The sequence below is a fragment of the uncultured Victivallis sp. genome, assembly GCF_944391105.1.
Classification (GTDB): Bacteria; Verrucomicrobiota; Lentisphaeria; order Victivallales; family Victivallaceae; genus Victivallis.
Genome location: NZ_CALXSK010000017.1, coordinates 1 through 56,549, shown reverse-complemented (window position 1 = coordinate 56,549; position 56,549 = coordinate 1). Strand labels below are relative to the sequence as shown.

51 protein-coding genes and 2 tRNA genes (1 of these 53 running past the window's edge) are annotated in these 56,549 nt (G+C 58.7%); 28 read left to right on the top strand and 25 right to left on the bottom strand.

Translation table 11 applies throughout. The features are described from left to right. Positions 1-1,402, bottom strand: partial view of a DNA polymerase domain-containing protein gene (locus Q0K10_RS07290; protein ID WP_294505199.1) — the 5' portion only. Its footprint begins 779 nt before the window's first position; the window shows 1,402 of its 2,181 coding nt (coding positions 1-1,402); its start codon is at positions 1,400-1,402; its stop codon lies beyond the left edge, outside the window. A 91-nt stretch (positions 1,403-1,493) separates the two neighbouring features. Then, on the bottom strand, positions 1,494-2,882 hold the full coding sequence (locus Q0K10_RS07285; protein WP_294505197.1) for an FAD-dependent oxidoreductase: 1,389 nt from the start codon (positions 2,880-2,882) through the stop codon (positions 1,494-1,496). Between the two features lie 681 nt (positions 2,883-3,563). Here Q0K10_RS07285 and Q0K10_RS07280 point away from each other — a divergent pair. From Q0K10_RS07280 to Q0K10_RS07255, 6 genes are all read left to right on the top strand, one after another. Then, positions 3,564-4,832: a sugar-transfer associated ATP-grasp domain-containing protein gene (locus tag Q0K10_RS07280; RefSeq protein WP_294505194.1), complete on the top strand. Its 1,269-nt coding sequence runs from the start codon at positions 3,564-3,566 to the stop codon at positions 4,830-4,832. A gap of 454 nt (positions 4,833-5,286) precedes the next feature. Then, on the top strand, positions 5,287-6,237 hold the full coding sequence (locus Q0K10_RS07275) for a magnesium transporter CorA family protein (protein ID WP_294505192.1): 951 nt from the start codon (positions 5,287-5,289) through the stop codon (positions 6,235-6,237). 1 nt (position 6,238) lies between these two features. Further along, positions 6,239-6,850, top strand: a complete 612-nt coding sequence (locus tag Q0K10_RS07270; protein ID WP_294505189.1) for a hypothetical protein — start codon at positions 6,239-6,241, stop codon at positions 6,848-6,850. A gap of 81 nt (positions 6,851-6,931) precedes the next feature. After that, entirely contained in the window at positions 6,932-8,578 is a 1,647-nt protein-coding gene (locus Q0K10_RS07265) for a DUF4091 domain-containing protein (protein WP_294505187.1), read from the top strand. A 94-nt stretch (positions 8,579-8,672) separates the two neighbouring features. Then, positions 8,673-8,748: transfer RNA gene (locus tag Q0K10_RS07260), tRNA-Lys, on the top strand. Positions 8,749-8,757: 9 nt separating this feature from the next. Then, positions 8,758-8,833: transfer RNA gene (locus Q0K10_RS07255), tRNA-Lys, on the top strand. A gap of 92 nt (positions 8,834-8,925) precedes the next feature. On the opposite strand, the gene Q0K10_RS07250 is transcribed toward Q0K10_RS07255, so the two are convergent. The 5 genes from Q0K10_RS07250 to Q0K10_RS07230 are packed head-to-tail and all read right to left on the bottom strand — an operon-like array spanning position 8,926 to position 11,486. Beyond that, positions 8,926-9,156 (bottom strand): hypothetical protein, encoded by a 231-nt coding sequence (locus Q0K10_RS07250; RefSeq protein ID WP_294505185.1) that lies wholly within the window; start codon positions 9,154-9,156, stop codon positions 8,926-8,928. Positions 9,157-9,201: 45 nt separating this feature from the next. Further along, the gene (locus tag Q0K10_RS07245) at positions 9,202-9,816 is read right to left on the bottom strand and encodes a metal-dependent hydrolase (protein ID WP_294505183.1); all 615 of its coding nucleotides are present in this window, start codon (positions 9,814-9,816) and stop codon (positions 9,202-9,204) included. Beyond that, complete coding sequence (locus Q0K10_RS07240) at positions 9,816-10,640, bottom strand: hypothetical protein (RefSeq protein ID WP_294505180.1); 825 nt, start codon at positions 10,638-10,640, stop codon at positions 9,816-9,818. Before Q0K10_RS07240 ends, Q0K10_RS07245 begins: the two co-directional genes overlap by 1 nt. A 3-nt stretch (positions 10,641-10,643) precedes the next feature. Then, the gene (locus Q0K10_RS07235; RefSeq protein WP_294505177.1) at positions 10,644-10,985 is read right to left on the bottom strand and encodes a DMT family protein; all 342 of its coding nucleotides are present in this window, start codon (positions 10,983-10,985) and stop codon (positions 10,644-10,646) included. 3 nt (positions 10,986-10,988) lie between these two features. Continuing rightward, positions 10,989-11,486, bottom strand: a complete 498-nt coding sequence (locus Q0K10_RS07230) for a hypothetical protein (RefSeq protein ID WP_294505175.1) — start codon at positions 11,484-11,486, stop codon at positions 10,989-10,991. Positions 11,487-11,603: 117 nt separating this feature from the next. Here Q0K10_RS07230 and Q0K10_RS07225 point away from each other — a divergent pair, with 117 nt between their 5' ends. From Q0K10_RS07225 to Q0K10_RS07195, 7 genes are all read left to right on the top strand, one after another. Further along, complete coding sequence (locus Q0K10_RS07225) at positions 11,604-12,377, top strand: protein phosphatase 2C domain-containing protein (RefSeq protein WP_294505172.1); 774 nt, start codon at positions 11,604-11,606, stop codon at positions 12,375-12,377. Positions 12,378-12,380: 3 nt separating this feature from the next. Beyond that, positions 12,381-13,340, top strand: a complete 960-nt coding sequence (locus Q0K10_RS07220) for an oligopeptide/dipeptide ABC transporter ATP-binding protein (protein ID WP_294505169.1) — start codon at positions 12,381-12,383, stop codon at positions 13,338-13,340. Between the two features lie 119 nt (positions 13,341-13,459). After that, entirely contained in the window at positions 13,460-13,996 is a 537-nt protein-coding gene (locus Q0K10_RS07215; RefSeq protein ID WP_294505166.1) for an FHA domain-containing protein, read from the top strand. A gap of 116 nt (positions 13,997-14,112) precedes the next feature. Then, the gene (gene ftsH / locus Q0K10_RS07210) at positions 14,113-16,209 is read left to right on the top strand and encodes an ATP-dependent zinc metalloprotease FtsH (RefSeq protein ID WP_294505164.1); all 2,097 of its coding nucleotides are present in this window, start codon (positions 14,113-14,115) and stop codon (positions 16,207-16,209) included. Beyond that, a complete protein-coding gene (locus Q0K10_RS07205; protein ID WP_294505161.1) occupies positions 16,193-16,504 on the top strand; it encodes a DUF167 domain-containing protein in 312 nt (103 codons plus the stop codon). The genes ftsH and Q0K10_RS07205 overlap by 17 nt, the downstream gene beginning before the upstream one ends. After that, positions 16,501-17,712: a cofactor-independent phosphoglycerate mutase gene (locus Q0K10_RS07200; RefSeq protein WP_294505158.1), complete on the top strand. Its 1,212-nt coding sequence runs from the start codon at positions 16,501-16,503 to the stop codon at positions 17,710-17,712. The genes Q0K10_RS07205 and Q0K10_RS07200 overlap by 4 nt, the downstream gene beginning before the upstream one ends. Positions 17,713-17,924: 212 nt before the next feature. Then, positions 17,925-18,926 carry an NAD(P)H-binding protein gene (locus tag Q0K10_RS07195; RefSeq protein ID WP_294505155.1) on the top strand — a complete coding sequence of 334 codons (1,002 nt, stop codon included), beginning with the start codon at positions 17,925-17,927 and terminating at the stop codon, positions 18,924-18,926. 64 nt (positions 18,927-18,990) lie between these two features. Here Q0K10_RS07195 and eno read toward each other — a convergent pair whose 3' ends face one another. Together eno and Q0K10_RS07185 are read right to left on the bottom strand one after the other, a co-directional pair. Further along, positions 18,991-20,265 carry a phosphopyruvate hydratase gene (gene eno / locus Q0K10_RS07190; protein WP_294505150.1) on the bottom strand — a complete coding sequence of 425 codons (1,275 nt, stop codon included), beginning with the start codon at positions 20,263-20,265 and terminating at the stop codon, positions 18,991-18,993. Positions 20,266-20,422: 157 nt separating this feature from the next. Continuing rightward, complete coding sequence (locus Q0K10_RS07185) at positions 20,423-21,724, bottom strand: citrate synthase (RefSeq protein WP_294505148.1); 1,302 nt, start codon at positions 21,722-21,724, stop codon at positions 20,423-20,425. A gap of 298 nt (positions 21,725-22,022) precedes the next feature. On the opposite strand from Q0K10_RS07185, the gene Q0K10_RS07180 reads away from it, so the two are divergent. The 5 genes from Q0K10_RS07180 to ilvN all read left to right on the top strand — a co-directional run bounded on the left by Q0K10_RS07180 (position 22,023) and on the right by ilvN (position 27,569). Next, positions 22,023-23,795: an alkaline phosphatase gene (locus Q0K10_RS07180; RefSeq protein WP_294505145.1), complete on the top strand. Its 1,773-nt coding sequence runs from the start codon at positions 22,023-22,025 to the stop codon at positions 23,793-23,795. A 12-nt stretch (positions 23,796-23,807) separates the two neighbouring features. Next, positions 23,808-24,809, top strand: a complete 1,002-nt coding sequence (locus Q0K10_RS07175) for a DNA/RNA non-specific endonuclease (protein ID WP_294505142.1) — start codon at positions 23,808-23,810, stop codon at positions 24,807-24,809. A 104-nt stretch (positions 24,810-24,913) separates the two neighbouring features. Beyond that, positions 24,914-25,783, top strand: coding sequence for a hypothetical protein (locus Q0K10_RS07170; protein ID WP_294505139.1), 870 nt, complete (start codon positions 24,914-24,916; stop codon positions 25,781-25,783). Between the two features lie 57 nt (positions 25,784-25,840). Then, positions 25,841-26,983 (top strand): hypothetical protein, encoded by a 1,143-nt coding sequence (locus Q0K10_RS07165; protein ID WP_294505136.1) that lies wholly within the window; start codon positions 25,841-25,843, stop codon positions 26,981-26,983. Between the two features lie 88 nt (positions 26,984-27,071). Further along, positions 27,072-27,569 carry an acetolactate synthase small subunit gene (ilvN, locus tag Q0K10_RS07160; protein ID WP_294505133.1) on the top strand — a complete coding sequence of 166 codons (498 nt, stop codon included), beginning with the start codon at positions 27,072-27,074 and terminating at the stop codon, positions 27,567-27,569. Positions 27,570-27,581: 12 nt separating this feature from the next. Here the strand turns inward: ilvN and Q0K10_RS07155 are convergent, their stop codons facing one another. Next, on the bottom strand, positions 27,582-28,379 hold the full coding sequence (locus tag Q0K10_RS07155; RefSeq protein ID WP_294505131.1) for an AraC family transcriptional regulator: 798 nt from the start codon (positions 28,377-28,379) through the stop codon (positions 27,582-27,584). A gap of 246 nt (positions 28,380-28,625) precedes the next feature. Between Q0K10_RS07155 and Q0K10_RS07150 the strand changes: the two genes are divergently transcribed. From Q0K10_RS07150 to Q0K10_RS07135, 4 genes are all read left to right on the top strand, one after another. Next, positions 28,626-29,165, top strand: coding sequence for a lipocalin family protein (locus Q0K10_RS07150; protein WP_294505128.1), 540 nt, complete (start codon positions 28,626-28,628; stop codon positions 29,163-29,165). Next, on the top strand, positions 29,162-29,668 hold the full coding sequence (locus tag Q0K10_RS07145; RefSeq protein ID WP_294505126.1) for a hypothetical protein: 507 nt from the start codon (positions 29,162-29,164) through the stop codon (positions 29,666-29,668). The genes Q0K10_RS07150 and Q0K10_RS07145 overlap by 4 nt, the downstream gene beginning before the upstream one ends. A 107-nt stretch (positions 29,669-29,775) precedes the next feature. Then, positions 29,776-30,096 (top strand): quaternary ammonium compound efflux SMR transporter SugE, encoded by a 321-nt coding sequence (gene sugE, locus Q0K10_RS07140; protein ID WP_294505123.1) that lies wholly within the window; start codon positions 29,776-29,778, stop codon positions 30,094-30,096. Positions 30,097-30,447: 351 nt separating this feature from the next. Continuing rightward, on the top strand, positions 30,448-31,407 hold the full coding sequence (locus Q0K10_RS07135; RefSeq protein WP_294505121.1) for a 5'-3' exonuclease H3TH domain-containing protein: 960 nt from the start codon (positions 30,448-30,450) through the stop codon (positions 31,405-31,407). 20 nt (positions 31,408-31,427) lie between these two features. Here Q0K10_RS07135 and Q0K10_RS07130 read toward each other — a convergent pair whose 3' ends face one another. From Q0K10_RS07130 to Q0K10_RS07105, 6 genes are read right to left on the bottom strand one after another with little or no spacing between them, the layout of a single operon-like run. Continuing rightward, positions 31,428-32,900 carry a family 20 glycosylhydrolase gene (locus Q0K10_RS07130; RefSeq protein WP_294505118.1) on the bottom strand — a complete coding sequence of 491 codons (1,473 nt, stop codon included), beginning with the start codon at positions 32,898-32,900 and terminating at the stop codon, positions 31,428-31,430. Then, positions 32,897-33,997 carry a Gfo/Idh/MocA family oxidoreductase gene (locus Q0K10_RS07125; RefSeq protein ID WP_294505116.1) on the bottom strand — a complete coding sequence of 367 codons (1,101 nt, stop codon included), beginning with the start codon at positions 33,995-33,997 and terminating at the stop codon, positions 32,897-32,899. Before Q0K10_RS07125 ends, Q0K10_RS07130 begins: the two co-directional genes overlap by 4 nt. Then, the gene (locus tag Q0K10_RS07120) at positions 33,994-34,731 is read right to left on the bottom strand and encodes a hypothetical protein (RefSeq protein WP_294505113.1); all 738 of its coding nucleotides are present in this window, start codon (positions 34,729-34,731) and stop codon (positions 33,994-33,996) included. Before Q0K10_RS07120 ends, Q0K10_RS07125 begins: the two co-directional genes overlap by 4 nt. Before the next feature lie 10 nt (positions 34,732-34,741). Then, positions 34,742-35,494 carry an SIS domain-containing protein gene (locus Q0K10_RS07115; RefSeq protein ID WP_294505110.1) on the bottom strand — a complete coding sequence of 251 codons (753 nt, stop codon included), beginning with the start codon at positions 35,492-35,494 and terminating at the stop codon, positions 34,742-34,744. Position 35,495: 1 nt separating this feature from the next. After that, complete coding sequence (locus Q0K10_RS07110) at positions 35,496-36,548, bottom strand: hypothetical protein (RefSeq protein ID WP_294505108.1); 1,053 nt, start codon at positions 36,546-36,548, stop codon at positions 35,496-35,498. 60 nt (positions 36,549-36,608) lie between these two features. After that, positions 36,609-37,685, bottom strand: a complete 1,077-nt coding sequence (locus tag Q0K10_RS07105) for a LacI family DNA-binding transcriptional regulator (RefSeq protein WP_294505105.1) — start codon at positions 37,683-37,685, stop codon at positions 36,609-36,611. A gap of 259 nt (positions 37,686-37,944) precedes the next feature. On the opposite strand from Q0K10_RS07105, the gene Q0K10_RS07100 reads away from it, so the two are divergent. From Q0K10_RS07100 to Q0K10_RS07085, 4 genes are read left to right on the top strand one after another with little or no spacing between them, the layout of a single operon-like run. Continuing rightward, positions 37,945-39,033, top strand: a complete 1,089-nt coding sequence (locus Q0K10_RS07100) for a LacI family DNA-binding transcriptional regulator (RefSeq protein ID WP_294505103.1) — start codon at positions 37,945-37,947, stop codon at positions 39,031-39,033. 12 nt (positions 39,034-39,045) lie between these two features. Next, complete coding sequence (locus Q0K10_RS07095) at positions 39,046-39,996, top strand: hypothetical protein (protein ID WP_294505098.1); 951 nt, start codon at positions 39,046-39,048, stop codon at positions 39,994-39,996. Beyond that, positions 39,993-40,793 carry a type II secretion system protein gene (locus Q0K10_RS07090; RefSeq protein WP_294505096.1) on the top strand — a complete coding sequence of 267 codons (801 nt, stop codon included), beginning with the start codon at positions 39,993-39,995 and terminating at the stop codon, positions 40,791-40,793. The genes Q0K10_RS07095 and Q0K10_RS07090 overlap by 4 nt, the downstream gene beginning before the upstream one ends. 21 nt (positions 40,794-40,814) lie before the next feature. Continuing rightward, positions 40,815-44,717: a sugar-binding protein gene (locus Q0K10_RS07085; RefSeq protein ID WP_294505092.1), complete on the top strand. Its 3,903-nt coding sequence runs from the start codon at positions 40,815-40,817 to the stop codon at positions 44,715-44,717. 22 nt (positions 44,718-44,739) lie between these two features. Here the strand turns inward: Q0K10_RS07085 and Q0K10_RS07080 are convergent, their stop codons facing one another. From Q0K10_RS07080 to Q0K10_RS07070, 3 genes are read right to left on the bottom strand one after another with little or no spacing between them, the layout of a single operon-like run. Then, on the bottom strand, positions 44,740-45,636 hold the full coding sequence (locus Q0K10_RS07080; protein ID WP_294505089.1) for a glycyl-radical enzyme activating protein: 897 nt from the start codon (positions 45,634-45,636) through the stop codon (positions 44,740-44,742). A 15-nt stretch (positions 45,637-45,651) separates the two neighbouring features. After that, positions 45,652-47,889 (bottom strand): pyruvate formate lyase family protein, encoded by a 2,238-nt coding sequence (locus tag Q0K10_RS07075; protein WP_294505086.1) that lies wholly within the window; start codon positions 47,887-47,889, stop codon positions 45,652-45,654. A 16-nt stretch (positions 47,890-47,905) separates the two neighbouring features. After that, positions 47,906-48,139 carry an SDR family oxidoreductase gene (locus Q0K10_RS07070; protein ID WP_294505084.1) on the bottom strand — a complete coding sequence of 78 codons (234 nt, stop codon included), beginning with the start codon at positions 48,137-48,139 and terminating at the stop codon, positions 47,906-47,908. 102 nt (positions 48,140-48,241) lie between these two features. Between Q0K10_RS07070 and Q0K10_RS07065 the strand changes: the two genes are divergently transcribed. Continuing rightward, entirely contained in the window at positions 48,242-49,105 is an 864-nt protein-coding gene (locus Q0K10_RS07065) for an AraC family transcriptional regulator (protein ID WP_294505082.1), read from the top strand. Between the two features lie 29 nt (positions 49,106-49,134). Here Q0K10_RS07065 and Q0K10_RS07060 read toward each other — a convergent pair whose 3' ends face one another. From Q0K10_RS07060 to Q0K10_RS07040, 5 genes are all read right to left on the bottom strand, one after another. After that, positions 49,135-50,259, bottom strand: coding sequence for a uroporphyrinogen decarboxylase family protein (locus tag Q0K10_RS07060; RefSeq protein WP_294505080.1), 1,125 nt, complete (start codon positions 50,257-50,259; stop codon positions 49,135-49,137). Between the two features lie 140 nt (positions 50,260-50,399). After that, positions 50,400-51,125, bottom strand: coding sequence for a DUF1638 domain-containing protein (locus tag Q0K10_RS07055; RefSeq protein ID WP_294505078.1), 726 nt, complete (start codon positions 51,123-51,125; stop codon positions 50,400-50,402). Beyond that, complete coding sequence (locus tag Q0K10_RS07050) at positions 51,122-52,552, bottom strand: ASKHA domain-containing protein (protein WP_294505076.1); 1,431 nt, start codon at positions 52,550-52,552, stop codon at positions 51,122-51,124. Before Q0K10_RS07050 ends, Q0K10_RS07055 begins: the two co-directional genes overlap by 4 nt. A 99-nt stretch (positions 52,553-52,651) precedes the next feature. Further along, entirely contained in the window at positions 52,652-53,275 is a 624-nt protein-coding gene (locus Q0K10_RS07045; protein WP_294505073.1) for a B12-binding domain-containing protein, read from the bottom strand. Positions 53,276-53,291: 16 nt separating this feature from the next. Then, positions 53,292-54,305, bottom strand: coding sequence for a uroporphyrinogen decarboxylase family protein (locus Q0K10_RS07040; RefSeq protein WP_294505070.1), 1,014 nt, complete (start codon positions 54,303-54,305; stop codon positions 53,292-53,294). Positions 54,306-54,407: 102 nt separating this feature from the next. On the opposite strand from Q0K10_RS07040, the gene Q0K10_RS07035 reads away from it, so the two are divergent. Next, positions 54,408-55,334, top strand: coding sequence for an AraC family transcriptional regulator (locus Q0K10_RS07035; protein ID WP_294505067.1), 927 nt, complete (start codon positions 54,408-54,410; stop codon positions 55,332-55,334). Here the strand turns inward: Q0K10_RS07035 and Q0K10_RS07030 are convergent. Next, positions 55,331-56,383, bottom strand: coding sequence for a hypothetical protein (locus tag Q0K10_RS07030; protein ID WP_294505064.1), 1,053 nt, complete (start codon positions 56,381-56,383; stop codon positions 55,331-55,333). The genes Q0K10_RS07035 and Q0K10_RS07030 overlap by 4 nt on opposite strands. Between the last annotated feature and the right edge of the window lie 166 nt (positions 56,384-56,549).

Below are 56,549 nucleotides of genomic sequence, written 5' to 3'. Positions count from 1 at the left end.
CGAGATAGCCGTAAAAGGAGTTGATGAGGATCTTGAACGTCCCCTGCAGAGCCTGAAGTTCGTTGCGCTCCGCCGGATCGGTTGCCGCGCGCATCGCATCCTTCGCTTCGAGCCGGAAACTCCGCAGTGCGCCGAGCAGTCGCGGGAACACCCGCAGCACATCGCGCGACGGCGCCCAGCCGGACGCGAGCAGAATCGACGGATACAGCGACCGCACGTCACAGTGCCAGACATTCTCGAAGATGCCGCACTCGTCCGCCCGGGTCAGCGCACCGGAGAACCGGCGCGGCACTTCCGGCAGCGGGAACGAGTGGTTCGCCTTCAAGTACTCCGAAACGAAGAGCGCATCGAGGCTCGTTCCGCTGCCGCGAACGATCACATCCTGGTACTTCATCGGCAGAATCGACGCCTGATAGAAGTAGCTCGGACTCAACAGCGCCGCCAGGCTCCGCGTCTCCCGCACGTCGTCGAGCGCATACGCGAGCAACCGTTCCCGGTCGTGCACCCACGCGTCGGAAATCTCCGGACCGTCGACGTAGGTGCGCTCCGCAGAAGCGAAGTGGAAGTGCCTGGCCAGATACTTCAAATTGTACGATTCAAGGTTCCGGTTTGAAACATCGTACATCATCGCCAGATGCAGCGTGTCGACCACGTGCCGCCCGAAAATGTCGTAACGGGTATAGTTGACGATCCGTTCCGCGACGGAGAAACGGCTCGACCGCGTCTTCGGCAGAGCGCCGCCCCGCCCGAGCGCGAGTTTGACTTTGTGCCGTTTCGCGCGGGTTTCGAGGTAAGGCAGGTCGAAGCGGCAGATATTGTGTCCTTCGATCACGTCGGGATCGCGTTCGGCAACGGTACGTACGAACGCTTCGATCAGTTGTTTTTCACTCATCTTCTCCTGCGAGAGAACAAGTTCCCAGCCGGTCGAGTCGGACAACGAAATGATCACGATCTCGTCGGCCTCGCGTTCCGGATTCGGGAAGTCGAATCCGGGAGTCGTCCGAACTTCGAGGTCGAACTGAAACCGCCGCAGCTCCCGGAACTCCATTCCGGCGAAGAGCCTCGTCTCCTCCTGCTGCAGAATCTGCTGCGGCAGGTCGCGGAACACATAAGACGCTCCGCCCCGCTTCTTCAGATGCTTGAGCGCAAGTTCATACTCCTTGAGCGTCGGGAACTTCGCGAGAAAGCGGAAGGTCATATCCCCTTCGAGCGGCGTGACCGCGGCGACACCGGAGAAATCCTCAAGCTGCTCCGGCGCGGAGAGCAGCACCATCGGCGTAAACGGAATCTCCTCTTCGCGGAATCCCGCGCCATCGTGATAAAAGAACACCGCCCCGTCTCCGCGCGGCTCGACCGCGACGACACCGGAACGACGGGAATTCACGAGTTTTTCCAGCAACATGTTTTCTCCTCCTCATTGCTCTGTCACGGCGGGGAATGTAACACCACGTGCGGCAGATTGCAACCCGCGATGCGGCAAATCCGCCCGGAAATCATCGGCCAGGCAGGGATGTCAGCCGGACACCCCCCGCCTCAAGCAGTGCAATCAATTCGACTGGCTTCAGATCGGGGAACGATTTTCCGCTCCGGTGAGCGAGCGCGGCCGCGCAGCCGGCCGCCTGTCCGAGCTGCATCATCGTTCTCGACAACCGGCAGCCGGAGGCGGCGAGACTGGAGAAACCCGCAATCCGGCCCGCCACAAGCAGATTCTCCGGCCCCAGCGGCAGCAGTGAACGGTAAGGGATCCCGTAGACGCCGGTCAGACGGACGACCCGTTCCCCGCCATGCAGATCCATCGGATGATCGCTCCAGGCGACAATGTCGGGGTGCTCCGCCGCAGCGACGCCGCGCAACATGTCGTTTTCGTTGAGCATGTATCGGCAGCCGATCCGGAAACTCTCCCGGATGCCGGGGCGGGGAAAAAGCCGCAGGAACCGGAAACGCCGGAACTCCGGATAAGCAAGTTGCAGATAATGCCAGTACGAACGCACCCGTCTTGCGCACTCCGTCGCCGCCTCCGCGGGGTTCATGCGGCTGAATTCCAATCCATCCATCGTCGGGAGCATGTTGCAGTTCAAATCTCCATTCGGATATCTGGTTGCGACCATCACCGGGAAACCCGACTGCCACCAGCAGTTTTCCGGAATCTCCGGCGGCAGCGGTTCGACCGCCTCCTCCGCAGCGGGGGTGACCCGGAAGATCCAGCTCATGGCGTTCATCTGCGGCGTCGGCTCATCGGGAGCATCCGGCTCATTCCAGGCGGTCCGCGCCTCCCGGCCGACAAGGACCGGGCATCCGGCCTGCCGGGCAATCTCGCCGGAACAATCGATCCACATCCGGGCCTCGATCCGTTCCGCATTCCGGAGTTCAACGGCACGGACGCGGCTGGAATCGCAGTCGACGGCGACAGCCGGAGAACCGCAGATCACGCGGCATCCGGCCTTCCGCAGCAGCTGCGACATGCAACTGTGCCACGCCTCCGGTTCGAACACGATTCCGCGCCGGATCTTCAGCTGCCCGGCATAGTCTGCGAGCGTGGAACCGGAACACAAGGTATCCTCATAACAGGCGGCGGGGTCGATCGTCTGCTCCGCGCCGGGAAACGGCGGCTCATTCCATTCAGGCAGCAGAAAGTGGCGGTTGCAGCGATAGATGGCGGCCGCTCCGGGAATCCGGGCGAGCTCTCCGTAAAGTTCCCGGGGAATCCCCGTGGCACCCGCGACCGGTTCCCAGCAGTTGACACCGGCATTCGTCGAAGTGCCGCCCAGGAGAGTTTCGCGTTCGATCAGCACGGTGTCGACTCCGAGCCGTGCCGCGGCCAGCGCCGCCGCACAACCGGCCGACCCCCCGCCGATCACGGCAAGAACAGTTGAAATTCCCATTTGCAGAGGTCCTCCCATTGCAAAGTACTATATCGCCGTATTCCGAAAAAACAAGCGGGGAAATCCTGTTTTCTTTCTTGACCAATCCGCAACTCCACCATTGACAAAAAGGGAAAATATGATATATTTTACGTGATGTTCCATGTGAACATTGGTTCATTTACAATCAGTATATTTCAGCAAGTATCTCGAAAATCGGCCAAATTTGAACAGTATTTGCTTCTATCCCAGGTGAAATGTACCCGGAGAGATTGTGTCTCTGCAATCTGCCGGACGCTTTCATACATGATAGAAGCAGGTTCTTGGCCGAACCTTCGAGATAGTGTACGGGAGCGTTCGGCTTTTTTTTCCCCTTTTTCTTGCAGTTCTCATCGCCTTTCAGATGTGTCAGGCTGTCAGGTTATGCCTTTCAAATCTTCTTCGCTCCTGAATCGACAAACATTTCCCCGGCTGGGGAATCCACCATTGAAATCAAGGAGCTTGGAAAATGTGGAATTCATAGCGAATCAAGTTGGATTGATTTTCGTTTCAAAAAACCGTTGCGGCACATTTGGGCCAAATCCAAACGGACAATGCGATGATAGAACAATTGACAGGGCGTAAACAGTGAAAACCATGCTATTGAAAACGATCCGGAGGATCATCGATGTCAAAAACACCAGCAGGAACAACAAGTCGCGCATGGCAAGTTGCCACCGGCGCGACGCTTATTATGTTCGGGAGGTGGCAGGAAATCTGAAAAAGGTCGATGCACAAAAATTGAGGCTTATCGAAGATTTCTGGAAACCGTACAAGTTCTGTTACAAAAACAATCCGAAGACCCAAATCGCGTTTTACAGCCAATCCGGGGTATTTGATCCATCATTGGTCGGATTCGGGCTGCATCGATATATGCTTGTCCAATATTGGAACAATGAAATATTTTCTGTTTTCCGCAACAAAAATTACACTCGACTGCTGTTTCCCTTCGTCAAGCATCCGGAAAATCTGGCGTCATGCAGTTATGGAATCTATTATGACAGGGATTTCAATCACCTTACGTTTGAACAGACGGTACGGTATATTCTCACTCTGCTGCAGCAGGAACATGAACTGATTATAAAACCTGCACTGGACAGTGGTTCCGGTTCCAATATCGCATTCCTGACAGATCTTGACAAATCCGATGTCATCTCAGATCAAGTGAAAAAGCTCTCTCCTCATTTTGTCTGTCAAAAAATTTTGAAAAACCATGAAAGTTACAGGATCGGAATCAATGCGGTTAACACGTTGCGGGTGGTCACTCTGGCGGTCGAAGGACAAATCAAGCTGGCCGGAACCGTATGGCGCATGTCTACAGGAAAAAGAGTGGACAACTGGGGTGCCGGAGGAATTCTCTGTCCAGTTTCTCCGGAAGGGATCTGCGGAGATTTTGCAACATCTGGAAAGGGAGAAGTTTATCATCGGCATCCGAACGGATTTGAATTCAAGGGACACAAACTGTACAAAGCCAGAGAAGTTATTGAGACGGCCATCGAATGCCATAAAAGGCTCCCTCAACAGAAAAACATCGCCTGGGATTTTGTGGTCGATGAAAAAGGGGAGATCGTACTTCTAGAAATGAATTCTCCCGGAGGGAGCGAAGGCATCCAGTCCTGCGGATTCAATGCGTATCTGAATCAGAATTTTGCAAAGAATGTCTTTGATAATTACATCTATCTGAACAAAGCCACTTTTTCCTGGAACTATCGTGAATTCTCAGACCATGTCATTCTTTTAAAATATTTCGGATTTGCCAGAAAACTTGTCATTCCGAGCATATTCAAGGGAAAACCGGTAAAACTGGTTGCGGCATCCGCCTTTCATGACACCAACGTCCGGGAAGTCATGCTGCCGCAGCAAGTGAGTCTGGCGGTCTCACTCATTCAAAATAAATCCATCAAAATCACGACGATTCGCAATAAAAAATAACCATCCTGTGTGACTCCGGCCGGGACAACGTGTTTTTTGCGGTCCACCGGCAGGGAAACATGTTGCGTCCCATATCCGACTGCGGGAATCGCCGGATTCCCGCATCATTCCACAGCAATACGGTTGACAAAACGCCGTTCCGGCGGTATATTTCATCATCGGTTATGCGGGGCGGCCCGTCGGACGGGTGCGCCTCTCCACACAACAGCAGTCAGGATTATGAAAGAGAAACGGAAAAAGAGCAAGATCAGCGAGGATCCCGGACCCCGATGGCGTGAGGCCGTGCCGGGCGCTCTTCCTTCCGGGACTCTCCACTGATCTTTCCGGAAACGCCCAGCCCCCTTTCACGGGAGTGTGCGCGCGGCTTCACGCCTGTCGACGGTTCGACGGAAAACCGGCGCCGGATTTCCACTCCGGCAGTGTCGAAACCTTTTAAAAACAGGATGGAATTGCCATGTTCAGATGCTATGATCTGGTCGACGGCCGCGTGCAGAGCTGCCCGGAGGGACAGCTTGGAATCATTCAGGTTTACAGCGCCCCGACCGAGGAGGAAAAGCGCTATCTCGTCGACCAGTGCGGAATCGACGAACATACCCTGCTCTCAGCCCTCGACGAGGACGAGATTTCCCGTGTCGAATACGAACACAATCACATCGCGGTCATTCTGAAACGGCCGCGCAACTTTCAGGTGGACCGGACGATGGCGTTCAAGGTGTCGTCGATCGGCGCGTTCCTCTTCAAGGACCGCATCATCGTGCTCCAGGCCGAGCCGATGCCGCTCTTCGAGCACGGACGCATGCCGCTGCGCGGAAACACGATCCAGGGGGTGCTGCTGCGACTGCTGCACCATTCGACCCATCACTTTCTGCAGCATCTGCGGATCATCCGAAACATCTCCGACGAGATCGAGAACAAGATCGAATTCGCCGTCACGAACAAGTCGCTCGTGAACATGTTCTCGCTGCTCAAGAGCCTGACCTACTACGAAAGCGCCACAAGCGCGAACCAGCTGCTGCTGATCAAACTGCGCAACGACGCGAACAAGATCGGATTCAACGAGGAGGAGCTCGATTTCCTCGACGACATCACCGTCGAAAACAAGCAGTGCGACAATCTCGCCGGAATCTACGCGGGCATTCTGACCGGCATGTCCGATGCGCGCGTGTCGGTCGTGAGCAACAATCTTGCCGGAATCATGAAGTACCTGGCGATCATCAACATCGTTTTCATGCCGCTCACGGTCATCACCGGACTCGGCGGCATGTCGGAATTCACGATGATGACCGAGGGGATCTGGTGGCCGCACGCATACAGTGCGCTCGTGCTCGTGATGGTCATCATCGGATACATCACCTATCTGCTGGTCAAGCAGATCGGAATGCGCGACAACGGAAGGAGGCGGTAAGATGAGCTCGAATCTCAAGAAAACCCGTTACCGCGAAACCGTCTCCCGCCGCGGCCGTGAACGGCTGCGCAAAGCGAACCGCCGCTTCGACTTCTGTGCGGGGGCGCTCGCCTTGCTCATCCTTCTTGCGATGGCGATCTGTTTCCGGCAGGAGTATGAACTCGGAGCGAACCAGCCCTCCGGGTTTGCGATGTGGTTTCTGCTGTTTCTGGCGTACCTGCCGCTGGAGCTGGTCGGGCTTGTGAGCTGGCTGTTTCAGGCGCAGGATTCGTCGCTCATGCAGTTTCTCGTCAACCACAATCCGCCGCTGGGGCTGGGGATTTTCGATCTCGGGCTGCTCGCGGTGGTCTGGGCGGTGATTCGTTTCTACTGCAGCCGGCGTTACGGAGCGAGCTGGGTGCGGACCGCGGCCACATTCCTGACGATTCTGGCGGTGTGGGGGGCGTTTCAGCTCAGCTGTGTGGCGGCCGTGCTGATCTGGCGCGGCGGCGGCTTCTCGCCGCTCCACCGCCATCTGCAGCGGGAAGCCGAACCGGAAAAGGTCATCGTCATCAGCCGGGAAGCACCCCTCGACAAACCGGCAAATCCGGAACAGGTGCAGAAAAATCCATAGAGATTCGTTGATTTTCCATTGCGAAAGCGCAATCCGCGGCTATATTGAGTACAAACAGCAACATCGCATGGGGGGCGCGCAATGCAGATCAGGATCATCAGTCCGCTGGAAAAAGTTTTCGATGACACCGTGGAGCTCTCGGCTCCGGAGTACTCTTCCACCGCCACCGCCGGTGGGGAGGTCTGTTCGTTTCAGATTGCGGTGCGCGAGGACGGCGATGAACGCGGCTACCTCCGGATCGCATGCGAAAGCGCCCTGAACATCCGGCTCCGCACGACGGATTCGGTTCCCGTGCATCTCCCTGCGGACAATCCGGATGAGTATTATCTGCGGACGGTGCCGGGCCTCTATCCGGATCTGCTCGGCGAACTGGAGGAGTGCGACACGTTCCGCGTTCTGACGAACCAGTGGCGTGTTCTCTGGGTGACGATTCCGGTTCCGGAGGGATGCCGGCCGGGTTGTTACCCGGTGCGTTTCCGTTTCAGCCGCATGATCGACGGGGAGTGGACTCCCTGCGGGGAGACGGAGTTCAAAGTCGAGGTGAAGCCTGTCGCTCTTCCGGAGCAGGAGCTGATCCGGTATGAGTGGTTCCACTCCGATGCGCTCAGCGCCTTTTACCGGGTCGGGATGTGGAGCGAAGAGCACTGGGAAATCGTCGAACGGTTCGCCCGCAACGCGGTGCGGCACGGGATCAACGCCCTGTACACGCCGCTCTGGACGCCGCCGCTCGATACGGAGGTGAACGGCGAACGTCCGACCTGTCAGCTGCTCGACATCGCATTCGATCCGGAGAAAAACACCTACCGGTTTGATTTCGGAAAACTCGAACGCTTTCTCGACATGGGTCTGCGCCTCGGATTCAAAAAGTTCGGAATGAGCCACCTCTTCACGCAGTGGGGTGCGAAGTTCACGCCGAAGATCATCTGTACGCTGCCGGACGGCCGGGAGGAAAAACGGTTCGGCTGGCACATGAAGGCGGATGATCCTTCCTACGCGGAATTTCTGAAAGCGCTGCTGCCGCAGCTGATCGGGTTTCTGCGGAAAAAGGGGATTGCCGACCGTTGCTTCTTTTCGGTTTCCGACGAACCCTCGGAGGAGCACATGGAAAGCTATTCCCGTGCGGTCGGTCTGGTCAGGCCGCTGCTGGAGGGGATTCCGACCATCGAAGCGCTGTCAAGGATCGAATTTTACGAAGCGGGTCTCGTACCGCATCCGGTTCCGTGCTGCAACCATATGGAACCGTTTTCCGGCCGGGTGAAGAATCTGTGGACCTACTACTGCTGCAGTCAGCAGCAGCTGGTGCCGAACCGTTTCATGGCGATGCCGTCTGCCAGAATCCGCATTATGGGAGTGCTGGCCTACGTCTACGATCTGGCGGGTTTTCTGCACTGGGGATTCAACTTCTACTACACGCAGTATTCGCGCAAGCTGACGGATCCGTTTGCCTGCACCGATGCGGGGGGAGCGTTTCCGGCGGGAGATCCGTTCCTGGTCTATCCCGGACCGAACGGGGAGCCGCTTGATTCGATCCGGAACGAAGTGTTTCACGACGGCTTGCAGGATTTGCGGGCGCTGAAACTGCTGGAGCGGAAAATCGGACGGGAGGCGGTACTTGCATTTCTGAAACAGGGAAGAAGCGAATCGTTCACCATGACGGATTATCCGCGCGCTCCGGAGTACCTGCTTGAGCTGCGTCCGCGCATCTACGCGGAACTGGCAAAGGCGTGATCCGTTTCCGCTCCCGATGTGCGAGAAAAAAAGCATTTTTTTCATTTTCTCACTTGAAAAAAGCGGAATCGCGACGCATATTATATGATGTGATGCGCTCATAGCTCAGTTGGTAGAGCAAGTGACTCTTAATCACTGGGTCCTGGGTTCGAGTCCCCGTGAGCGCACCATTTTTAAGTGCGCTCATAGCTCAGTTGGTAGAGCAAGTGACTCTTAATCACTGGGTCCTGGGTTCGAGTCCCCGTGAGCGCACCATTTTTTTGTCTGCGAACTGCCTCGGGGATTTTTCCCGGGGCGTTTTTTTCTGCGGGAAGAGCATCAGCAGTGCTGCGGGGGGAGAGCGGAAGTTACTTCGGCAGGGCGTCCAGCACTTCCGCGCGGAGTTCCCGGGCGAGTTGATCTTCGGTCAGCGAGAAAAATTCCGCGTGGAAGATTAATTGCTCCCGGTCGCTCCAGTACCGTTCAGCGAATGCGAGGCCGGGGCGGATCAGCGCGGTGAAGCTCACGAGCAGCACGACCCAGCCGACGAACATGTTGCAGTGCCACACCGCCGCCGGGGGGTCATCGATCCTGCTCACGATTCCCCTATCCGGATTCACGCGAGCAGTATGGTCTGATGTGTCTCAGAGCGCACAGAGTCCGCCGAGGAGCGCTACAGCAAGATAGAGCAGAACGGTTCCGGCGATGGAGTCGGTCTTCCAGGTGAAGGCGCTCCCGGCGCTCTTCTTCTCCGAAATTCCGAAAAAATTCACCGACCAGAGTTCGTCGAGCAGCAGATGCGACAGGTATCCGCCCGCAACTGCCAGCGCAAATACAAAACGCGCCTGAAGCGTCGATCCCGCAAACACCAGAAACGCCCCCTCCCCCGCCAGAATCGCCGCCGGAATCGAGTGGAACGCCCCGCGATGTCGGGAGAAGTGACTCAACAGAAAATCCAGACCGAAACAGATGACCAGATAACTCCCGGTGATCCAGCAGAAGTAGATTTCGTTGGTCGCCCCGCGCGGCAGATACCGCCCGACCAGCAGAACCGGGACTCCCACGCCGAGAATTCCGAGCAGCATCCGGCGGGGACGGGAGGTTTTCCCGTCGATATCCGGCAGCGACGCGCCGATCATGCCGAACACACCAAGCACGGCCGACTGCACGGGCGTGCACCACCCCGTCAAAAAAGCGGCCGCCCCGGCACCGGCGCCCCACAATCCACCGCACACGAGATGAACCCGGAATCCCGCCATCAGCCCCGACGTCTCCGGGAAACCATCTTCGCACGACAGACTATCAGCAGCAATGTCAACGCGCCGAAGAACAAAAACAAATAGAACAAAACTCCACAGATCGCCGCGGAACAGCGAACGGCGGCCACCGGGAGCGACACTCCGCGCGGCAGAATCACGGCCAGCACCAGCGCCGCCGCAATCAGCACGCCGGTCAGAACAAGCACACCGCTCTTCGCACCGGCAAGATCGGCTCGGCTGAGCGTAATCTGGGAGCCGATCGCAATCATCGCATAGAGCCAGAGCCAGAAACGCCAGTCAGAAAGGATTTCCGGCTTCACCCAGAGCCCGCAAAGCCCGAGAAACGTCGCCCGGAACTGAAGCCGGAACCCCGCCATCCCCCCATCCGGAAGCTCCGGAAACGGAAGCGCCTCATGCGGCGGCAACAGCAGCAGCGTCAGAAAAAGAATCGCCAGAACCCCGAACACAAGCGGAGCGACCCCGATGAAAAAACAACCGATGTTCTGCCAGAGACTGCGCCGGTCCCACTCGTGGGAAACCCATCCGAGAGTTCCGTTTTTCTGAGGAGAAAACAGTACAAATTCCCTGATGCGGTGCCGGAAGATCAGGCAGAAAAGCGCGTGACTGAACTCGTGCAGCATCACCCCGGGCGCCGTCGCCCATACGCTGAGGCGCGACCCGAAAACTTCCGCGCAGCAGATTCGGAACCGTCCGGTGACGAATTGCAGAATCACCCCCGCAATCAGCGGCGGCAGCACGCCCGCCGCAAGCAGATGAAGTGCCGTCACCCCCGTCCGGACAACCGACGCGAAAAATTCCGGCATTCCCTACCCCCGGAAAATGAAGAACACCGCTCCCGCAATGCAGATCGCCGCATAGAGATAATTCCAGGAGAGCGACTCTTTCATGTAAAACACCGAAAACGGCACGAAAACCGAAAGCGCAATCACTTCCTGCAGAATCTTCAACTGGCCGAGCGTCAGCGTGGTGTGTCCGATCCGGTTCGCGGGGACCTGGAGCATGTACTCGAAAAACGCCACCCCCCAGCTCGCGACCGCCGCGACATACCACGCGCGGTTCGAAAGATTTTTCAAGTGACCGTACCACGCAAACGTCATGAAGACATTCGAAAGAATCAGCAGCCCGATCGTGGACAATACCGCACGCATATTCTACTCCGCAAGCTCCACAGCAATGACCTTCACCTCGCCCGGCGCAAACCGCCCGGGAAACCGGAACGAAACCCAGCCGGCCTCGTCGGCCTTCCGGACAAGCGAAACCTCCGCCCGGCCGACCTCCTCGCGCCGCTCATTCAGCGCGCGCGCCCGGAGCCGGCCATCAAACGCTTCGCCGGCAATGACATACAGCTCGAACCCGGCGGGATGGAACCGCGAAGCGCCCCACAGGAGACCGCGGGAGTCGAGCGCCGTGCTCTTCCAGACCAGCGGCGCCGCACTCATCGAAGAGTCCTCTTCCGACCGGTCCCGGTCAGCCGCATCGGAGCGGTTGAATTTCAGCAACGGCCGGTCCGGCAGCAGCCGGAACTGCGGATCCGGGCGAAGCGGATCGAACGCGGCCCATCGCTGTTCCCGCCGCGCATCCACACCGGCACAGCCGGCGAGGAGCACGGAAAAGAGCAGCGCAACACAAACAGGAAGATATGATTTCATTCTACTTTCTCCGACTCGGACTTGAAAAGATCACAAAGGAACATTATTATAATAGACATGAAAAAGTCTCTCTTTGCAAGGGGACTGCGTTATTTTGTTCTATCTTCTGAGGAATTCATGCGGAATCGCGCCGGAATCATCATGGCCGGAGAGAGCAATCTCGGGCTGCATCGAAAACGCAATGAGGACAATTTCTGCTGCTATGCCCCGCCGGAACGCGATTATGCGCTGGCCATCGTGGCCGACGGAGTCGGCGGACATTCGAACGGCGCAATGGCCAGTCTGATCTGCTGCCGCGATATCGCGGAAAACTTCCGCAAACTTCCGAAAACGGAATCTCTGCGCGAAGACTCCGCCGCGGCCTTTTTGCGGAACACCATCCGGAAAGTCAATCGCAAGATTTTCGACCGGAACTACTTCGAAAAGGTTCGCCGGCCGATGTCCACCACGATTGTCGCAGCGGTGTTCCTCCCTGAGACCGTCCTGCTCGCCAGCGCGGGCGACAGCCGGATGTACGAATTTCATCCGGCGGACGGCCTCGTTCAACTCTCGACCGACCATTCGTTTTCGGCGGAATTCGCCCGGGAACACGGCTTTCTCCCGCCGGGGCTTGCGACGATGAAGAATCTGATCGCCCGGGCAATCGGCCCGCGGGCGGAACTGGAACCGGAGCTGCACGTTCTGCAACGCCGCCCGGAGAGCCGCTACCTGCTCTGTTCAGACGGTGCGTCCGGAACCCTTTCGGGGGAGACCCTCCGGACGATCATGGAGGAAGCGCCCACGCCGCGAAAAGCGGTCGACCGGATTCTGCGGGACGTGCTGCGGGCCGGAGCGCGGGACAACATCACGGCAATCGCAGTCTTTCCGGATGAATCGGCCGAGGAGAATTGACCGATGGCGCTGCTCGAAGTCAAAAATCTGAAGGTCTATTATCCGGTTCGCGGCGGCTGGTTCCGTCCGAAGCGGTTCGTCCGGGCGGTCGACGGAGTGACGTTCTCGATCGACAAGGGGGAAATCGTCGGGCTGGTCGGGGAATCGGGATGCGGCAAAAGCACACTCGGCCGCGCCCTCGTCCGGCTGGAAAAACCCGTTTCCGGACAGGTGCTCCTGAACGGGCGGGATATGAGTTCGCTCAAAGGGGCGGCACTGCGCCGGGAACGGAAGCAGTTTCAGATGATCTTCCAGGATCCCTATGGGTCGCTGAATCCGCGTCTGACGGTGTTTTCGGCGCTGGACGAGGTTCTCGCGCTGCATTTCCGGCTGACGCGCGCCGGGCGACGGGAGCGGGCGGAGCGACTGCTCGACCGGGTCGGGCTCTCCGCCGACGCGCTCGACCGCTATCCGCACGAATTCTCCGGCGGGCAGCGGCAGCGGATCGGCATCGCGCGGGCGCTGGCGGCGGAACCGGCGCTCATCGTCGCGGACGAACCGGTCTCGGCGCTCGATGTGAGCGTGCAGGCTTCGATCATCAATCTGCTCGAAGAGATCCGGGAGGAAACCGGGACCGCGTTTCTCTTCATCGCGCACGATCTGGCCGTGGTGGAACACATTTCATCGCGAATCCTCGTGATGTACCTCGGGAAAGTGGTGGAATCCGCCCCGGCGCGTGAACTTGTGCGGCGGCCGTTCCACCCGTACACCAGAGCGCTGCTCTCGGCCGTACCGACCATCGACCGGAACGGGAGAAAGCGGATCGTTCTGCCGGGAGATGTGCCGTCGCCGCTGGATCCGCCCGCGGGCTGCCCGTTCCACCCCCGCTGTCCGGAGGCACGGGAACGATGCAGATCCGAAGCTCCGCCGCTGATTTCCCCGGATGGAAGCGAAAGGCTTTGCGGCTGCTTCTACGCGCATTGACCCCGCATGGTCATTTTTATCGTAAAAAACTTGGAAAATATGTTGCAAATTCTTCAGGCGAGAGTATATTCTCGATTAAAGAATGTCAACAACAGAAACTCAGGGAAACGGACGGAAAGATGGCGGATTATCCGAAATTGACGGTTCTGTATGAAAAACTTCGCGGCAAGGTATTCGAGCTGAACAAGGATCAGATGTCCGTGGGGCGCCGTGACGGCAACGATATTGTCATCAAGGATTCGAGTCTGAGCGGCCACCACGCGGACATCATCCGGACCACAAGAGACGGCAAGACCGTCTATATCATCCGGGACAATGACAGTACCAATGGAACGCGGGTCAACAACATCCCGGTGACGGAGCAGGAGCTGAAAAATTCCGATATCATCCTGTTCGGCGGCGTCGAGGTTTTGTTCGACAGCAACGACGGCTCGGAGTCCCAGGTCGGCAGCACCACCGTGACGATCGACATCTCCCAGCTCGACAGCAACACCTCGACCGTTCCGAAGATGACCAGCCTCGATCCGTTCGCCGACACCGTCGACCGGAAGAGTGTGATGCTTCAGCGGCTGATGCTCGGAGTGTATATTCTGCTGGCCCTCGGCATTGTCGCAGTGGTGGTGTATTTGATCATCAGCATCTCAAATACGTTGTAAACGCTCCCCATGGGGGATCGATCGAAATCCGTCGGATGCGGGGAGTGTCCGACGGATCGCCTGTATGAAAGAAGAGGACGGGAGGAGACTCCTGTTTCCGGAACAAGAGAGAATGTATGAAGAATGTTTTTTTGCGTCCCGCAGCCGTTCAACCGGGGAATTCCTGCGAAACGGTTCTCCGGATGGCTGGTGACGACAAATCCGACCGGGGACCTTCCGGGGAAAGGCGCCGCGGAAGCGGCTTTGAACGTAAAACGCCGCAGCGCTCAAGCCGGGCGGCGGTCGTCTGGCTGATTCTGTTTCTGGTGCTCGCGGGCCTCCTGCTTTTCAAGGGATACGGGCCGGCGCGGGCGGTGGAGTTGTCGCAGAGTGAATTCGAGGAAAAGCTCGCCGCCATGCAGATCGTCTCGGTCGAAATGACCTGGGAAAACGGCAATGTCATGGCCTGCGAGGGGAAATTCCGCCGCCAGGGCTCCTCAACCGTTCAGGTGACGACCACTCCGGTGCAGTCGCCGCGGGAGGGAGAAGCCGAACTCCGCGCAAACACCGACGAAACCTATAAAACCCGCGTCGTCTACACCGACGCTCTCGCCCGGCTGCTCAAGCAGAGCGGAGCGAACGTCGTCGTCAAGCAGAACAACTCCGGATTCTGGAATTTCATCCTGATCGGAGTGCTGCCGCTCGTGATCGTGATCGGATTCATCTACTTCTTCTCGATGCGGCAGATGCGCGCCTCGGGACGCGGTGCGATGGATTTCGGACGCAGCAAGGCGCGCATGATTCCGCCGGATGAACTCAACGTCCACTTCGATGACATCGCCGGTGCCGACGAGGCCAAGGAGGAGATCCGCGAAATCGTTGAATATCTGAAGGATCCGCTCCGTTTCCAGCTGGTCGGCGGCCAGATTCCGAAGGGATGCCTCATCGTCGGAGAACCGGGAACCGGCAAAACCCTGATCGCGAAGGCGGTCGCATGTGAGGCGGGGGTTCCGTTCTTCTCGATCAGCGGTTCGGATTTTGTGGAAATGTTCGTCGGCGTCGGCGCGAGCCGGGTGCGCGACATGTTCGAGCAGGCGCGCAAAAATACGCCCTGCCTGATCTTTATCGATGAGATCGACGCGGTCGGGCGTTCCCGCTTCTCCGGCTGGGGCGGCGGCCATGACGAACGCGAACAGACCCTGAACGCGATGCTCGTCGAAATGGATGGCCTCGAAAGCCGCAACGGCGTGATTGTTCTGGCTGCGACGAACCGTCCGGACGTGCTCGATCCGGCACTGCTGCGGCCCGGCCGGTTCGACCGGCAGGTGGTGATGGATCTGCCGGACATCGTCGGGCGACGCCAGATCCTCGACGTGCATGTGAAGAAGATCAAGGTGGACAGTTCGGTCAACCTCGACGTGATGGCGCGCACCACTCCCGGATTCAGCGGCGCGGATCTCGCGAATCTCTGCAACGAAGCCGCACTGCTCGCGGCCCGGTACAACCGCGAAGCGGTCACGCAGGCCGATATGGAGGAGGCGCGCGACAAGGTCAGCTACGGGCGGGAACGGCGCAGCCGCCGCATCTCCGACCGCGAACGCAAACTCACGGCCTATCATGAGGCGGGGCACGCCCTCGTGGCGCTGCACAACAAATACGCCACGCCATTGCACAAGGTGACGATCATTCCGCGCGGGACGGCCTACCTCGGCGCGACCTTCTCCATGCCGAAGGAGGACGCCTATACGCGCAGCAAACTTGAACTCGAAGCCGATATGGAAATGACCATGGGCGGGCGCGCCGCGGAGGAGATCATCTTCGGCGACATCACCACAGGAGCCTCCGGCGACATCAACCAGCTGACCCATACGGCCCGGCTGATGGTCTGCCTGTACGGCATGAGCGACAAACTCGGGACAATCAAATACGGGAACTTCCCGGCTCATCCGCACATGCCGTTCGACGCACAGCCGGAAGAGCGGGTCAGTCCGGAAACGGCTCGCGAAATCGACCTGGAGATCCGGCGGCTTTCGCAGAATGCGCTCGAATCAGCCCGCGACTGTTTGACCCGCCACCGTGACGAACTCGAAAAACTTGCGCAGGCGCTGCTCGAACGTGAAACGCTTTCGATCGAAGAGATCAATGCGCTGCTCGGCCGCGAACCGGAACCGGATGCGCTCGGGCGACCGGAACAAACTCTGCGCCCCACCGAAGACGATGGAACTGCCGAATAAGGCCTTTAAACCGTCGGGAAACGGAACGCTGCTCGTGTGCCGGGTTCAGCCCGGCGCATCGCGCAGCGGCGTTTCCGGAAGTTATGGAGAGGAAGCCGTGAAGATCGCGCTCTCCTCACCGCCGGTCGACGGCAAGGCCAACCAGGAACTCTGCCGGATGCTCGCGGAACGATGCGGGCTGTCGAAAAGCGCGGTGGAACTCGTCTCCGGACGAACCGGTCGCAGCAAGATCGTCAAAATCACAGGAATCCCTCCGGAAGAGCTCCGGAGTTTATTATCTGAGGAAGGAAAATGAATCGCAAAGCTGTTATTTTTCTCGCCGACGGCATGGCGGACGAACCGCTTGAGGAGCTCGGCGGCAAGACCCCGCTCGAAGCGGTCGATACCCCGGCGATGGATTCCATCGCAAAACGGGGAGTCTCCGGAACGTTTCTGACGCTGCCGGAGGGGTTGCCGACCTCCTCCGATGTGGCGAACATGTCGGTGCTCGGCTACTATCCGGAGAAAAACTATCCGGGACGCGGTCCGATCGAGGCAGTAAGCCAGGGGATTCGGCTCGCGGACGACGATGTGGCGTTCCGCTGCAATCTCGTCTACGTATCGCCGGACGGGGTGCTGCGGGACTACTCCGCGGGACACGTCGACAACGAAACCGCCGCGAAACTGATGGCGGCACTTCAGGAGAAGTTCGGCAACGATGATGTGACGTTTCACTCCGGCGTGAGCTACCGGAATCTGCTTGTGCTGCACGGCAGGAAATTCTCCGACAAGGTCAACTACTTCAAGCCGGACTCCTCGCAGGACATCCCGCTTGCGGAGCTGCCGCTCACCCCGGCGGACGACTCGCCGGAAGCGGCTTATACGGTGGAGTTTCTGAACCGTCTCTGCGCGCTGGCCGCGGCGTTTCTTGCATCGCACGAACTCAATGCGGGAAAGGCGTCGCCGGCCAACTGCATCTGGCCGTGGAGCCCGGGCCGCCGCCCGAACCTCCCGAAATTCAGCGAGGTTTACGAGGGAAGACGCGGCGCGATCATCAGTGCAGTCGACGTTATCAAAGGCATCGGCAAATGCTCGGACATGACCGTCATCGAAGTTCCGGGCGCAACCGGTTTCATCGATACGAACTATGCGGGAAAAGTCAGCGCAGCCCTCGCCGCGCTGAAGGATCACGATCTGGTCTATCTGCATGTGGAGGCGATCGACGAGTGCTCGCACCTCGGTGATCTGAAACTCAAGATGCAGGCGATTTCCGATTTCGATTCGAAGATCGTCGCGCCGGTGCTCAAAGCGCTCGAAGGCAAGCCGGTCAATTTCGCGGTGCTGCCGGACCATCCGGTTCCGATCAAGCTGCGCAAACACACGCGCACCCCGGTTCCGGTCGCGATCTGCGGACCGGAGATCGAACCTGACGCCGTTGAAAAGTTCAGCGAGACACTTGCGCCGACCGGAAAGCTCGGCTTTCTGAAGGGCAATCAGCTGGTCAGAAAACTGCTCGAACTGTAAAATGGAGTACGGAACGGAGGGGCGGAAAGCCCCTCTTTTTTTGCCGTCATTTGCCACAGTTGCAAAAAAAAAGAAGTTTTTCTGAAAATGCGCCAACAATTGCACGATTCTTTTCAGCGAAGCAGAGAGAAGGGTATTGAAAATCATAGACACCGGAAATATCTTCTTACCAGTACGGCAAAAAGAATCCGCTTCAGAAAAGGAGGTGCGGCATGAATCAATCCGGGAAAAAAGTTCTCGTGCTCGGAGCAACCGGTGCAATGGGGCAATATCTTGTTCCACGTCTTGCGGAGATGGGATTTCAAGTCGACGCCGTTTCCCTGGACGATCCCCGGACGCCCTGTCCGGGCGTGAAGGTCATCAAGACCGATGCGAAGGACAAGGCGATCCTCGCAGGAGTGCTTGCAAACCGGTACGACGCGATCGTCGACTTCATGATCTATCCGACCGGAGAACTCGTGGCCTATCTGCCGCTGCTGCTCGACAATACGGAGCACTACATCTATCTTTCGAGTTACCGGATCTATGACAACAAGGAACATCCGATTCGGGAGAGCTCGCCGCGTCTGATCGACGCCTCCGAAGACGTGATGCTGCGCAACTCAGACGATTACTGTATCTACAAGGCCCGTGGAGAAAATATTCTGCGCAGCCGCGCGCGTCGCAACTGGACGATCATCCGTCCCGCGATCACCTATTCGCTGCTGCGTTATCAGCTCGTCACGCTGGAGGCGGCGGATACAGTCGGCCGCGCCTTCGCGGGAAAAACCGCCGTTCTGCCGGAACAGGCGAAGAACATTCAGGCTACCATGAGCTGGGCCGGCGACGTCGCCCGGATGATCGCCGGACTTCTCTTCAACGACCGGGCATTCGGCGAAACCTTCACCGTCGCCACCGCCGAACACCACACCTGGGGCGAAATTGCGGACTACTACAAGGAGATCTGCAACCTCAAATCGATCTGGATCGACAAGGAGGATTACCTGAAAATTCTCTCTCCCGACCCCTACTGGCCCGGAGCCCGCTGGCAGCTCGAATACGACCGGCTCTTCGATCGGATCATCGACAACTCCGCCATTCTCAACGCGACGGGGATGAAGCAGTCGGAACTCACGAAACTGTACGACGGGCTGGAGCGGGAGATCGCCCGCTGTCCACGCGACATCAAATGGCGCGTCAACGAACGCATGGACGCGTTCCTCCAAAACCGCTGAAAAACAAAAACGCCCGGGACAGCCTTACGCTCCCGGGCGTTTTTCATGGACGAATTTCGCCTCCTCAGTTTCCGTAAAGAGCAAGATCTCCAAGCAGCTCCTCAATGCGGAGCAATTGATTATACTTGCAGATGCGGTCGGTACGGGAGAGCGAACCGGTCTTGATCTGACCGGCGTTCGTCGCGACCGCAATATCCGCGATGGTGGTGTCCTCGGTCTCGCCGGAGCGGTGGCTGATGACCGCCGCGTATCCGGCGCGATGCGCCATCTCGATCGCGTCGAGCGTCTCGGTGAGCGTTCCGATCTGATTGACTTTTACGAGAATCGCATTGCCGCAGCCGAGTTCGATCCCCTTCGCGAGATACTTCACATTCGTGACGAAAAGATCGTCGCCGACAAGCTGGCAGCGGTCACCGATCCGGTCGGTCAGGAGTTTCCATCCCTCCCAGTCATTCTCGGCCATTCCGTCCTCGATCGAATCGATCGGATAGCTCTTGATGAGCTCTTCCAGATACTCGACCTGAGCGGCGGAATTGCGTTCACACCCCTTGTCGCCTTCAAATTTGCTGTATTTGTAGATTCCGTCCTGGAAGAATTCGCTCGAAGCGCAGTCGAGCGCAATCCTGACATCCCTGCCCGGTTTGTACCCGGCCAGATCGATCGCCTTCAGAATCGAGTCGAGCGCCTCCTCGGTACCGCCCTGGAAATTCGGCGCGAACCCGCCTTCGTCCCCGACCGCGGTGGAAAGTCCCTTCTTCTTCAGAATCTGCTTGAGCGCGTGGAACACTTCGGTCCCCATGCGCAGCCCCTCGGAGAACCGCTCCGCGCCGACCGGACGGATCATGAACTCCTGGAACGCGATCGGAGCATCCGAATGCGAACCGCCGTTGATGATATTCATCATCGGAACCGGCAGGACCTTGCCGTTCACGCCGCCGATGTAGCGGAAGAGCGGCAGGTCGAGCTCAGCCGCGGCAGCGTGGGCGACCGCCAGAGAAACGCCGAGAATCGCGTTCGCACCGAGCTTCTCCTTGGTCGGCGTTCCGTCAAGCTCAATCATCGCCTGATCGACGCCGATCTGATCGAACGCCTCCATCCCCTCAAGTTCGGGGAAAATCTTGTCATTGACGTTGGCGACAGCCTTCAGAACCCCCTTGCCGCCGTAACGCTTCTTATCGCCATCGCGCAATTCGAGCGCTTCATTTTCCCCGGTGGAGGCGCCGGAAGGAACCGCCGCCGTGCCGGTCGCACCGGACTCCAGGACGACTTCGACTTCAACGGTCGGATTGCCGCGTGAATCCAGAATTTCCCGGCCGAAAATCTCTCTGATTTCAGACATGATAACCTCTCCTCTGTAATAAGTGGTTGTCGGGATGTAGAACACAATACTCCGTTTCCACAAAAAATCAAGCCGGATATCGGAAATGTCCCGGGATTCCTCCCGGAAAACGAAAAAGGGAGGCGTGCGCCCCCCTTCTCCGCATTTCCGAACCGTTTTACAGAAGATCGCGGTTCGCCATGACATCGGCAGTCTCGCTCGGAGTCTTGCCGATGTAGATCTGCCGCGGCCGGACGATCTTCGTGGCCGTGCCGATCATCTCCTTCCAGTGCGCGACCCATCCGGGCAGACGCGCAAGCGCGAACATCACGGTGAACATATTCTCCGGAATGCCCAGCGCCCGGTAGAGGATGCCGGTGTAAAAATCGACATTCGGATAGAGATTCCGTTCGATGAAGTACGGATCAGTCAGCGCCGCCTCCTCGACCTGGCGAGCCACGTCGAGCAGCGGATCGGAGTAGTTGGTCTTTTCAAGATAGGCGTGACACTCCTTTTTGATGACCGCCGCGCGCGGATCGTACGTTTTGTAGACCCGGTGCCCGAATCCCATCAACCGGAACGGATTGTTGCGATCCTTGGCCATGTCGATGAATTTGCGGACGTTGCCGTCGGCCTGAATCATCTTGAGCATTTCGATCACCTCCTGATTCGCGCCGCCATGCAGCGGCCCGGAGAGCGCCGAGATGCCGGCGGAGATGGTCGCGTAGAGGTTCACCTGCGCGCTGCCGACCGTGCGGACGGTCGTGGTCGAGCAGTTCTGTTCGTGATCCGCATGCAGAATGAAGAGAATGTTCAAAATCCGCACCGCTTCCGGATGAATCTGATAGGGACGCACGGGCGAATCGAACATCATGTTCAGGAAGTTCGCGCAGTACGAAAGATCGTGACGCGGATAAACCACCGGTTCTCCGATCGACTTCTTGTACGCAAAAGCCGCCATCGTCCGGACGATCGAAATCAGCCGCGCGGTCGAAACGTCGATGTCGTCAGCCATCGATTTGAGGTCGACGTTCGGATAGAACGCCGCAAGCGCGTTGATCATCGTGGAAAGGATGTGCATCGGGTGCGCACCGGCCGGAAAGTGGTCGAAGAAATGGCGCATATCCTCATGCAGCATCGAATTCACGTTCAGGAGCTCGGAGAACTTCTGCCGCTCGTCCTCGGTCGGCAGCTCCCCGTGCACAAGCAGATAAGCGACCTCGACGAACATCGCCTTCTTGACCAGCTCCTCAATCGGAATGCCGCGATAGCGCAGGATTCCCTTCTCTCCGTCGACGAAAGTGATCTGGCTGTAACAGGCAGCCGTGTTCATGAAGCTCGGATCGAGCGTGACATAGCCGGTCTGACGACGCAGATTTGCGATGTCGATCGCCTTTTCCCCTTCGGTTCCGACCACGACGGGCAGCTGAATCTGCCTGCCTTCCACGTTCAAAATCACATATCCGGGACTCTCATTCATCGGGAATCCTCCTCTCGCTCTCGATTTGTCTTTTCCAACCTCCCGCGGACGGCGGATGCGTTCCCCCCCGCTTTCGGTTTACCGTATATCATCCATGTACAACTTTATAATATGCCACAAGTGGAGGTTTTTTTCAAGAAAAAAATTCCGACTGAGCTGAGATTCCCGTTTTTTTCACGAGCCGCCAACGGAAAACTTACGAAAAAAAAATCATGGGTCCATGGAATTTCCCGCAATCCGGTGATATACTTTTTGCATGTCAGGATTACAACCATTCAATCTGTCTGGAGGTTTTTTTATGCGTTTTCTAAATGGACTTTTTGCCGGGATGCTGATCGCCGGCGGGCTCGGAGCAGCGGAGATCAAGCCGCTCCCCCTGGAAAGCGGAGCAAATTCCGCCTTCGCGGATGAAACGCCGGACGACCGCAAGGGCGGCTGGACCGACCAGGGGTCCAATGACCTCCGGCTTCTGAAGCCGGGCAGCGTCACGCTCGCCGGCGTGCCGTTCACAATCCTCGACGACGAAGCGACGAAAGGGAAATCCTGTGTGGTCGTCTCCGGCTCCGGACAGCGGAGCTATCTGCCGAAACAGGCTCGAATCGTGTTCGAAAAAGACATGACCGGGAAAATCCTTTACCTGCTTCACGCGGGAGCCTGGCTCAATCCCAAAAAGGAGCCCGCGGGACGGCTGACCGTCGAATATGCCGACGGATCTCAACGCGCATTCATCCTCCATGCCGGACGCGACCTGGCCGACTGGCAGGAGAACCGGGGGGCGTCGAATGCGATTCGGGCCTGGAGCATCTACAATAATAATTCGCAGATTTCGCTCTACGCATCGAAGTTTCAACTGGAGGAAAAACCCGTGAAGGCGCTCCGCTTCGACGCCGGCGCCGACGGCGTCTGGATGATCGCAGCCGCCTCGATCGGCGAGGCGACGGAACTCAAGCCGCTTCCGGAACACATCGCGCTGCAGAACGATTATCCCGCGCCGGCCCCGGTCGATCCGGCAGAACTCGCGAAGCATCCGCGCTCCGGAACGCCGAAAAACATCATCTTCATCATCGGGGACGGCATGGGCCAGGGAGCGGTGAAACTCGCCGGACTCCACGCTCACGGCAAACCGCAGTCGCTCGTCATGGAGCAGCTCCCGGTCAACGGCATGGCGCAGACCGCCTCCGCCAACAACAGCGTCACCGACTCCGCGGCCAGCGGTACCGCGCTTTCGAGCGGCTACAAGACAAACAACGGTTCCGTCGGCGTGACTCCGGAGAAAACGGCGCTCCGCTCCATCGCCGAAGAGGCGCGCGACTCCGGACGCGCAGTCGGCATCATCACAACCGACCAGCTCACCGGCGCGACGCCCGCCGCATTTTCCGCCCACGTGCCGCACCGCGGCATGGTGCAGGAGATCGCCGAACAGCAGTCTCAGACCGGCTACCGGATTCTGATCGGCAACGGCGCCGGCCCTTTCCTTCCGAAATCCGAAAAAGGCACCCGCAAGGACGGCCGCAATCTCGTCAGTGAACTTCAGGAAAAAGGCTATATCCGCATCGGCAGCCTCGATGAGTTCCGCAGGGCGGACGAAAAACAGCCGGTCATCGGCTTCATCGGCAACTGGGCGAAGGATACGAAGCTGCTCTCGCAGATCTCGGCGGAAGCGATCGACCGTCTCGCCGAGAACCCGAAGGGGTTCTTCCTCATGATCGAAGGCCATTACCCCGATCACGGCGGGCACGGCAACAATCCGGAATACAGCGTGAACGGCCCGCTCATGGTCGATTTCACGGTCAAGGCCGCGCTCGATTTCGCGCAGAAAAATCACGACACGCTCGTCGTGGTCACCGCCGACCACGAGACGGGCGGAATCTACTGTGCGCCGAATCCGCAGAACCCGAAACGCCCCTACATCCAATATACGACGAAGAGCCACACCGGCGCGCCGGTTCCAATCTACGCGTTCGGCCCCGGCTCGGAACGGTTTGCCGGAGTTCTCGACAACACCAACATCCCCTCGGCCATGGCGGATTTGTGGAATCTGCCGCTGCACCGGTCCGTCACGACAAAGTAACAGGTCTTTGTGATGGCGGCAGGGAAACGATCCGCGCCGGGACGCTCCGGCGCGGCCGCAAAACGGAGAAAAAAGGCCGCGCCCGGAAAAACGGCGGCGAAAAAGACGGGTTCCAGACGGAGGCATCCGCTCCTGAAACTTTTCGCTTTCCTGCTGTTTTTGTGCGGGGTGAGCGGAGCGGGAGTGTGGCAGATCGGCGAAAAGTACGCGGACAATCTCCCCTTCTACCAGCAGGGGCGGGCCTGGCTCTATTTTACCAGAGACCGGCTGCTCATGGTCTCCGACCGGACGATTCGGATCGGGTCGGAGGAAGAGGCGCAAAACTCCCCTTACGACAACCTGAAATACGGAGTTCCGGCCATGACCGATTCCGTTCTCGACCGGCGCGGTTATGCGCTCGGCTACTCGGAGAAGTATGAACAGCCGCTCTGGGTCGCATACCGTCTCTCCGCCGCAGAGGCGGGCAGCAAAGTGGCGGAACGCGGCAACGACTTCCGAATCGATCCCTACATCGCGACCGGATCGGCCAGGGCGGAGGATTATGCAAAAAGCGGCTACGACCGCGGACACCTCGCGCCCGCCGCGGATATGGCGTGGTCGGAAAAAGCGATGTCCGAAAGTTTCTATTTTTCGAACATGTCTCCGCAGGAGCCCGGCTTCAACCGCGGCGTCTGGCGAAAACTCGAGGCGAAAGTCCGCGACTGGGCGGCGGACAAGGGGGAACTCCAGGTCGTGACCGGTCCGATCTTCCTGAATACGGGTAAATTCATCGGCCGCAACAAGGTCGCCGTTCCGCAGGCCTACTACAAGGTTCTGTATGCGCCGAAGGCGAAACCGCCGGCCATGATCGGCTTCATTCTGGCGAACACCGACACGAGCCGCGACCTGCGGGAGTTCGCGGTGACGGTCGATCAGGTGGAGTCGGCGACCGGGCTGGAATTTTTCACAACGCTCAACGGTGATCTGCGCAATCAACTCTCCGGGAGCATCACGCTCGACGCCTGGCGGTGGTGATTTCGCAAATATGAGTCCTTCGGGGGACTCCCGGGGTTGCATCCGGCTCCATTCGATAGTATATTGATGAAAACGCATCAATCGCAGCCCAGTGGAGGTTCATCATGCCTGTTGAAATCATTCCAGTCAAGGTTCCCGGCCTGTGGCCGATCACACGTGAAGTCGGTTCGATCCGGGTGGCGGGACGGCTGATCCGCGATCTGATTCTCGAACGGATTCCGGAGATTCCCGAGGGACGGACTCTCTCCATCCGGTCGGACTTTCTGCCGGCACCGGAATTTGCAGAACTCATCACAGCCGGAACCGGCAATTGTGTGGTGCGCGATCCTTCCGACGGGGCGGATCTCATGCAGCTCACACTTCCGGGGGCGTCGGGAGCGCCGACGATTCTCCCGATCGATCCGGGTTCAATCCGTCTCCGGCATCCGTGGGATCTTCTGGCTCTCAACGAAACGCTCGTCGGGGCGCTCGATGCGAATTGTCTGGAGGGGACGGTCCGGGCGGGAGCGACGCTGGACGGGTTCGTCCGCCTCGGACGCGGCAGTGTGATTCTCCCCGGCGTCTACATCGAGGGGAACGTCGTCATCGGCGAGAACTGCAAAATCGGGCCGAACTGCTACATCCGCGGAAACACGACGATCGGTGACCGCTGTCACATCGGCCAGGCGGTCGAAATCAAGAATTGCCTGATCGGCACGAAGGTCAGCATCGGCCATCTGAGCTACGCCGGCGACTCGGTCATCTCCGACAACGTGAATTTCGGCGCGGGAACGATCATTTCGAATCTGCGCCATGACGGCCGGAATCACCGCTGGCTCGAAAATCAGGCGTTCGTCGATACGGGGCGGCGTAAATTCGGAGCGATCATCGGGGAGGACGTCCACACGGGAATTCATACGGCGATCTATCCGGGCCGCAGTCTCTCGCCTGGCAGTGCGACTCTCCCGGGCGAGGTTGTCTCGCACTCGAAATAACATACATCCGGCCCGAACTGCACGCCGGAAGACCCAGAAAACAGACAGGAAATCAAAGTGAAACAGTTCATTCGCGGGGTGTTGCCCGTCGGAGCACCGTGGGGCGGGGTGGAAACGGTTCGTTTCATCTCGTGTTTAAGCTCGCTCTATCTCCATGTAAAACAGCCGGAAAGCGCAGAGGAGCTGCTCTTCTGCCCCCACTCCGGAGAGTTGTGCGACGACTGCGGCCGGTGCGGCAACCCGGACCGGGCCAGAAGGATGCACGAGCAGGTCTACTTCGAGCTGCTGACCCTTTCGGGGCTGAACTGCCGTACGCACTGGGATCCGGAATTCCGGCCGCAGTTTCTGACCGATCTTCTGCTTGAAACGACCGACGATGATCCGATCGAGCGTGCGATGGCGTTCGCAGGTTTCGAGTACCGGATTGTGGAAGGGGTTTCGCCGGAAGAGTTTTATCGCGAAGTTGCCGAATCGCTCGCGCGCGAAGTGCCGGTTCCGGCCTTCCGGGTGGCGGGGGACGACTGGTGTCTCATCACCGGCTGCGATGACGACGGGAAGAGCGTTTCGGGTTTCTACGCACCGCAGGAGTGGGACTCGCCCGAGAGCCGTCCGGACACCTTTCATGCGAGCGAATTCACCAGAAAAGAGTGGGTCAGGGAGGGGACGCGGCTGCTGATCGTCACCGGAGAGTGCCCGGCCCGCGTACCGGACGGAGAAGAGTTCTCGCACCTGAGGAATCTGCTTGTGGCATCGGACTGCCGGGAGTGCGTCTCAGGGCTGGCCGCATTCGACCGCTGCATCGAGCTGCTGCGGGACGATGCGTTTTTCACCTCTTCCGGGGAGGAGAAGCGCCATCGCTGTGCGGCGCATCTGCACGGTTTTTTCGAGCGGCTTGCGGAGTCGCGCGGTTTTGCGGCGCTGGCGTTTTTCTCGGGGCTGTTCGGCAAACTGCGCGATCCGGAACTCGCGCGGCTCGGGCGGGAGATCGGTTCGAACTTCCTGGACACGCGGGACTGCTGCCGCCGACTTCTCGACGCATTTGGCTCGAACGGCGCATTCCGTGCCGACCGCGGCGCGGCGTTTCTCTGCAACAGTCGCGTCCGGGCCGAAATGATCGATGCACTCCGGGAACTCAAGAAGAACGACTGGAACGCAATATTGCTGTTCGAAGCCCTGGAGGAAATCGTCGATCCGGAATGATAATCGGGTTTTTCCGGGGCGGGGAAGTTGACAAACCGGCGATCGGGCTTATGTTATATCAGAAACATCTTGCAAGGAGAAACCGTTTATGGAAACGCCGGAAAAACATACGATATCCGTTCTCGTCGAAAACAAGTTCGGAGTTCTCGCCCGGGTTGCGGGACTCTTCAGCGGCCGCGGCTACAACATTTCCAGCCTGACCGTCCACGAGACCGAGGACCCGAAGTATTCGAAGATGACCATCGTCACGACCGGGGACGCCGCCATTCTCGAACAGATCGACAAGCAGCTGCGCAAACTCATCGACGTCATCAGCGTCAAGAACCTGACCGGCAGCCACTTCGTCGAGCGGGAAATGGCTCTGCTCAAGATCCGCACGGAGTCGCCGGAAAAACAGTCCCGGCTGTTGCAGCTCATTGAGATCTTCGACGGAACGATCGTCTCGGTCAGCCGGGATGAGATCGGCGTCGAAATCGCCGGGCGCTCCGACCGGCTCGACAACTTCATCGAGATGGTCCGCGACTTCGGCATCGTGGAAATGGCCCGTTCCGGGCGCGTCGCGATCAGCCGCTGCCGGAAAAACTGAGTGTTCCTGCCGTCAGAGATCGAGGTGACGCCGCCGGAAGGTTCCGGGGGAAACACCGTATTTCCGCCGGAAAATCGAGATGAAATAGCTCGCGGAATTGAATCCGCACCGGCGGGAGATCTCCTCGATCGGAATCACCTCCCTGGCCATCAGGAGCTCCTCGGCGCAGTGGAGACGCAGATCCCGGACATAGTCGCACACCCCGGTTCCGGCGAATTTCCGCACCAGCCGGGAGAGCCTGGCCGGGTGAATTCTCAGCATCTCCGCCATCGCTTCGCGGGAAAGATCCTCGCGGAAACAGCGCCCGATCCGGTCGCGAATCCGAATCCAGAGCTGTTCCTCGCCGGAAAGCTGCTGCTCGACCTCGTTTTCGAGCCGTTCGGCGATGAGTTCGCAAATCGAGCGCAGAAGCGGCTGCGCCGCCCGTGACCCGGACTCCAGCCGGCACAGCGAACGGAACAGATCTTCCAGCAGCGTCCCCGCACCCTCGCGCGTTCGATACCAGACATCGGGTTCGGGCGTTTCATCCCCATCCTCCGCGGGCTCCCCGAAATGGGCTAATACGATGTTCTTTTCGGACAGAAACAAATGAACGTCTCCGGGCTCTCTCTCCAGCAGTTCCCGTCCCCGCCATCCGGGCGGAACAACAATCGCCCGGCCCGACCCGGTCAACGCGAAGCAGAGCTCCTGCTGACGATGGGGGATCTCCCCCTCTCCCGTCCCGGGACGGATGAAAAGCACCTCCAGCCGGGGTCTCTCGAGAGCCTCGGCAAATTTTTCCCGCATCAGCTGTAAGTTGAAAATCATCATTCCGTTACTATAGCCGCACTTTGCAACTTTGTCAAGGCTAATCTGTTAAAATTCTGATATTCCTTCTTGCGGCGTCCGCGCTTTTCAATCCGGAATTTCGGAAAAAAAATGAATTTTTCTCCTTGAAATAAAGAAATTAAGAGACATATTGAATAAAGGGAGCCCGAAATGAAAGACCGTCCTGAAACGGAAAGTTTTTTAAAATTTATTCTGTCTGGCGGTCGTAAAAAAGAGGAGGGAATCATCATGAAGTCATCGTCCGTTCTGCGTTCCGCCGTTCTGCTTGGAATCACGTTGCTCACCGGGGGCTGCCTCTCGGGGAAAAGCACGGCGGAGATTCCGGCGGTCAGCGGATTCGAACTGCCCCGCTATCTGGGCGTGTGGTACGAAATCGCCCGGCTTCCGCACCGTTTCGAGCGGAATATGGACCGGGTTACGGCTGAATACACGGCAAATCCGGATGGAACGGTCAAAGTGGTCAACAGCGGGGAACGCGATGGCGAACGCCGCAAGGCAGAAGGAATCGCACGTTTCAAGGGGAGTTCCGATCTCGGCGAACTGGAGGTGTCGTTCTTCCGCCCGTTTTACGGCGATTACCGGATTATCCGGCTCGCGCCGGACTACCGGTACGCGGTCGTCACAAGTTCCACGAAGGAGTATCTCTGGATTCTCGCCCGGACACCGCAACTGCCGGAAGAGGAGCAGAAAGAGCTTGTCGAATATGCGAAATCGCTCGGCTTCGCAGTCGAAAAGCTGGAGTTTCCGATTCAGGATCCTGCCCGATGACTCCGCGCGAAGTGGTCGTCCATGACCGGATGCAGCAAAGTTACGCCTACCTTCTGACGGAACCGCCGGGAAGAAATTTTCACGCAGGGTTCGAACCGCAGCTGACGCCCGCGCAGATGCTGCAGCTGGGGGTATTCGGCGGACGGTACATGACCGACTGCACGCAGGAATTTCCGGATGCGTGGTTTGAACATGCGCGGCTCTGCCCGGAACGGCACGACCCGGAGCTGAATCTCTTCAAAGTGAACGCCTCGCAACCGCTGGCGGTCTGGCGTGCGAAAGGGTGGATACACCCGGACGATCCGCGCGGCTGGTTTCAATGGTACTGCCGCTACTACCAGGGGCGGCGTTCCGCGGATGATGAACGCCAGATCCGGCGGTGGAGGGCGATGACGCGCCATCTCGCACAACTGCGCAGCTGTCCCCTTCCCGGAGACTGGAACTGCCGCCGGAAACAGCGCCAGGCACTGCTCCACTGGGCCTACGACTGCCGGAACATCTGAAAACAGACGCGAAACTCCAGGCCGGTTCGTTTGAAAAGCTTTTGCCGCGTGATATATTAGGTTTTCCCGCCGAGGGGGGCGGGGGCGTTGATCCGGAAAGGAGTTTCATGAACTGGGTCTGGTTGTTTATTGCCGGGATTTTCGAAGTCTGCTGGGCGGTCGGGATGAAATATTCGCATGGATTCACCCGGCTCTATCCCTCCTTGTTCACTGTGGGAACCATGCTTGCGAGCCTCGGATTCCTGGCGCTGTCCATGCGGAGTCTGCCGCTGGGAACCGCCTACGCGGTCTGGACCGGAATCGGAACAGTCGGAACGGTGATCGTCGGGATGGCGCTCTTCGGGGAATCAACCGGCCTGTGGCGGATTCTCTGCCTCCTGCTGATCGTATCCGGAATCATCGGATTGAAGCTCCTTGCCACGGATTGAGGATGGACTCACGATTTGTCCCGGAGAGCGCGCGGTCACGTTTTTCCCCGTCGGGAAACCGGAAAAACTAAGAATTTTAACAGAAAATCGTTTTTTTTCTGAATTTTGCTTGAAAAAGTTTGATTTTCCTTTTTTTCGGCATATAGTAATATTGTTCGAGGTTTGAACAATTCAGGCTCCTATACGCAATTTCTCCTCTTCATAATTACTCCTCTAAGCGTCTGAAAAGTCAAACCTCGAACCTTTTTGTATGCAAACGGCGCCGGGAGCGAAAAGTTTTCTCCCGGCGCCGCTTCTTTTGTTGACAAGCGGGAGTTGCCGGTGTACCTTAACAGAAACCAGGGAGAAACCATGAACGAACATCCGCTGATCCTCATCGACGCATACAGTCAGATTTTCCGCGCCTATTACGCGATTCGCCACCTTTCGAATTCAAAGGGGGAACCGACCAACGCCGTCTTCGTATTTGCCCGTCTGCTGCTGAAACTGGAAGAGGAGTACCCCGGCACCGCGGGAGCCATGCTTTTCGACTGCGGCAAAGTCAAATTCCGGCTTGAACTTGCGCCGGACTACAAGGCGAACCGTCCGCCGATGCCGGAAGAGCTCAAACTCCAGATGCCCGTGATCCGCGAACTCGCCGCCGCATTCGGCTGGCCGCTTCTGGAGGAGCCGGAGTATGAGGCTGACGACCTCATCGCCGCGTTCGCAAGCAGCGCCGACGGTCCGGTGCTCATCGTGAGTTCCGACAAGGATTTATCCCAGCTGGTCACGCCGGAGGTAAAGATGCTTGTCCCGGCGCAGAAGAACGGCTTCGAACTGCGCGACGAAGAGAAAGTCCGGGAGAAATTCGCCGTTTCGCCTGACCGCATCGTCGATTACCTTGCACTGCTCGGAGACAACTCCGACAACATCCCCGGAGTTCCGGGGGTCGGGCCGAAAACCGCCGCGGCGATCCTGAACAGCTGCGGCGCGGCCGAACAGTGGCTCGAGGATCCCGCGCGGATCCCCGACCCGAAAATCCGCGCAAAACTCGAACCGCATCTTGCACTCATCCGAAAAAACCGCAAGCTCATACAGCTGCGGGAGACGCTGCCAGCCCGGTTCGATCCTCCCGCCCCGCACCTGCGCCGTTCCGCGCCGGACTGGGCGAAGATCCGCGCGATCTGCGAGGCAATGGAGCTCAAGAGTCTGCTCAAAGAGCTGCCGGAAATCCGCAGGGAGGAACCGGAAAAGGAGCCCGATCTCTTCGATTTCGCCGCCGAGTCCGCCCCGCCCCCCGCTCCAGAGATGGAACAGGGCGAGCTCTTCTGAGCGGAGCCCGGCCGGCTGCGTCAATTCTGGTGTGACTCGGGTATCACCTGATACTGGTGGCGCCCGAAATCGGTGTACTTCATCAGATTCATATCATGCGCGATGTCACGCACATAACGATTGAAACACTCCTGCCGCACCGTGACCACGGGCCTGGAACCGGCCTCCGGATTCCAGGCGGCGGCGCTCCCCGCCCCGTAGAAGTCCAACGCGCCGTCGCGGTCCTTGTGCCAGACGGTCTGAAGCACACCGAACTGATGTTTCTTCGCGGCATGCCGCCCGATACTCAAAATCAGCTCCGCCGACAGCCACGGGCAACTCAGCGTATCGAAACCGGCGTTCTGGAAAAATTCCGAAGTAATCCAGTCCTCCCGGGGCGAACCATCCGGATAGAAAACCGGGCTGTACTGCCAGTCGCAGATCACAATGTCTTTCGGCAACGTTTTGTAAAGTTCACTCAAGCTTCGGTTGCCGAAGCAGATGAAGCCGTTCCAGCGCGGATCGGCGCGATCGAGCAGCATGTCGTGCCACATCATAATCCGGCATCCACGTTCGCGGAAGAGATCGTGGAAGAAACGCAGATGATCGGCGAAGAGCTCCGAGTAGTCATATCGGGCACACAGTGAACAGCTGCCCGCATTGTAAGCCTCATCACAGCCGACATGGAAGAACTCCGGATGATCGAAAGCCTCATAAAGTTCCAGCGCAAGCTCGGTCAGCACCCGGCGGGTTTCCGGATTCGCGAGACACCATGTCCAGCCGTCCGGCTCGAAGAGCGACGCAAACTCCGGATGCAGGTCGAGTACAGCGTGCTTGCCGGTTCCGCAGCGTGACATCGCGGCGTGACCGAACAGATTGAACTGCGGAATCAGCCGGATTCCAAGCTCTTTTCCCAGCGCGACAAGCCGTCGGAACGTCTCAACTGGAACGCGTTTCTCCTCCCAGCCGAACTCCGGATGAGAACGGAACGGAAACACGCCCCATGATTCGAGCACGACATAGTTGAATTTACAGTAAGCCGCCATCCGAATCCATTTCTCCAGATCGGTCTCGGAGCTCTCCGGAAACCAGCAGAGATGGATTCCGCGGAATGCGAGCGCCGGGAAATCATGAAGCTTCAGGCAGGAAATCTGTGACCAGCCAGCCCTCATCACCCCTCGCTCGGACTCAGCCAGCTGCCGAAGCGTGGAGAATGCATACCGCAGTGCGGCCGCAGTATCGGCATGAATCTCGATTTTCTCCGGAGAGACCTCCACAAAATACTCCTCGGCGCCGAGTGACGCCGGCTCGGAGACGATCTGGACGTCCCCCTCACACTTCCAGTACTGGCGGATCCGCTGCCGGGCGATTTCTCCGGCGGACGGGGCGATCGCGCCGCGCAACACGAATCGAGAGCCGTTCGTGATGCGGAACTCCCCGGCGTCAAGTCGAAACTCCTGAACTGGCGGCATGGTCGATTCCCTCAGATACTGTTCCCTCGGAATTGCAATCATTCTTCACTGCTCCCTGTTTCTTCGACTTTTACGGGCAGACCGGTGCGAATGCTTTCATAACATGCGTTCATGCACTCGATCGTCTTTCTGTGCCACTTCAAATTGATCTCCGGAGTTCCGCCGTTTCGAATGCAGTTGACGAACTCGTCGACCAGCCCGATCCATTCATCGAAATAAGTATACTGCACCGTGTAGCGATCATTCGGCGCGCCGTTGTGGTAGACGTTCGGTCCGAAGCAGTCGCAGACGATGGTTCCTTCCTCGCCGATGATCGTCACATCGACCTGCATTCGTTTGGGAAACACCTCCCATCCAGGAGCGGGAACCGTCAGGCGCTCCTCCATACGCGACCAGGAGGGATCGAAAAGAAACGTCACTCCGTTCTTCATCGTCCCGTTGCAGAGAATCATATCCTCCACCTCCAACTCCGGCCGGAGATTCGGGGCGACTACCGAATAGACGCTCTCGAATTCAGACCCGGTCAAGTGGCGGATCAGATCGAAAATGTGCGGATGGTCGCAGAGCGCACCGCCCCGGAACCGGGCATCCCCTTCCCGGAGCGGAACCCGCCGCCCGTAACTCGCCTCAGGTACTCCCTGCCACGGGAATGCCCAGACGGGCGAGAGCGTGATGTTCGTCGCCTGCATCGACAGAATCCGGCCGACGGTTCCGGAGGCGATCAGCTCCTTCAGGCGATGAACCACCGGATTGTAGTGCAATTCCAGCTCAATCTGGCAGACGATTCCAGCTTCATCCACAAGGCGGATCATCTCATCGTACTCGCAGAGATCGAATGTCGGAATCTTCATGGAAAGGATATGAACGCCCCGGCGCGCACACTCGCGCATTTCCTCAAGATGCCGGTCGTTGGTGGATGCCAGAACGACGGCCTCGATATCGGGATGTTTTTCGAACATCTCCTCTATGCTCAGATAGCATGGAACTCCGGTATGATAAAGGTCGTACACCTCCTTCGCACAACGATCCGCCGCACAGGAGGCGACCCAGTCGAGTTTCTCGTTATCGCGCAGCGTCTGATAATATTTTCTCGTATGGCCGTGCGTGAGGGAAACCATGGCAATTTTCACGGGTTTCATGCAAGCACCTCCGAAAAGAACACCGGTCTGCCGACTTCGGCGGTATTGAGAACTGCATCAACCTTCCTGCGAAGAAGGAGATCTGTCCGATTCCAGAGCGCGGCAAGCACCGGCAGGCGGATGACGGCAAACGCAGCCCGGACGATCCAGATCTCCCGGTATTCGAGTCCGTAGAGTTCCGAATCCACATCGGTGTAACAACGTTCCCCCTCCTTCCGGAACAAATAAATCGAAGATTGCGGCACCTGGGTGTCGACGACACGGTCGCTGGCGACTCCGCGCCGGGCGATGATTTCGTGCCGATCCTGCGCCGGGGTATTCTCTGGCAAGGCGGCGGAACACTCGATACTGGCGCTTTTGCCGTCCGCGAGTTTGACCAGAACATTCGCGATTCCGGAGCCGGAGACGACTGCGAACGCGGAATGCAATTCCGATTGTCCGAGAAATTCGCACAGATCGAGTTCCCGGTAAAGCAGATCCCGCAAGTTCACCTCCGCGCTCATGGCGGCGAAACGGAGTGTCGAAATTCCTTCGAGAGTTCCATTTTCCGTGACAGCCTTCAATTCGGTGAACCGCCTCTCGACCCGCCAGGGCAGCAGCCGGACGCACTTTCCATCCCGGCAGAGTACGGCGCCGCAGCCGACTGAAGAATCCGCTTCGACCTCCGCCCGGCGACCCGGCATGTACTTCTCCAGCAGGAGCTGGAGCTTTTCGTTCATGGATTCGATATTCATGGGATTCGCCTCACAACATCTTGATTCTGGATTTGTAACGTTCGAGATAAGCCTTGTTTTTCTCGTCGCCGCCGGGCGCGTTCGCACTGCTCCAGACGGGCGGGACAATGCCGCGTTCGACGCAGAGCCGCACGGTTTCGATCTCCAGCAGATGTGCGATCGTGAAATCGACCACGTTGGAAATCGGCGCGATCGGCGTGTCGAATCCCGGAACGAGAACGGAGGCGTCGCCGACCGGATTGTAATCGTCGATGCAGATGTCCGCCAGATCGAAGAGATTCTTCCCGGAAGGATGACGGATGAAGTGATCATCCGGCATTTCCTTTTGCCAGAAAGAGCTCGCTACGGCGATGATCTCCGCACCTCGTTTTTTCGCCTCCATCGCGGCATCGATGGTGGCCGCATTGATTCCGATGTTGTGGAAAATAATCAGCGGATCGCCCGGCTGAAGATCATAATAGCGAACAATCGATGCGCCGAAATTCACGGTTCGTTCGAGCTCAAGATATTTCAATGCCTGATTGAACACGGAGAGCGCCGTCTCCATGAGCGGATCGATGTTGGCCAGTCCGCCCGCCCGGAAAAACATCTCTCCCATCGCCAGCGTGGTGTGTCCGCCGCCGGCGTAGACGTGAATAAGGCGGTCATCCCGGATCGCGTCGGCCATCAGCGTCGCAGCCTGGTGAATGTTCTCCCCCTGTTCCCGCCTGATCTTTTCCAAAGTGGAGACGATCGTTTCCAGATACCCGAAATCGTTCAACATCTTAATTCCTCCTGAATTCCCTTCCACGAACAAGCACCCGCTTGAAATTTTCTCCGATGGAGTCCCATAGCTTCAGAGCATCCGGAGCGGCGAGAACCGTTCCGTAACCGCCGCGATAGGTCCAAACCGCAAGCCGGTCGACACCGAACGACTCGTAAAGATCGACCGTCTCGCCAATCTGTCGGAAATCGGCCGGCTGTTTATAATAACCCATCAGCCACCGCTCGGATTTTTTCCCGTATTTCTTCGCCGTTTCGACGGTACGTTTCGTGATGTGTTCAAAGAACGCGCGGGGGAGCTCCCAGGAGATGATCGTTGTAGAAAAGACATCGAACCATGGGGAAGCGGCGACCGCCTCCCAGTCGTCATATCCCCGGTTTTCGCTCACATAGTAGCTGTTCAGGGTCGCATGAACGCAGCAGGTGATCTCCTGAGCCGGATTCAGCTCTTTGATTTTACGGGAGGTCTCCTCCAGAATAAAGAGCGCTTCGCGCCGCCGGAACGTTTTCACGTCATCATTCAGGATTTTCGGCATTTCATATCCGTAGTATTCCTGAAACCTGCTTCGGCAGACCGGACAGCGACAGGTCCAGTCCTCGCCGGTGCCACCGGTGATGGAGGCGTAGGACTTCGGGAACGCATAGTGCGGTTCATCCCAGAAGAAGCCGTCCGCTCCGGCTTCGCGCGCCAGTGTCAGGCAGAAACGTTGAAAATAATCCCGGAACGACTGCGTATTGAAGCATGCATAAGGCAGTTTCTCCCCCGTCAGCGCCGAAACCTGCCGGTTTTCCACATTGTTCTGCAGGAACAAGCTCACCTGTTCTCCGCCGAAATACTTGCCGATTCCCCACGGATCAAGCAGAACGCGCAGCCCGAGCTCATGCGCCTTGCCCACGATCTCCGGAATATTCGGCCGCCAGAAGTCGAAATCGAACTCCGTCACCGCCAGAATCACCGTGTTGCACCCGTGATCGCGGATCTCGCGGAAATCCCGCCCCGCGTGTTCCACATAATTGAGACCGTAATAACTGACCGCTGTCTGTGTAATCGCCATGAAACAACCTCCATCCTGTGCGATTTCAGATTCCCCGTCATGGGGCTTTTTCAAAAAAAATCACTCTTTCGCCGAATACCGGGTCGACTCCCGGACGATGAGCTCCGTGTCGAGGGTGCGGTAGACGCCGTCCCCGGCTTTTCCCATCCCGAGATTGATGCGGGCGAAGAGAGTCTCGCAGGCGATCCGCGCCATATCCTTCAGCGGATAGCGGACCGAGGTCAGCGGCGGATAAAGTTCAGCCGCAATCGGCAGATCGTCAAACCCCGCAATTCCAAGCTCCTCCGGGATCCTCACCCCGCGCCGGAGGCATGCACTGACCGCCGCCGATGCGAAGAGATCGTGATAACAGAACAATCCCAGCGGCCCATGCCGACGCTCCAGAAGATCAACGATTCCGGCATCCAGCGACTCGCGATCCCCGTAATGGAGCCGGATGATATTCTCCTGCGGCAGAGAGAATCCACTCTCCATCAAACCGAACCGGAACCCCGATAAACGCGGATCGTGTGGAGTTCCCTCCTGCCCGATGTAGGCGAACTCCCGATACCCCTCCTCCGCCAGATGAACCGCAACATTCTGCGCGGCGAGCTGGTTGTTCACCAGAACCGTGTCCGCCCGGAGTCTCTCGAGTCGCCGCCCGATCATGACGGCCGGAACCGGCAGCGTGCGGTAGAACAGCTCCTCTTCTCCGCTCGCCCACGGGCAGATCAGAAGCCCGGCCGCCCCCTGCTGGCAGAACATCTCCAGCCGCTCCCGCTCAACGGAGAAATCGTAGTTGCTCGATGCAATGAGCAGCCCCGCGCCGATCGAGTGGGCGAACTCCTCAGCATACTTCGCCAGCTTCGCAAAGTACGGACTCTCCAGCGACGTGACCACCAGACCGATCAAAAGCCGTTTCCCCGGAGAGGATGCCTGCACCGGAACGGCGTTGTGCAGCAGATTCCGCCGGCCGGATTTTTCCAGCACCCCGAGTTCCCGCAGCCGGATCAGAACAGCAAACGCCGTTTTTAACGAAATCTTCTTGTACGCAGCCAGTTCCCGCGTTGTCAGAAAAGGAGCCCCAAACGAACCGTGCCGTCCGGAAGCGATTTCCTGCAACAGCTCTTCGATGACGCGATCTTGCGTTGTTTTCATATTTGTTATACCTATTGTTATATTTTTATTTATTAATTATAATATAAAAAGGAAACAATGTCAATAGCAAAACTTGTTTTTTTCGTTTTTTTTCCAACGCAGCCGCAATAATGGTTCGACGTTTCCCGGTGGAAAGCCGAAGCGACAACCTCCGGGAGGCGATAAAAAAACGTTTTTTTCTGAATCACCTCTTGCTTTAACCGATCATTTGTGGTATAATATCAGTGTTACAAAATAAAAATATAACATCGGAATTTTCATGAAACCGTCGCTGCGCACCATAGCCGAATCGCTGAATGTCAGCGCAATGACCGTAACCCGGGCGCTGAACAGCCATCCCTCGGTCAGCGCGGCAACCCGGCGGAGAGTGATTTCCAAAGTCAAGGAACTCGGCTACGATTACAAGACGCGGTCACGCGCGATCCGCTCCGACCGCGAGAAAAACGTGGCCGTGTTCTGCAGCGACCTGAAACTCTACGATGACAATCTCTGCAACTGCTTCATGCGGCTCCATTATCTCGCTCTGAAGCGGCTGAAGAGCGCCGGTTTTCAATCCCGGCAGCTCGACCCCGCCGATGACGCGGAAAAGTTTTTCCAGCAACTTGAGGAGTGCGGAGCGCTGATGATCCTCGGGCCGCTCGTGCTGCCCGGATGGACGGGAGCAGCTCTGCTCGCAGAGATCCGACGTCGTTTCCCCGAACTGAAGATCCTCTCGATCCTCGGCGAAGACAACGATGTGACGTCGATCGTTCCGGACGATTACAGTGGAGGCGTCCTCGCGGCCCGCAAGGCGTTCGAAGCCGGACATCGTCATGTTGGAGTGTTCACCAAGATCAATGAACGCAGCTATCGCAAACGATTCCGCGGCTTCGCCGGAGAACTGCTGCGGCTCTCCCCCGAAACGCGGATCGACCGCCTCTTCTTCGAAAACGACGAAAACCGCGCCTGCGAGGATCGGCGGCGTCTGGAAGTGCTGGATCGGTATTTTGATGGCCGCTCCCCTGCCGAACTGCCGACGCTGTTCTTCTGCCCCAACGGGTATGTGACCGCGTTTCTGCTGGATTATCTGCACGGCCGCGGCTGTAAGATTCCGGAGGATTTCTGTGTGTTCGGGTACGACAATCTGGAAATCCTCTCACTGAGAACACCCGAGGTGACCAGGATCTACTTCGATCTGAAAACTCTGGTCGCCAACGCCGTGCTCACACTCGGCCTTCAGGCCGGGCAGCCATATTTCCGGAATACCGTCATCGTCTCGCCGAATGAATTTGTTCCAGGGAAAACCATGATCCCGAGAGAGAGAATGCGGCGGGAACCCCGATCCTCAATGTTACAAAAAATATTCTAACAGGAGTCGATTATGTACACACGGCCGGGAATGAGCATCGGGGACCTCTGGCCCTTCTGCGATGAGAAGGGAATGATTCATCTCTTCTGCCTGACCGCCCCGGCGGGAGATCCCGACCCGGCCTGGGAGATCAGCCACCTGACCGGTACCGACCTCGTGAACTGGGAGTACCATGGCGCGGTCCTCTCGCGGGGAGCGGCGGGGAGTTTCGACGATGCGGGACTTGCGACAGGATCCGTAATGAAGCACGAGGGACGCTACTACATGGCCTACACCGCCCACAGCACACGCGAGAAGATCAAATGCGGTTCGATCGGGCTCGCGGTCTCCGACGATCTCTTTCACTGGGAGAAGGCGGTTGACGCTCCGATCGCGACGCTCGATCCGGTTCATTACGAAGATGAAATCACCGGCAGCCGCCCGTTTCTGCACTGGCGCGATCCGTTTCTGTTCCGGCACGACGGCCTCTTCCATCTCGCTCTTTGCGCCAGACGGAAGAACGGCCCGATCAAAACCCGCGGCGCGGTTGCGCATCTGGTCAGCTCCGATCTTCATCACTGGGAAACACTTCCGCCGTTTCAAACCGAACCGCTCTGCGAGGAGATGGAGTGCCCCCAGCTTCACCGGATTCATTCGAGATGGTTTCTGCTGTTCAGCACGCATCGCGATCTGATCGACCCTCCGGTCGTCGAGGCGGAACCGGGAATCTCCGGCGGGGTGTTCGTTCAGACGGCCCCGTCGCTGGATGCGCCCTTCACCCGAAGCGGCAGCGGATACATTCCCGTTTCGATGCCGGAGTGCTATTTCTACGCGCCGCAGCTTCTCTGCCTCCACGGACGTTACTGGCTGCTCGGAACGCGATGGATACAGGAGTGCGGCTCCATCTCCGATCCGGTCGAGATTCTGATCGATGAAAATCGAATGATTCCTTTGAACAACAACGAAAAAGGAGTTCCGGCATGAAACAGATCAACGCTTTTTCGCAGAGATTCTCCCGTTTTACATTGATTGAATTGCTCGTTGTGATTACGATCATCGCGATTCTGGCGGCGATGCTGCTTCCCGCGCTGAATCAGGCCCGGGAGTCGGCACGCGCCGCCCAATGTACCAGCCAGGAGAAACAGATTGCGACAGGTTACATCTCATATGCGATGGACAACGCGGGAATCATGCCGATCGCCTGGGCGGGAACCGCGACCAATCCCCCATGGATGCCGTGGTGGGCGCAGGTCGCGCCGTACACTGGAACGACCGGACTCTCGTTCGGCTGGGACAACCCCGCGGATCAGGATCCCAAACTTTATCAGTGTCCCTCGAATACGACGAACTACATCAGCAAATCGACGCGGACGCTCCCGGAGGGCAGTTCGCTGCCGACCAATCAGTTCTGCCGCTACCGGACGAACTACACCTACTGCCGCGGAATCGGCTGGGACGGTTCTCCGGCCGGCCCCGGCGAAGCCTACAAGCGGCCGGTCAAACTCGACCGGGTTCGGAAACCCTCCATACTCGTGGCCATGGTCGACGGCGCCGGAATCAACGTCAACGGCTCCTCGGAATACATGGCCTACACCTTCACCGGTGCGGAAGGGTATCCCTCGTACGGGGAACTTGACTTCCGCCACCGGGACGGCGTCAACGGCTCGTTTCTTGACGGCCACGTCAGTCGAATCCAGCTGCTCCGGCTCGACGGGAACAAGGTCATCTGGTCGCTCGAACCGGAAGCGCTGCGCTTCTTCTTCACATCCAGCGAAAAATAACCCCTTCTGCAGGAGAGATTCATGAGAAAACTTCACTTGACCGCACTGGCCGTTCTCACCGCAGCCGCCGTCTCCGGCGTGGAGCTGCTGAAAAACGGCGACTTCGAACAGAAACTCAACTCCTGGCAATACCCCGACTGGGCGGGGAAAGCCCGGCCCGGCAGCGTGGTTGACGATGTCGTTTACGGCGGCAATCACGCTTTCCGCATGGGCAACGCGGGCGACCGGGAAAACGATCTTTATCAGCACTTCATTCCCGATCCCGGCAAAGGGATGCAGCTCACAGTGATGCTCAAGGCCGACGGGGTTCCGGATAACGACGTGAAGATCCGGCTGCTCGCCCGGCAGAAGGGAAAGGTGCTCGGCTGGGTCGCCATCCCTGCGGGCAGCGGAGTGAACGATCTGGTCAGCTGCGGCGGGACATTCGACTGGAAGGAGTTCAAGAAAACGATCCCGGTATCTGCGCTCCCGGCGGGAACCGATTCGCTGCTTGTCTATATCAAACGGCTCAACAACGGAACCGGAACTCTCTGGATCGATGAGATTTCCCTGAACTCCTTCGAGGAAAAAGCGGCCGCCCCCAAAAAAGAGGCGTGGAAACCGACCGGAAAACTCACGCCCGGCAGTTTCGATGCGGCGGAAGCCCGAACGGGCGGCCAGTCGTACTGCATGCACCAGACCGGCGATGCGGCCGCCAACGGAATCTATCAGTCGATTCAGTATCAGCCCGGCCACGACGTGACCGCTGCGATTGCACTCAAGGCAACCGGCGGGGTCCCCGAGCGGGATGTAACGCTCCACGTCCTGACCTTCGTACACGGGAAACCGGGTCCGTGGGTGCAGAATCCGCCCGGCAGCGGCGTCAATGAACTTGCAGTCACCGGCGGCGACTTCGACTGGAAGGAGTTCAAAATTGAGATTCCTGCGGACGAGCTTCCGGACGGCGTGACGAGTCTGATCTTCTATGTAAAACGCAAAAACAACACCGCCGGAAAACTTTACGTCGACGACATGAAGGTCGAATTTCGCCCGGCAGCAACTCCGCAGGCATCCGCCGACCGCCCGGGGGCGGTTTTCACCCCCGGCGGCAACCTGTGGCCGGGGGACGGCTCCTTCGAGGCCGGAACCCCTTTTTTTTTGCTTCCGTATGATGAAAAGGAGTCGTTTCACGGGGAGCGTTCTCTTCGCGCCGACCCGGGCAAACCGATCCGGAGCGGCTACCTCTTTGAAGCGATGCAGCCGGGGAAGAAGTATGTGCTGAGCTGCCGTGTCAAGTCGGACCGGAAGGGCGTGTTCACAATGCGCGCCAGTACCCACCAGTGGCGCGAAATCGGGCGCAGCAGCGTCGAACTCTCAACCGGGTGGCAGCGCGTGAATCTGCGCCTTCCCGCCCAGAAAAGCCTCACGAGTCTCTCGCTGGATTTTTTCCGGCCCGATGACGCGACCGTCTGGCTGGACGGATTTCAGCTGGTCGAAGGCAGTACGCCGCAGCCTTATGTGCCGGGTTCGCCGCTCGACCTCGGGGTTGAGCGGACCGGGGAGCCGGGGGAACTGCTCACGGCCTCCGAATCCCCTCTGGAGGCGACGATCTCGCTGCGCAACAACACCGGACGCGAACAATCCGTGAAACTCGTCGTGGAACTGGAAGACTCCATCGGGAAACGCACAACGCTCCTCTCCGGAAACCGCACCATCAACCCCGGAGAAAACCTGCGGGAGCAGCTCCCGGTCGCCGCGACACGCGAACCCGGCTACCGCATCATCCGGCTCAAAGCCGAAATGGAGGGCAGAACCACTCAGGCGGCTCTGCCGTTCGCGGTGGTGGAGCCGCTGCCGGAAAACCGTTGCGACCCCTTCTTCGGGATTCACCCATTCGGGCCGACCGATCCGGAGACACTGCGCCGCCTCGGCGTCGCGAACAGCCGCAACTTCCGCAACTGGCGGTTCACTCCTTTCCGTGACGGGAAGTATGATTTCCCGGAAAACTGGCGCGCGATGGCCCGTGCGGGATTCCGTCAGCAGGATTGTCTGAATGTTGCCGAACCGCCGCCGCATGGCAGAACCGGGAAAGAGGCTGCGGTCGAATTCATTCGCCAGTCGACCGCCTTTTTCGGCGACGATGCCGCCTGGATCGAACTGGAGAACGAACCCGATCTGATCTATCCCCGCCAGACCGGCGGCGACGTTGTCAAGGCCGCCGAAATTTACGCGGAGACGGTCAACGCGGCTGCGGAGGCGATTCGCGCCGAACGGCCCGAAGCGAAAATCCTCGCCTGCGGCGTCTCGGGCGTCGACTTCAGCGCGGGATTCCCCTTCACCCGACGAGTGCTTGAACTGGCCGGAAAAAACATCGACCTTCTGCCGGTTCACCCTTACTCTCACGCGCGTTACATCGATGAGAATCACAACGACATCGGTCCGGAAGCCAACGGAGTCCGCGACAAGGTGCTCAAACTCCGCGAAATCATCGCCGAATGCGGCGGGAAGCAGAAAATCTCCTTCGGCGAAGTCGGCTGGGCGCTCGACGTTCACGCGGATCCGATGAGTGTCGAAGCCATGCGCCACGCCGCCTACACCGCGCGGCTGCTGCTGACCGGCAAGGCGCTTGAGGTGGAAAATGTCATGTATTTTCTCGCAGATTACTGCATCGAGCGCGACCACTACTATTACGGTCTCTGGCGCAATACGCTTCCGCTGCCCGCCGCGGCCGCCTACGCAACCGCCGCCCGGCAGCTGAACGGCGCAAAGGCGCACCGTACCGTGTCGGCCGGAGAAGTGCAGTGCTTCACCTTCCTCCGCGGCGACGGGAAACCGATGGCGGCGGTCTGGTCCGACCGCGAGACGCCGTTCGACATGGAACTGGCGGTTTCTCCGGCCGAACTCGAAATCCGGGATATGCTCGGAAATCCGGTTTCCGTTGAGCCCGCCCCCGCCACCCGGCTGCGCATTTCAGGGAAACCGCTCTATCTGATCTCCCAAAACAGCGGCGCCGACCAGTTTACCGCCCTCCTCGCCGCCGCGAAGGTCGATCTTCCGCCCGCCCGCTGCGTCTGGAGGCTGCTGAACGACCGGTGCGTGACTCTTCTCCTCACGAACGAACGCGCAGTGGAACTTGAGGCGACGGTGAAACTTTCGGGAGCGCCCTTTGCCGGGGCCGAACGCGTCGTCAAGCTGTCGCCCGGACGGAGCACGGAACTTCAATTCGAATCAACAAAATCCCTGAACAACCGACCGCTCGTGATGGAACTCACCGGCAACCTCGGCTCGCAGCGCGACACCTACCGGGCCGACCTGCTGCCCTGCCCGCGCCGGAGAGCCGGAGCGTTTTCGCCCGACCTGCCGAACCGGGGGGGACTGCCGTTCCTGAACAGTCGCAAGTTCCTGATTCCGAACGACCCCAACAATGGATACGATGGGGAGGATGACCTCGCTCTGGCCAGTGCGGTCGGCTTCGATGCCGAAAATCTCTACATCGACTGCAACGTGACCGACGACATTCATTCGCCGGGAGTTCCCGGTCGACTCTGGGCGGCCGATTCGATCCAGCTGGCGATCGACAGCCGTGCCGACGCCCCGCCGAACGAGTACAGTTTCGGCAGGGACGACTACGAATTCACCTTCGGTCTGACTGCCGACGGCACTTCCGCCGCCCAGATCGATTACATCTACGAACGCGGCAGGCAGGAACAGGCCCGGAAGGCGCTCAAGTGCGAGATCCGGCGGGTCGGCAACCAGACCGTCTACCGCATCGCGATCCCGTGGAGCGTTCTGAAAATCGATCCGCAACCGGGAACCGTTTTCGGAATGAACTTCATCGCCAACGACAATGACGGTCACGGACGGCTCTACTGGATGGGGCCGACTCCCGGCATCGGCGAAAACAAACATCCCGGCGCCTACCGGAAGTTCATCCTGACCGAGTGACCGTTTCGTACCGCTTGCGGGATCAGGCTATTCCAACCGGAAGGGATGTCGCGCTCTGCACGGTCGCAAGCCACTCCGAACGCATGGCCGGAGAAGGCGGATGCAGGCCGGCGACCTCGGGTCTGCCGAGGCGGGTGCGCTTCCCTTCTCCGAGGGAGTGGTAGGGTTCCAGCTGGATTTCCCGGACATTTCGCAGGGAATCAGCCAGCATTCCGATTCCGGTCAAATGTTCGGCGCAGTCGTTGACGCCGGGGATCAGAGGACAGCGCAGAATGATGGCTCCTCCCGCCCGGTCCAGCCGCCGGAGATTCTCCAGAATCGGTTCGGCCGGAACGCCGGTAAGCCGCAGATGATCTTCCGGCCGGGCTTTGACGTCCCACAGCCAGAGGTCGACCGACGGCACGAGAGAAACCACCTCTTCCGGAGGAGCGAATCCGCTGGTTTCCAGACATTTGTGCAGTCCGTGCGCTCCGGCGGCCCGGAGCAGGGCCGCGGTGAACTCGATTTGCGCGAGCGGTTCCCCGCCGGAAAGCGTGATTCCGCCTCCGGATTTCTCATAAAAAAGCTTGTCCCCGAGAACTTCGGCCATCACCTCTTCCACACTCATGGATCGGCCGACGCACTCCAGAGCTCCGGAATGGCAGCATGCGGCGCATCTGCCGCATCCGCTGCACGATTCCCGATCGAACCAGTGACTTCCGTCACGCATCCGGTGACAGTGCCGGGGGCAGGAGGAGAAACACAGCCCGCAGCCGAGGCATCGCTCCGGCCGGAAAAAAATTTCCGGTCGGCGCGACTGGGATTCCGGATTGTGACACCAGAGGCAGCGCAGCGGGCAGCCTTTCAGAAACACGGTTGTCCGAATCCCGGGACCGTCATGCAGTGCAAATTTGCCGATGTCGAAAACCAATCCGTTCATAGAGCTCCCAACAGTTCAATAGATCGTGCGGCTCATGAATTCCGCCTGGCGCTCGGCATCGAGTGAAGTGAAATAGGCGGAATATCCGTAGAGTCTTACCAGCAGAGAACGGTGATTTTCCGGGTGAATCCGGGCATCTTCGAGCTCTTCGCGGGTAACGCAGTTCAACTGGAGCATTCCGCTTGCCTTCAATGCCAGCCAGGCCTCCAGAAACGCGGCGAAACGTGTGGAATCCAGCCCGTTTCTGGACAACGAAAGGGTCAGTACGGAATTGGCGGGGAATTTTTCCAGCGGCAGTGAGCCGAGATCACGGAGCAGCGATGTCACATCGTCACGGTGGAGCCTCGAAGGAGTCAGCCCCTGGGAGAGAAAATCGCCGTCGTGCCTCCCATCCGGAGTCGCCCGCGTGAGTTTCGCCCATTCGACGATGTCCACATAACTGTAAAGTCCGCATTGGAACTTTCCGCCGCGTTCATTCCGGAATTCGCCGACGAAACCGGTCAGCTCATCAAGCAGCCGCGCCGCCAGGGCGGCCGCTTCTCCTCTGCCGTCTCCGAGGTGGGCGGACTCCATCGCCCGGCGCCGCAGAAGTTCCCGGTCCCGCCAGTTGGAACGCACCGCCTCAAGGAGCTCCGGAAGCGCGATGACTCCTTCGTCGAAGCAGAGCCGTTTGATCGCCATCAGAGAATCGACGTAGACGGCCAGACCGGTCAGAGGCACGCCGTGCGGATTGTATCTGGCGCCACCGGCACTGTAGTCGCGGCCACTCTGCGCACAGCCGGCCAGCGCAGCTGAGAAGAACGGGCAGGGATTGATTCTGCTCCAGTTCGCTCCCGCCAGAGCGATGATTTCAAGCATCTGTCCGAGGGCGGATTTTACATTCTCCAGACAGAGGCTGTAAACCGCTTCGAAGGAGGATTCCCGGTTCAGTCTCCGGAACGTCAGACCCATTCCGGCTTCCGCTTCCGGATCCGGATGGATGGAGAAATCCATCACGCGCCCCAGGCTGAAATAGCAGTTCGCCCCCTCGCTGTGCTCACACCCTTCGACGATGACCTCCCAGCAGCCGCCTGCGACATATCCGGCGGCGTCGCGCCGCTCTTTCCCGGCGGCGCATTGCGCCGGGATCAGGAGGTCGTCGTTGAGAAAGGAGATCGTATTTCTGCCGGCGAGAAAATCGGCGGCGACCTCCTCCAGAAACGGCCGGGGTGTCGCCGCACTGACGCGACAGTGGATTTTAGGATAGACCAGTCCCAGTTTTCGATGGAGGAGCAGGATGCGCGAGGTCAGTTCGTTGCTCACATCGCATCCGTTCTCATCGACTCCGCCCAGAATCAGAGTATCTCCCTGTTCGCCGCGGTTGAACTGCTCGTTGAGAGCTTTCCGAAGGTCGAGCTTGCAGTCGATTTGAAGCAGAAAACGCTCCAGCAGGTCGTCCGCTTCTTCCGGGGTCAGTCTGCCAGCGGCCAGATCCGCCCGGTAGAGATCGATCAGCATCCGGTCGGGAGCTCCCAGAACGGACATGCCGATTCCTTCGAAAACACTGCACAGTTCGTAGAAGAAACGAAGGAGCGCCAGGCCTTCATAGAACGTCTGCGGCGGCATCCATGGCATACGGGCGGCGGTTGCGGCGATCCGCTCCAGAAACGCTCTCTCTTCGGCTGAATTCACCGAGGCCAGTTTTTCGCGGGCGGCCGCGGCGAATTTCTCCGCGGTTTTCCGGAACGCGGCGACTCCGCGCAGTGCGGCGTCGTAAAACTCCTGCTGTTCAGGACTGGTGTTCTTTTGTCTCGCGGCCTGCAGTTCGTCCGCGATTCCGGAGAGACCGAGTTTCAGCACTCTTGAAAACGGGAAACAGTGGTGGTCGGAGTCGAAGAATCCGTACATGAGATGAAGTCCCAGTCGGCTGGCCTGTGCGTAACGGGCGTACTCTTCCGGGCAAGTATCCCGGATGATATGTTCATTGCGCAGGAACATCCAGCCGCCGGAACTGAGCCGGGTGTGTCCGTTGTATTCGGCGACCTTCAGCCCCGTTTCGTAGAAAAAGGGATCGTGACGGAACAGCACCGGCTTGAAATGTTCGGCGATGATTTCGTATTGCGCCGCCTTGAGCTGCAGGGGAGAGAGCCCCGGATTCCGTTCCGCAAAGCGGTCCATCTCCTCCTTCAACGGATTGAAGGGGATTTGAACCGCCTGAAACGACAGGGTTTTGTAATACGAGCGCAGTTCATGGACAAGTTGTTCGTGAAACATTTTCGGATTCCCTTCTTCAATTTCCGCAGAAGCCGCCGTCGACGATCAGAGCCTGTCCGGTAACGAACGCACTCATATCTCCCCCCGGAGAGGGGGCTGCCGCCGCGATTTCCTCCGGCTCCCCCTGCCTGCCGAGCGGATATCTCCGGATGAGATGCGGACAATGATCCGGCAGGGAACAGCCTTGCCCCCCGGTCAAGTCGGTCCGGATAATGACGTTTTTCCCGGAATAATCCAGATAATTTCTCATTTTCTCCCTCCGCTGCGTTGTTTTTTGAAATTGCACTGGTATATTTCCCTACATAGTATACTGTAAAAAAACAATAAAAAAATGGATTTTTCCCGGAATAAAATGCACATTCCCGATATTGACGACAAATCTTATCTGCGGAATCACAACTGGGCGAATGCCGTGGTTCTTCATCTTCTGCGCAAGGAGAGGATGCGATTTCACCAGCTCTGCGTCTTCCCCTACAACATTCTGGTGCTGGTTCTGGAAGACGACGGCCGGGCGGAGAGTTACATTCGAGCGGAAAATCAGACATTTTTCCGTCCGCTGCTGCGGGGCAGGTATTATTTCATTCCCACGGGCTGCCGGGCGGAATATCTGCTGCTGCCGGGGATCCGGTACTACACGTTTCACGTCGGGTTTGAATTCCATCCCGGAATCGATTTCTACAGCAATCAGGAGCCCTGCTGTGACGGAGATGCTTCGGAAATGATCGAGAAGATGGATGAAATCTGGAAAGAGGAGGACGAACTGCATCAGTCCTGCGCGGTTCGGGCACTTCTGCTCGACTTCTTTCTGAAGCATTGGCCGCGGCACCGCCCGGATCTGCGGCGCAGCCATGAACTGGTTCAGCTGCTGGGGTTCATTCACGAACACGGCAATGCGGAAATGACGGTGGAGTCTCTGGCGGAACGCCTTTCGATTCACCCGGACACCTTGACGCGAAAATTCAAGCTGGCGTTCGGAGTTCTGCCCAAGGAATATCTGAACAACTTTCTGGTTCGAAGGGCTTCCGGGCTCCTGCAGAGACCGGAGCTGTCGATCCGGGAGGTGGCGCGGGAACTCGGATTCCGTTCAGAATACTATTTTTCCCGTTTCATGAAGAAGAGAACGGGATTTTCTCCGGGGACCTACCGGAAGAACTTCCTGACCAGCCATGTTTCGCAGCAGGAGGCGGAGCGTTTCAAACGGCGGGAAACCCGCTGAACGTGCGGAACGCATGCAGAACCATTGCCTTATGCGAATTCAAGACAGCGTTTGCGGAAGTGCAGGTAATCGCGCCAGTTCACTTCGGCCGGGACGCCGTGATCGCAGGTGGGCCAGTATCCGCCGCGTTTGAACATGATCGGAAAGATGCGGTCGACTTCCCGGTCGATCGCCGCCCTGCCCGCCGCCAGGATCCGTTTGTCGAACCCGCCCGTGAGCACGATTTCCGGATACTTTCGACCGATGGCGACCACGTCGGAGCCGGAGGCGACTTCGAACGGCGAAAAGATGTTACAGCCGATCCCTTCGACGTAAAGGTCGATGATGCTCTGCGCGTCGCCGTCGGTGTCGAGCTGAATGTAGAGCCCGGTGTGTTCCGGCTGACGCCGACGGATGTTGGTCAGAAGCTGTTGATAGTAGGGGAAAAGAAACTCCCGGATCATCTCCGGAGAGATCAGCGGCCCGTGGTTGTAGCAGATGTCCTCGCCGAAAAACACCTCCTCGATCGTGACGAATTTCTGATGCAGCGCCGTGACCGCGTCGGCCAGTTCGAGCCAGCTTTTCATGCAGTCGTGAACAACTTCCGGCATGTCGTAGAAGGCGTAAAGCAGCGCCTCCGGACCGAAGAGACTGCGCAGATACATGTAACCGCCGATGATGTTCTGACAGACCAGCGAATGGTTCCGTTCATACGCCTCCTTTGCGATGGCGGCTTCGGCTTTCCGTTCCGCGATGCGTCCGGGCTGATCGAATTGCATTCTCGGCTTGACGTTCTCCTGCCATGAACGCATGTCGGTGACGGGATGAGATACGTATTCCGGCATGAATCCCTGGCGGCGTCCCTTGAAGTAGAGAACGCCGCGCCCGGCGCGATCCTGAACGATTTCGGTTTCTCCGCGATCCTCGAGAATCCGTTCCGGAAACGCGGGGACCAAAGCCGCTTCCGTCCAGCCGAGTCCCCACAGATTGGCTTTCCCGGCGGGTTCGTAGGAGAAAAGTTCCTCCTCGCTCCCCTCCGGCAGTCCATCGCTCCGCCAGGCATCGATGCACATCCAGAGCCCGAAATCGCGCTGAATAAAACCGCTTTCGGGAATTCCCGCGTAGGTATTTCTCACTTTTGCCGCCGCTTCGGATGATGTCGCAGCAAAACTCATGGTGGACTCCTTTTCAGAATAAATGGTCTCTTTTAATACTTGAATCTACCGGAATCAACACGGAACTGCAATTCGGGACGATGGGAAAACCTACAAAAAAAAGGTCATCCGGATCTCCTCGTTCGAAATGCCGAACACGCTCACCGGGGCGGAACGGTTTTCAATATCCGGTCCCAGTCGCCGACCTGCGCAATCGTTTCGCCGGGATGAACAATCAGGAACTCCTCCTCCGGCCATTCGCCGTTGACGAGCATCCGCAGCAATCGCAAATCGCCGTCGAGTTCCCGAAACGCCCTCCCCTCCTCTTCCGCCTTCGCGCGGCAGCGTGCCTTCGCCTCTTCGCAGGGGATTTCCGGCGAGGAGATGAACGAAATCGGAACAAGCTGTCCGTCCAGTTTCGGGTGCATCGTCTCCCAGATGTAGCGGGCGTCCTCCTCGCCGTACTGCTCGACCAGCGCATCGTAACCGTCGCCGAAAACCATCTCGCCGTCGGAGAAGTAGTAGTCGCCATGCTCCACAAAACCGACCGAACCGAACGGGGAACTCGGCATCGCCGAAAAGAGTTCCTCGAACCGTTTCCGACTCCCGAGCAAGATTCCGCAGCAGTCGTGACTGCGCGGCAGAACCAGCGGCACATGGCGCGCCGTCACCCCCTCCGTCGCGGTTCCGCAGAGCCCGTAACCGAGCAGAACGGCGTCAACACCATTGACGGCGTCGATCCGCGCCTGGAGTTTCCGGCGCAGCCCGCGCGGGTGCGCGTGTTCGCCGAGCTCAAGAAATTCCGCGTCGATCGTCTGCTCCGAATGCGGGATCAAATACTCGAACTCACGCCTGAACACATTGCAGGAAAACAGTTTCAAATTCATGGCAACAGCAGTCCGTCAATGTAGTTGTCCTCGAATTCCGGCAGCAGGTTCAGCGGAATCTCCTTCGGGAGATCGATCACGCTTTCAAGTTCCGCCATCGTCCCGGGATCGAGCGCAAGGTGCGCCGCCCCGCCGAGACTGGTGTTGCCGACCGCTTCAAGTTCGCACTCCGCCGGAAGCAGCCCGCAGCCGACCGCGCTGCCGAAGTCAAGATAGCGGGCGAATCCTCCGGCAAGATGGATTTTCCTGACCGGCACTCCGCAATGATCCGAAAGCGTCCGGATTCCGGCACAGACGGCGGCCTTCGCCTTGAGCAGCTGTTCGATCTCCCACTCGTAAATCGAAACACCGGGCACGACCTCGAACGAATCCGCGGAAGGCTGAATGCGTCCGAACTCGTTCAGATGCCCGAGTTTCCGCTCAACCGCGAGAAAATCGATCATCGCCGAACCGCACAGCCCGACCGGAGCCTTCCCCTCCCCGATCATCGAAAAGGAACCGTTCCCGAAATAGTGGTCGACCGCTCCGGGAACCGCCCGGCAGCCGCAGTGAATCCCCGCCCCTTCAAAAGCGGGGCCCGCCGCCGCCGCAGTGCAGAAAAACCCCTCCTCCGAACGCAGAATGATTTCGCAGTTGGTGCCGATGTCGACGAGCAGTTCCCCCGACCGCAGCGGCGTCTCGAACAAGCCGGCGGTCAGGTCGCCGCCGACATATCCTGCGATCGCCGGAACCGTCAGGACCGGGCTCTCTCCGGCATGCAAACCAAGTTCCGCCGCGCTCCGCACCGGGAAGATCCGGCACGGCGGCGTGAACGGCATCACGCCGATCGGAGACGGGTCGATTCCGTGAAAGAGACAGCTCATCACGGTGTTGCCCGCCACCGCGATCCGCGCCGCGTCGGAGGCGTCAAGCCGGTCAAGCAGTTCATTGATGGAGTCCACCGCCGCAAGACGCAGCGCGTCGAGCCCCTCCGGAGAGGAGCCCGCGTGGTTGATCCGGGTGATGACGTTGTCGCCGAACCGGCTCTGGGAGTTGAAGCAGCTCGCCTCCCGAATGAGTTCGCCGCCGCGCAGTTTCGCCGCAGCGACCGTCGTGGTCCCGAGATCGACTGCGATGACGGTTTCGCCGCTCTCCGGCAGCGGCCGGCCGCTCCACGAAACCGCGATCTGCCCCCGCATTGCGGCCATCGACCGCTCCGGAACGTCGACCTCTCCCTGAAGGCTGACGAGCCGGGTGCGGCAGGCGTTGGCTTCGACGGGTACGGCAACCGGTTTGCCGTCAACCTCCCACTCGCCCGAGCAGAGTCTCACCCGGCAGCGGCCGCACGTGCCGTTCCCGCCGCAGCGCAAATCCAGCGGACAACCCGCTGCCGCGAGCAGTTTTGCAAGATTTCGCCGCTCTCCTTCCGGCTGAAGAATCAGACGCATCCGTATACCTCCCTGTCTCCACCCCGGTCTCCAGAAAGCACCGGCAACTCCAGCTGACGGGCAACCCGCTCCCTTCCGTACAACAACTCCATCGCATCCTCACGCGGTTTTCAGCAGAGAATCGACAAGTATGACAGCCCCGTTCGCATCCTCACTGTATCCGTCGGCACCGATTTCGTCGGCATAAGCCTGGGTCACCGGAGCTCCGCCGATGATGACTTTCACACCCTTTCCCTTGAAATAGGCGACGACCTCCTTCATGTACGGCATCGTGGTGGTCAGCAGCGAACTGCATCCGACGATGGTCGCACCCTGTTTGACGCCTTCCTCGTATTTTGCGATGTCGCAGTTCACGCCGAGGTCGATCACGTCGTATCCGGCCCCCTTGAGCATGATCGCCACAAGATTCTTGCCGATGTCGTGAAGGTCGCCCTTCACGGTGCCGATCGCGATCTTGCCGAGCGACTTGCGGCCGGAGGCGGCGATCATCGGCTCGATGAGCGCAAGTCCCGCCTGCATCGCCCGCGCGGCGATCAGCAGTTCCGGAACATACGCCTCGTTGCGCGAAAACTTGTCGCCGATCTCCCGCATCGCCGGAATCATCCCCTGATCGAGAAGAGCGTTGATGTCTTCTCCGCCGTTGATCGCCTCCTGGACAATTGCGGTCACATCGTTGCGTTTTCCTTTGATGACGGCAGTGCGCAGAGCTTCAAAGTCAGTCATGATCCGGTTCTCCTTGTCATTGGACGGTTTGATTGTAATCATTGAGCGCGCGGAAAAACGCGCAGACATTCTCCATGCTCACTCCCGGCGGCACGTCACAGCCGGAGGAGAGAACATAATTCGGCCACGCCGAGGTCGCATGCAGCAGTTCGGAAGTTTTCGCGTAGACCTCTTCCGGAGAGCCCTCCTTGAGCACACCGACCGGGTCGATGTTGCCCATCAAAGGCACTTCAGGCGGCATCTGCGGCAGAAGTTCCGGAATGGAAACCGCATTGCCCAGATGCAGCGCGGCGCATCCGGTCGAAAGCAGCTCTTTGATCTGTCGACCGGCGGCGTTCCCGCAGTTGTGGATCACAACCGGAAAGTCATCGTCCTGAACGGCGTCGACGATCCGCTTGAGATAATCCGCCGCAAACTGCCGACACATATCCGGCGAAAGCAGCCCGGCCGCAGGTTCGGCGATGATGATTCCGTTCACTCCGGACGCGCGGATCGCTTCGGCGTACCCGACAAGGAACGCGGTTGTTTTCTCAAGCAACGCCTTGGCGGCCTCCTCCTCCACTGCCGCGAGAATCATGATCTCGGTCATATCCGCAAGCCGCCCCGCCAGCGAAAACGGCCCGATCATACCGCCGAAAACAGGGCGGTCGAGCTTCGCGGCACAGAGTTCCGCGCAACGCAGTGTCTCGGCGGTCCGCTTTGCGCCGACCTCCGGGACCGTGAGGGTTTCAATTGCTTCGGCAGTCGAAGCGATGCTTTCGCAGACGGTCGGATTCTCGTGCTCCGAATAGCGCACAGGCGAACCGAACGCCTCGGCTTCGACCGAGAGGTCCATGAAGGTCACGAGCGCATCGGCATGAACCCTCCCCGCCAGCGCTTCGATGCACCGGAACTGCAGTTCTCCGCTCCGGAACACCTCCGCCGGCGTCGCCCCGGCCAGTTCGATGCCGGGGCTGGTCATGATCGGAATCGCGCGCCGCCGCGGCGATTCGAGGATCTCCCGAAAAAAACGCTTCATGTCATGATACATGACAACCTCCCGCTGACTCTTTTAATCTTTTCTATATATTTTACCAGATTTTTCGGAAATATCTTCTTTTCTTTTGCCAAGTTTTGCTCTATATTAATCTCCATGGAACCGATCACTCTGGAACTGGACAACTTCATCAATCCGGCCGTGGGCGCGGAGGTGTCGTATCACGCGATCAGCTGGAACGCGGGGCGGAAACAGTCTTCGATTCCGAGCGGCGGAAATCTGCATTACCATTCGCTCCCCTCGGGCGGAACGATCGAACACTCGCATGAGTTCGGGGAGCTGATCTTCGTACTCTCGGGAACCATCGTCCACCGCGTCAACGGAGAGAAGCAGCTGCTCGAAGCGAACAGCCTTGTCTTTGTGCGGCCGAATGACCGGCACGGATTCCTTCCCGCGCCGGGAGCGCCCGGTTGTGAGCTTCTGTTGCTCTCCTTTCACCTTGAATTCTTTGTGACGATCAGCCGCTATCTTGAGGATGACGCGTTTCTGCACGGCTACACCGAAAGCGTTCTTCCGTCCGTATTCCGGCTGCCGGAGAGCCGCATGAACGAACTGTCCCTGGAGCTTTTGAGTTTGAATGCACAGGGGGTTTCTCCGGCGGTGCGCAAGATCCGGTTCAAGGTGCTGCTCGCGGATCTTTTCACGCACTTCTTTCTGCCGCGTCTGCCCGCCGGAGTCGCCGATGCGCCGAAGTGGTTCGAAAACCTCTGCGAAAAAATGCGCAGCCCGGAGAATTTTATTCCGGGACTCAAGCGCATGCAGCAGCTCTCCGGCTACACCCCGGAGTATCTCTGCAAAATCTTCCGCAGGCATCTCGGACGCACGCCGACCGAATTCATCAACGAGTTGCGGATCAATTACGCCGCCCGGCTGCTGGCCGACTCCGACGAATCGATCGCGGAACTGGCGTATCATCTGAATATTCAGAGTCTGAGCCGGTTCTACCATCTGTTCCACGCGCAGTACGGTTGCACTCCGGCCGAATACCGCAGACGCGCACACGCCGCCCGGCGGCTGCTCTAGTAACAATGGACGAGTCCGTGCAAATCGCGCCCCGCCGCGAGCGCAGGCTTCACCGCGCTCTCCAGCGGGAGCGCCAGCAGTGCAATTCCGCGATCGACGGTATTCCGGTAAATCGTCTCCATATCGTTGTATTCCGGCTGCGAGAGCTGAATCCCGGTGAGGTCCGGAACCGTGGCCAGATCCGCGATATAGTGGTCGCCGCGTCCGCAGAAATGCACCACGCCGCCGCCGAATTCCCCGAGCAGCTGCCGATCGAACGGCAGCGCGAACTCGCGGTACATTTCGGGGGAAAGATTCATCGCCGAGTCATCCCGCAGCAGAATTCGCCCGGCGTAGCCGAAGCCCCAGTGCGCGCAGAATCTCCCCTCCCTCGCGGGAAACTCCGCATCCCAGCGACGCATGAATCTCCGGTAAGTCTCGGTCAGCAGCGCGAGAAACGATTTGACCAGTTCGGGCTGATCGTAGAACGCAAGAAAAATTTCGCTTCCCCAGATCATCTCCGCCAGATCGAGCGGCCCCTGCAGATCAGGGTGATAGATCCGGACATATTCGCTCAACTTCGGATAAGGCGCAAGTTTTTCGCGGAAAAACGCCGCCGTATCGAACACACGCGCCCCCCAGCCGCGATCGAGCTCCGGCACGCCCGCGTCGAGCAGCGCCCGGATCCCTTCGGCACCGCCCGGCAGCGGATGCGACGCCGGGAGCGTATCATGCTCCTCCCCCATGTAGAAAATTTCGACGCCGAAGAGCGACGGAAGGATCGTGGTTCCGTAGTTGCAGCGGATGTTCAGAATCTGGCCGTTCCCCTCCGCGATGCAGCCGGAAGCGACGGCGAGTTCGCGCAACAGCATGAGTTCCGGATCCTTCAACGCGGGATTGATGAGGATCTCCGGCCACTCGACCCGGGCGGGAGCCGCCTTCCGGCGCCGGGGGCGGAAATACGGAGCAGGACAGCGCCCCTCCAGAAACACCTGCCACTCGGCTTCGAGCTCCTCCTCGACCTCAACTTCAAGACGACTCTCCAGATCCTCCAGATACCGTTCCAGCATCACAGCCTCCGCCGATTTCCGTTTTCGTTCCCAGCGTTTGCGACTTTCTGAAAACGTAATGCGGAAACGGCGGATTGCAAGTTGCCTCCTCTATTATGAAAAAGTCAAGAGACTGACCCTTTCTTTGGTTATATTTTTTCTGTTATTTGTTAAACTCCGCCTCAAA

What these genes read in the sequence shown, in the direction of transcription:
- Q0K10_RS07285 (WP_294505197.1), bottom strand. Translation starts at nt 2,882, where the DNA reads ATGGGAATTTCAACTGTTCTTGCCGTGATCGGCGGGGGGTCGGCCGGT.
- Q0K10_RS07280 (WP_294505194.1), top strand. Translation starts at nt 3,564, where the DNA reads ATGGCAAGTTGCCACCGGCGCGACGCTTATTATGTTCGGGAGGTGGCA.
- Q0K10_RS07275 (WP_294505192.1), top strand. Translation starts at nt 5,287, where the DNA reads ATGTTCAGATGCTATGATCTGGTCGACGGCCGCGTGCAGAGCTGCCCG.
- Q0K10_RS07270 (WP_294505189.1), top strand. Translation starts at nt 6,239, where the DNA reads ATGAGCTCGAATCTCAAGAAAACCCGTTACCGCGAAACCGTCTCCCGC.
- Q0K10_RS07265 (WP_294505187.1), top strand. Translation starts at nt 6,932, where the DNA reads ATGCAGATCAGGATCATCAGTCCGCTGGAAAAAGTTTTCGATGACACC.
- Q0K10_RS07245 (WP_294505183.1), bottom strand. Translation starts at nt 9,816, where the DNA reads ATGGCGGGATTCCGGGTTCATCTCGTGTGCGGTGGATTGTGGGGCGCC.
- Q0K10_RS07240 (WP_294505180.1), bottom strand. Translation starts at nt 10,640, where the DNA reads ATGCCGGAATTTTTCGCGTCGGTTGTCCGGACGGGGGTGACGGCACTT.
- Q0K10_RS07235 (WP_294505177.1), bottom strand. Translation starts at nt 10,985, where the DNA reads ATGCGTGCGGTATTGTCCACGATCGGGCTGCTGATTCTTTCGAATGTC.
- Q0K10_RS07230 (WP_294505175.1), bottom strand. Translation starts at nt 11,486, where the DNA reads ATGAAATCATATCTTCCTGTTTGTGTTGCGCTGCTCTTTTCCGTGCTC.
- Q0K10_RS07225 (WP_294505172.1), top strand. Translation starts at nt 11,604, where the DNA reads ATGCGGAATCGCGCCGGAATCATCATGGCCGGAGAGAGCAATCTCGGG.
- Q0K10_RS07220 (WP_294505169.1), top strand. Translation starts at nt 12,381, where the DNA reads ATGGCGCTGCTCGAAGTCAAAAATCTGAAGGTCTATTATCCGGTTCGC.
- Q0K10_RS07215 (WP_294505166.1), top strand. Translation starts at nt 13,460, where the DNA reads ATGGCGGATTATCCGAAATTGACGGTTCTGTATGAAAAACTTCGCGGC.
- ftsH (WP_294505164.1), top strand. Translation starts at nt 14,113, where the DNA reads ATGAAGAATGTTTTTTTGCGTCCCGCAGCCGTTCAACCGGGGAATTCC.
- Q0K10_RS07205 (WP_294505161.1), top strand. Translation starts at nt 16,193, where the DNA reads ATGGAACTGCCGAATAAGGCCTTTAAACCGTCGGGAAACGGAACGCTG.
- Q0K10_RS07200 (WP_294505158.1), top strand. Translation starts at nt 16,501, where the DNA reads ATGAATCGCAAAGCTGTTATTTTTCTCGCCGACGGCATGGCGGACGAA.
- Q0K10_RS07195 (WP_294505155.1), top strand. Translation starts at nt 17,925, where the DNA reads ATGAATCAATCCGGGAAAAAAGTTCTCGTGCTCGGAGCAACCGGTGCA.
- eno (WP_294505150.1), bottom strand. Translation starts at nt 20,265, where the DNA reads ATGTCTGAAATCAGAGAGATTTTCGGCCGGGAAATTCTGGATTCACGC.
- Q0K10_RS07185 (WP_294505148.1), bottom strand. Translation starts at nt 21,724, where the DNA reads ATGAATGAGAGTCCCGGATATGTGATTTTGAACGTGGAAGGCAGGCAG.
- Q0K10_RS07180 (WP_294505145.1), top strand. Translation starts at nt 22,023, where the DNA reads ATGCGTTTTCTAAATGGACTTTTTGCCGGGATGCTGATCGCCGGCGGG.
- Q0K10_RS07175 (WP_294505142.1), top strand. Translation starts at nt 23,808, where the DNA reads ATGGCGGCAGGGAAACGATCCGCGCCGGGACGCTCCGGCGCGGCCGCA.
- Q0K10_RS07170 (WP_294505139.1), top strand. Translation starts at nt 24,914, where the DNA reads ATGCCTGTTGAAATCATTCCAGTCAAGGTTCCCGGCCTGTGGCCGATC.
- ilvN (WP_294505133.1), top strand. Translation starts at nt 27,072, where the DNA reads ATGGAAACGCCGGAAAAACATACGATATCCGTTCTCGTCGAAAACAAG.
- Q0K10_RS07155 (WP_294505131.1), bottom strand. Translation starts at nt 28,379, where the DNA reads ATGATGATTTTCAACTTACAGCTGATGCGGGAAAAATTTGCCGAGGCT.
- Q0K10_RS07150 (WP_294505128.1), top strand. Translation starts at nt 28,626, where the DNA reads ATGAAGTCATCGTCCGTTCTGCGTTCCGCCGTTCTGCTTGGAATCACG.
- Q0K10_RS07145 (WP_294505126.1), top strand. Translation starts at nt 29,162, where the DNA reads ATGACTCCGCGCGAAGTGGTCGTCCATGACCGGATGCAGCAAAGTTAC.
- sugE (WP_294505123.1), top strand. Translation starts at nt 29,776, where the DNA reads ATGAACTGGGTCTGGTTGTTTATTGCCGGGATTTTCGAAGTCTGCTGG.
- Q0K10_RS07135 (WP_294505121.1), top strand. Translation starts at nt 30,448, where the DNA reads ATGAACGAACATCCGCTGATCCTCATCGACGCATACAGTCAGATTTTC.
- Q0K10_RS07130 (WP_294505118.1), bottom strand. Translation starts at nt 32,900, where the DNA reads ATGATTGCAATTCCGAGGGAACAGTATCTGAGGGAATCGACCATGCCG.
- Q0K10_RS07125 (WP_294505116.1), bottom strand. Translation starts at nt 33,997, where the DNA reads ATGAAACCCGTGAAAATTGCCATGGTTTCCCTCACGCACGGCCATACG.
- Q0K10_RS07120 (WP_294505113.1), bottom strand. Translation starts at nt 34,731, where the DNA reads ATGAATATCGAATCCATGAACGAAAAGCTCCAGCTCCTGCTGGAGAAG.
- Q0K10_RS07115 (WP_294505110.1), bottom strand. Translation starts at nt 35,494, where the DNA reads ATGTTGAACGATTTCGGGTATCTGGAAACGATCGTCTCCACTTTGGAA.
- Q0K10_RS07110 (WP_294505108.1), bottom strand. Translation starts at nt 36,548, where the DNA reads ATGGCGATTACACAGACAGCGGTCAGTTATTACGGTCTCAATTATGTG.
- Q0K10_RS07105 (WP_294505105.1), bottom strand. Translation starts at nt 37,685, where the DNA reads ATGAAAACAACGCAAGATCGCGTCATCGAAGAGCTGTTGCAGGAAATC.
- Q0K10_RS07100 (WP_294505103.1), top strand. Translation starts at nt 37,945, where the DNA reads ATGAAACCGTCGCTGCGCACCATAGCCGAATCGCTGAATGTCAGCGCA.
- Q0K10_RS07095 (WP_294505098.1), top strand. Translation starts at nt 39,046, where the DNA reads ATGTACACACGGCCGGGAATGAGCATCGGGGACCTCTGGCCCTTCTGC.
- Q0K10_RS07090 (WP_294505096.1), top strand. Translation starts at nt 39,993, where the DNA reads ATGAAACAGATCAACGCTTTTTCGCAGAGATTCTCCCGTTTTACATTG.
- Q0K10_RS07085 (WP_294505092.1), top strand. Translation starts at nt 40,815, where the DNA reads ATGAGAAAACTTCACTTGACCGCACTGGCCGTTCTCACCGCAGCCGCC.
- Q0K10_RS07080 (WP_294505089.1), bottom strand. Translation starts at nt 45,636, where the DNA reads ATGAACGGATTGGTTTTCGACATCGGCAAATTTGCACTGCATGACGGT.
- Q0K10_RS07075 (WP_294505086.1), bottom strand. Translation starts at nt 47,889, where the DNA reads ATGTTTCACGAACAACTTGTCCATGAACTGCGCTCGTATTACAAAACC.
- Q0K10_RS07070 (WP_294505084.1), bottom strand. Translation starts at nt 48,139, where the DNA reads ATGAGAAATTATCTGGATTATTCCGGGAAAAACGTCATTATCCGGACC.
- Q0K10_RS07065 (WP_294505082.1), top strand. Translation starts at nt 48,242, where the DNA reads ATGCACATTCCCGATATTGACGACAAATCTTATCTGCGGAATCACAAC.
- Q0K10_RS07060 (WP_294505080.1), bottom strand. Translation starts at nt 50,259, where the DNA reads ATGAGTTTTGCTGCGACATCATCCGAAGCGGCGGCAAAAGTGAGAAAT.
- Q0K10_RS07055 (WP_294505078.1), bottom strand. Translation starts at nt 51,125, where the DNA reads ATGAATTTGAAACTGTTTTCCTGCAATGTGTTCAGGCGTGAGTTCGAG.
- Q0K10_RS07050 (WP_294505076.1), bottom strand. Translation starts at nt 52,552, where the DNA reads ATGCGTCTGATTCTTCAGCCGGAAGGAGAGCGGCGAAATCTTGCAAAA.
- Q0K10_RS07045 (WP_294505073.1), bottom strand. Translation starts at nt 53,275, where the DNA reads ATGACTGACTTTGAAGCTCTGCGCACTGCCGTCATCAAAGGAAAACGC.
- Q0K10_RS07040 (WP_294505070.1), bottom strand. Translation starts at nt 54,305, where the DNA reads ATGTATCATGACATGAAGCGTTTTTTTCGGGAGATCCTCGAATCGCCG.
- Q0K10_RS07035 (WP_294505067.1), top strand. Translation starts at nt 54,408, where the DNA reads ATGGAACCGATCACTCTGGAACTGGACAACTTCATCAATCCGGCCGTG.
- Q0K10_RS07030 (WP_294505064.1), bottom strand. Translation starts at nt 56,383, where the DNA reads ATGCTGGAACGGTATCTGGAGGATCTGGAGAGTCGTCTTGAAGTTGAG.